54 protein-coding genes, 2 tRNA genes and 1 pseudogene (1 of these 57 running past the window's edge) are annotated in these 57,671 nt (G+C 33.4%); 33 read left to right on the top strand and 24 right to left on the bottom strand.

Annotation, left to right across the window (positions count from 1 at the left end; genetic code table 11):
• Positions 1–660, top strand: partial view of a DNA topoisomerase VI subunit B gene (locus F1Z66_RS00285; RefSeq protein WP_149861607.1) — the end only. 2,340 nt of this gene lie to the left of the window's left edge; the window shows 660 of its 3,000 coding nt (coding positions 2,341–3,000); the start codon falls outside the window, past its left edge; it ends in the stop codon at positions 658–660.
• A gap of 7 nt (positions 661–667) precedes the next feature.
• Positions 668–1,768: a DNA topoisomerase IV subunit A gene (locus F1Z66_RS00280; protein ID WP_149861606.1), complete on the top strand. Its 1,101-nt coding sequence runs from the start codon at positions 668–670 to the stop codon at positions 1,766–1,768.
• A gap of 98 nt (positions 1,769–1,866) precedes the next feature.
• Here F1Z66_RS00280 and F1Z66_RS00275 read toward each other — a convergent pair whose 3' ends face one another.
• The 3 genes from F1Z66_RS00275 to F1Z66_RS00265 all read right to left on the bottom strand — a co-directional run bounded on the left by F1Z66_RS00275 (position 1,867) and on the right by F1Z66_RS00265 (position 4,646).
• Positions 1,867–2,796, bottom strand: coding sequence for a DNA adenine methylase (locus F1Z66_RS00275; protein ID WP_159357304.1), 930 nt, complete (start codon positions 2,794–2,796; stop codon positions 1,867–1,869).
• A 177-nt stretch (positions 2,797–2,973) separates the two neighbouring features.
• A complete protein-coding gene (locus F1Z66_RS00270; protein ID WP_149861604.1) occupies positions 2,974–3,588 on the bottom strand; it encodes an NADPH-dependent FMN reductase in 615 nt (204 codons plus the stop codon).
• Positions 3,589–3,662: 74 nt separating this feature from the next.
• Positions 3,663–4,646 (bottom strand): hypothetical protein, encoded by a 984-nt coding sequence (locus F1Z66_RS00265; protein ID WP_195907432.1) that lies wholly within the window; start codon positions 4,644–4,646, stop codon positions 3,663–3,665.
• A 435-nt stretch (positions 4,647–5,081) separates the two neighbouring features.
• On the opposite strand from F1Z66_RS00265, the gene F1Z66_RS00260 reads away from it, so the two are divergent.
• Positions 5,082–6,143 carry a hypothetical protein gene (locus tag F1Z66_RS00260; protein ID WP_149861602.1) on the top strand — a complete coding sequence of 354 codons (1,062 nt, stop codon included), beginning with the start codon at positions 5,082–5,084 and terminating at the stop codon, positions 6,141–6,143.
• Positions 6,144–6,257: 114 nt separating this feature from the next.
• Here the strand turns inward: F1Z66_RS00260 and F1Z66_RS00255 are convergent, their stop codons facing one another.
• Positions 6,258–6,680, bottom strand: coding sequence for an acyl-CoA thioesterase (locus tag F1Z66_RS00255; protein WP_149861725.1), 423 nt, complete (start codon positions 6,678–6,680; stop codon positions 6,258–6,260).
• A gap of 191 nt (positions 6,681–6,871) precedes the next feature.
• Between F1Z66_RS00255 and F1Z66_RS00250 the strand changes: the two genes are divergently transcribed.
• Complete coding sequence (locus F1Z66_RS00250; protein ID WP_149861601.1) at positions 6,872–7,600, top strand: hypothetical protein; 729 nt, start codon at positions 6,872–6,874, stop codon at positions 7,598–7,600.
• 55 nt (positions 7,601–7,655) lie between these two features.
• The gene (locus F1Z66_RS00245; RefSeq protein ID WP_149861600.1) at positions 7,656–8,411 is read left to right on the top strand and encodes a hypothetical protein; all 756 of its coding nucleotides are present in this window, start codon (positions 7,656–7,658) and stop codon (positions 8,409–8,411) included.
• A 340-nt stretch (positions 8,412–8,751) separates the two neighbouring features.
• Here F1Z66_RS00245 and F1Z66_RS00240 read toward each other — a convergent pair whose 3' ends face one another.
• Positions 8,752–10,170: a DEAD/DEAH box helicase gene (locus tag F1Z66_RS00240; protein WP_149861599.1), complete on the bottom strand. Its 1,419-nt coding sequence runs from the start codon at positions 10,168–10,170 to the stop codon at positions 8,752–8,754.
• A 651-nt stretch (positions 10,171–10,821) separates the two neighbouring features.
• Here F1Z66_RS00240 and F1Z66_RS00235 point away from each other — a divergent pair.
• The 3 genes from F1Z66_RS00235 to F1Z66_RS00225 all read left to right on the top strand — a co-directional run bounded on the left by F1Z66_RS00235 (position 10,822) and on the right by F1Z66_RS00225 (position 14,174).
• On the top strand, positions 10,822–11,778 hold the full coding sequence (locus F1Z66_RS00235; RefSeq protein ID WP_149861598.1) for an EF-Tu/IF-2/RF-3 family GTPase: 957 nt from the start codon (positions 10,822–10,824) through the stop codon (positions 11,776–11,778).
• Between the two features lie 71 nt (positions 11,779–11,849).
• Positions 11,850–13,604 carry a helicase C-terminal domain-containing protein gene (locus F1Z66_RS00230; RefSeq protein WP_149861597.1) on the top strand — a complete coding sequence of 585 codons (1,755 nt, stop codon included), beginning with the start codon at positions 11,850–11,852 and terminating at the stop codon, positions 13,602–13,604.
• A gap of 63 nt (positions 13,605–13,667) precedes the next feature.
• Positions 13,668–14,174 (top strand): hypothetical protein, encoded by a 507-nt coding sequence (locus tag F1Z66_RS00225; protein WP_149861596.1) that lies wholly within the window; start codon positions 13,668–13,670, stop codon positions 14,172–14,174.
• A gap of 72 nt (positions 14,175–14,246) precedes the next feature.
• Here F1Z66_RS00225 and F1Z66_RS00220 read toward each other — a convergent pair whose 3' ends face one another.
• Positions 14,247–14,519 carry a hypothetical protein gene (locus F1Z66_RS00220; protein WP_149861595.1) on the bottom strand — a complete coding sequence of 91 codons (273 nt, stop codon included), beginning with the start codon at positions 14,517–14,519 and terminating at the stop codon, positions 14,247–14,249.
• A gap of 347 nt (positions 14,520–14,866) precedes the next feature.
• A complete protein-coding gene (locus F1Z66_RS00215; protein ID WP_149861594.1) occupies positions 14,867–15,139 on the bottom strand; it encodes a hypothetical protein in 273 nt (90 codons plus the stop codon).
• 259 nt (positions 15,140–15,398) lie between these two features.
• Here F1Z66_RS00215 and F1Z66_RS00210 point away from each other — a divergent pair.
• Together F1Z66_RS00210 and F1Z66_RS00205 are read left to right on the top strand one after the other, a co-directional pair.
• A tRNA-Lys gene (locus F1Z66_RS00210) sits at positions 15,399–15,489 on the top strand.
• Positions 15,490–15,546: 57 nt separating this feature from the next.
• The gene (locus F1Z66_RS00205; protein ID WP_149861593.1) at positions 15,547–16,806 is read left to right on the top strand and encodes a hypothetical protein; all 1,260 of its coding nucleotides are present in this window, start codon (positions 15,547–15,549) and stop codon (positions 16,804–16,806) included.
• A gap of 6 nt (positions 16,807–16,812) precedes the next feature.
• On the opposite strand, the gene F1Z66_RS00200 is transcribed toward F1Z66_RS00205, so the two are convergent.
• Positions 16,813–17,694, bottom strand: a complete 882-nt coding sequence (locus F1Z66_RS00200; protein WP_149861592.1) for a winged helix-turn-helix transcriptional regulator — start codon at positions 17,692–17,694, stop codon at positions 16,813–16,815.
• Between the two features lie 49 nt (positions 17,695–17,743).
• Between F1Z66_RS00200 and F1Z66_RS00195 the strand changes: the two genes are divergently transcribed.
• The 5 genes from F1Z66_RS00195 (at position 17,744) to F1Z66_RS00175 (ending at position 21,296) form a co-directional block, all read left to right on the top strand.
• Positions 17,744–17,932: an AbrB/MazE/SpoVT family DNA-binding domain-containing protein gene (locus F1Z66_RS00195; RefSeq protein ID WP_149861591.1), complete on the top strand. Its 189-nt coding sequence runs from the start codon at positions 17,744–17,746 to the stop codon at positions 17,930–17,932.
• Positions 17,933–17,950: 18 nt separating this feature from the next.
• Positions 17,951–18,241 (top strand): hypothetical protein, encoded by a 291-nt coding sequence (locus F1Z66_RS00190; RefSeq protein WP_149861590.1) that lies wholly within the window; start codon positions 17,951–17,953, stop codon positions 18,239–18,241.
• Positions 18,242–18,339: 98 nt separating this feature from the next.
• Complete coding sequence (locus F1Z66_RS00185) at positions 18,340–20,250, top strand: hypothetical protein (RefSeq protein WP_149861589.1); 1,911 nt, start codon at positions 18,340–18,342, stop codon at positions 20,248–20,250.
• Between the two features lie 100 nt (positions 20,251–20,350).
• Positions 20,351–20,776: an HTH domain-containing protein gene (locus tag F1Z66_RS00180; protein WP_149861588.1), complete on the top strand. Its 426-nt coding sequence runs from the start codon at positions 20,351–20,353 to the stop codon at positions 20,774–20,776.
• Positions 20,763–21,296, top strand: a complete 534-nt coding sequence (locus F1Z66_RS00175) for a hypothetical protein (protein WP_149861587.1) — start codon at positions 20,763–20,765, stop codon at positions 21,294–21,296. Before F1Z66_RS00180 ends, F1Z66_RS00175 begins: the two co-directional genes overlap by 14 nt.
• A 39-nt stretch (positions 21,297–21,335) precedes the next feature.
• Here F1Z66_RS00175 and F1Z66_RS00170 read toward each other — a convergent pair whose 3' ends face one another.
• The 5 genes from F1Z66_RS00170 to F1Z66_RS00150 all read right to left on the bottom strand — a co-directional run bounded on the left by F1Z66_RS00170 (position 21,336) and on the right by F1Z66_RS00150 (position 24,368).
• Positions 21,336–21,695, bottom strand: coding sequence for a hypothetical protein (locus F1Z66_RS00170; RefSeq protein WP_149861586.1), 360 nt, complete (start codon positions 21,693–21,695; stop codon positions 21,336–21,338).
• Between the two features lie 8 nt (positions 21,696–21,703).
• Complete coding sequence (locus tag F1Z66_RS00165) at positions 21,704–22,327, bottom strand: hypothetical protein (protein ID WP_149861585.1); 624 nt, start codon at positions 22,325–22,327, stop codon at positions 21,704–21,706.
• The gene (locus F1Z66_RS00160) at positions 22,327–23,091 is read right to left on the bottom strand and encodes a hypothetical protein (protein ID WP_149861584.1); all 765 of its coding nucleotides are present in this window, start codon (positions 23,089–23,091) and stop codon (positions 22,327–22,329) included. The genes F1Z66_RS00165 and F1Z66_RS00160 overlap by 1 nt, the downstream gene beginning before the upstream one ends.
• A gap of 313 nt (positions 23,092–23,404) precedes the next feature.
• Positions 23,405–23,477 (bottom strand) — tRNA-Ala (locus F1Z66_RS00155).
• Between the two features lie 228 nt (positions 23,478–23,705).
• On the bottom strand, positions 23,706–24,368 hold the full coding sequence (locus F1Z66_RS00150; RefSeq protein WP_149861583.1) for a PH domain-containing protein: 663 nt from the start codon (positions 24,366–24,368) through the stop codon (positions 23,706–23,708).
• A gap of 321 nt (positions 24,369–24,689) precedes the next feature.
• Between F1Z66_RS00150 and F1Z66_RS00145 the strand changes: the two genes are divergently transcribed.
• The gene (locus tag F1Z66_RS00145) at positions 24,690–26,090 is read left to right on the top strand and encodes a hypothetical protein (RefSeq protein ID WP_149861582.1); all 1,401 of its coding nucleotides are present in this window, start codon (positions 24,690–24,692) and stop codon (positions 26,088–26,090) included.
• Positions 26,091–26,140: 50 nt separating this feature from the next.
• Here F1Z66_RS00145 and F1Z66_RS00140 read toward each other — a convergent pair whose 3' ends face one another.
• On the bottom strand, positions 26,141–26,932 hold the full coding sequence (locus F1Z66_RS00140) for a hypothetical protein (protein ID WP_195907431.1): 792 nt from the start codon (positions 26,930–26,932) through the stop codon (positions 26,141–26,143).
• 249 nt (positions 26,933–27,181) lie between these two features.
• Here F1Z66_RS00140 and F1Z66_RS00135 point away from each other — a divergent pair, with 249 nt between their 5' ends.
• Together F1Z66_RS00135 and F1Z66_RS00130 are read left to right on the top strand one after the other, a co-directional pair.
• Positions 27,182–29,158 (top strand): hypothetical protein, encoded by a 1,977-nt coding sequence (locus F1Z66_RS00135; RefSeq protein ID WP_195907430.1) that lies wholly within the window; start codon positions 27,182–27,184, stop codon positions 29,156–29,158.
• Between the two features lie 431 nt (positions 29,159–29,589).
• A complete protein-coding gene (locus F1Z66_RS00130; RefSeq protein WP_159357300.1) occupies positions 29,590–30,510 on the top strand; it encodes an SDR family oxidoreductase in 921 nt (306 codons plus the stop codon).
• Positions 30,511–30,675: 165 nt separating this feature from the next.
• On the opposite strand, the gene F1Z66_RS00125 is transcribed toward F1Z66_RS00130, so the two are convergent.
• Together F1Z66_RS00125 and F1Z66_RS00120 are read right to left on the bottom strand one after the other, a co-directional pair.
• On the bottom strand, positions 30,676–31,221 hold the full coding sequence (locus F1Z66_RS00125; protein WP_255437870.1) for an isochorismatase family protein: 546 nt from the start codon (positions 31,219–31,221) through the stop codon (positions 30,676–30,678).
• Between the two features lie 371 nt (positions 31,222–31,592).
• Complete coding sequence (locus F1Z66_RS00120; protein ID WP_149861578.1) at positions 31,593–32,357, bottom strand: hypothetical protein; 765 nt, start codon at positions 32,355–32,357, stop codon at positions 31,593–31,595.
• Positions 32,358–32,785: 428 nt separating this feature from the next.
• On the opposite strand from F1Z66_RS00120, the gene F1Z66_RS00115 reads away from it, so the two are divergent.
• The 4 genes from F1Z66_RS00115 (at position 32,786) to F1Z66_RS00100 (ending at position 37,424) form a co-directional block, all read left to right on the top strand.
• Positions 32,786–33,811, top strand: a complete 1,026-nt coding sequence (locus tag F1Z66_RS00115) for a cellulase family glycosylhydrolase (protein ID WP_149861577.1) — start codon at positions 32,786–32,788, stop codon at positions 33,809–33,811.
• Between the two features lie 146 nt (positions 33,812–33,957).
• On the top strand, positions 33,958–35,790 hold the full coding sequence (locus F1Z66_RS00110; protein ID WP_149861576.1) for a hypothetical protein: 1,833 nt from the start codon (positions 33,958–33,960) through the stop codon (positions 35,788–35,790).
• The gene (locus F1Z66_RS00105) at positions 35,787–36,419 is read left to right on the top strand and encodes a hypothetical protein (RefSeq protein ID WP_149861575.1); all 633 of its coding nucleotides are present in this window, start codon (positions 35,787–35,789) and stop codon (positions 36,417–36,419) included. The genes F1Z66_RS00110 and F1Z66_RS00105 overlap by 4 nt, the downstream gene beginning before the upstream one ends.
• A gap of 396 nt (positions 36,420–36,815) precedes the next feature.
• On the top strand, positions 36,816–37,424 hold the full coding sequence (locus F1Z66_RS00100) for a hypothetical protein (RefSeq protein ID WP_149861574.1): 609 nt from the start codon (positions 36,816–36,818) through the stop codon (positions 37,422–37,424).
• A gap of 127 nt (positions 37,425–37,551) precedes the next feature.
• Here F1Z66_RS00100 and F1Z66_RS00095 read toward each other — a convergent pair whose 3' ends face one another.
• Positions 37,552–38,124: a CHRD domain-containing protein gene (locus F1Z66_RS00095; protein WP_149861573.1), complete on the bottom strand. Its 573-nt coding sequence runs from the start codon at positions 38,122–38,124 to the stop codon at positions 37,552–37,554.
• Between the two features lie 349 nt (positions 38,125–38,473).
• Between F1Z66_RS00095 and F1Z66_RS00090 the strand changes: the two genes are divergently transcribed.
• Positions 38,474–39,088 (top strand): hypothetical protein, encoded by a 615-nt coding sequence (locus F1Z66_RS00090; RefSeq protein ID WP_159357299.1) that lies wholly within the window; start codon positions 38,474–38,476, stop codon positions 39,086–39,088.
• Positions 39,089–39,232: 144 nt separating this feature from the next.
• On the opposite strand, the gene F1Z66_RS00085 is transcribed toward F1Z66_RS00090, so the two are convergent.
• Both F1Z66_RS00085 and F1Z66_RS16340 read right to left on the bottom strand, forming a co-directional pair.
• Complete coding sequence (locus tag F1Z66_RS00085) at positions 39,233–40,450, bottom strand: MFS transporter (protein ID WP_149861570.1); 1,218 nt, start codon at positions 40,448–40,450, stop codon at positions 39,233–39,235.
• Between the two features lie 278 nt (positions 40,451–40,728).
• Positions 40,729–40,863 (bottom strand): annotated as a pseudogene (locus tag F1Z66_RS16340) (tautomerase family protein); the annotation flags it as partial.
• A 283-nt stretch (positions 40,864–41,146) separates the two neighbouring features.
• On the opposite strand from F1Z66_RS16340, the gene F1Z66_RS00075 reads away from it, so the two are divergent.
• Positions 41,147–41,986 (top strand): sialidase family protein, encoded by an 840-nt coding sequence (locus tag F1Z66_RS00075; protein WP_149861569.1) that lies wholly within the window; start codon positions 41,147–41,149, stop codon positions 41,984–41,986.
• Positions 41,987–43,672: 1,686 nt separating this feature from the next.
• Positions 43,673–43,828, top strand: a complete 156-nt coding sequence (locus F1Z66_RS00070; RefSeq protein WP_149861568.1) for a hypothetical protein — start codon at positions 43,673–43,675, stop codon at positions 43,826–43,828.
• Between the two features lie 235 nt (positions 43,829–44,063).
• Here F1Z66_RS00070 and F1Z66_RS00065 read toward each other — a convergent pair whose 3' ends face one another.
• Positions 44,064–44,285 carry a hypothetical protein gene (locus F1Z66_RS00065; protein ID WP_149861567.1) on the bottom strand — a complete coding sequence of 74 codons (222 nt, stop codon included), beginning with the start codon at positions 44,283–44,285 and terminating at the stop codon, positions 44,064–44,066.
• Between the two features lie 1,779 nt (positions 44,286–46,064).
• Positions 46,065–47,114: a hypothetical protein gene (locus F1Z66_RS00060; protein ID WP_149861566.1), complete on the bottom strand. Its 1,050-nt coding sequence runs from the start codon at positions 47,112–47,114 to the stop codon at positions 46,065–46,067.
• 489 nt (positions 47,115–47,603) lie between these two features.
• Here F1Z66_RS00060 and F1Z66_RS00055 point away from each other — a divergent pair, with 489 nt between their 5' ends.
• The 3 genes from F1Z66_RS00055 (at position 47,604) to F1Z66_RS00045 (ending at position 49,649) form a co-directional block, all read left to right on the top strand.
• Complete coding sequence (locus tag F1Z66_RS00055; RefSeq protein WP_149861565.1) at positions 47,604–47,837, top strand: hypothetical protein; 234 nt, start codon at positions 47,604–47,606, stop codon at positions 47,835–47,837.
• Between the two features lie 158 nt (positions 47,838–47,995).
• The gene (locus tag F1Z66_RS00050; RefSeq protein ID WP_149861564.1) at positions 47,996–48,892 is read left to right on the top strand and encodes an alpha/beta hydrolase family protein; all 897 of its coding nucleotides are present in this window, start codon (positions 47,996–47,998) and stop codon (positions 48,890–48,892) included.
• Positions 48,893–49,169: 277 nt separating this feature from the next.
• On the top strand, positions 49,170–49,649 hold the full coding sequence (locus F1Z66_RS00045; RefSeq protein ID WP_149861563.1) for a pyridoxamine 5'-phosphate oxidase family protein: 480 nt from the start codon (positions 49,170–49,172) through the stop codon (positions 49,647–49,649).
• A 24-nt stretch (positions 49,650–49,673) separates the two neighbouring features.
• Here F1Z66_RS00045 and F1Z66_RS00040 read toward each other — a convergent pair whose 3' ends face one another.
• Positions 49,674–50,618 carry a TIGR03619 family F420-dependent LLM class oxidoreductase gene (locus F1Z66_RS00040; protein ID WP_149861562.1) on the bottom strand — a complete coding sequence of 315 codons (945 nt, stop codon included), beginning with the start codon at positions 50,616–50,618 and terminating at the stop codon, positions 49,674–49,676.
• Positions 50,619–51,241: 623 nt separating this feature from the next.
• Here F1Z66_RS00040 and F1Z66_RS00035 point away from each other — a divergent pair.
• From F1Z66_RS00035 to F1Z66_RS00025, 3 genes are all read left to right on the top strand, one after another.
• Entirely contained in the window at positions 51,242–51,781 is a 540-nt protein-coding gene (locus tag F1Z66_RS00035; protein ID WP_201448678.1) for a dihydrofolate reductase family protein, read from the top strand.
• 944 nt (positions 51,782–52,725) lie between these two features.
• Positions 52,726–53,025: a hypothetical protein gene (locus F1Z66_RS00030; RefSeq protein ID WP_149861561.1), complete on the top strand. Its 300-nt coding sequence runs from the start codon at positions 52,726–52,728 to the stop codon at positions 53,023–53,025.
• A gap of 231 nt (positions 53,026–53,256) precedes the next feature.
• The gene (locus F1Z66_RS00025) at positions 53,257–53,691 is read left to right on the top strand and encodes a hypothetical protein (protein ID WP_149861560.1); all 435 of its coding nucleotides are present in this window, start codon (positions 53,257–53,259) and stop codon (positions 53,689–53,691) included.
• 711 nt (positions 53,692–54,402) lie between these two features.
• On the opposite strand, the gene F1Z66_RS00020 is transcribed toward F1Z66_RS00025, so the two are convergent.
• Together F1Z66_RS00020 and F1Z66_RS00015 are read right to left on the bottom strand one after the other, a co-directional pair.
• Entirely contained in the window at positions 54,403–54,624 is a 222-nt protein-coding gene (locus tag F1Z66_RS00020; protein WP_201448677.1) for a hypothetical protein, read from the bottom strand.
• Positions 54,625–54,870: 246 nt separating this feature from the next.
• On the bottom strand, positions 54,871–55,299 hold the full coding sequence (locus F1Z66_RS00015) for a hypothetical protein (RefSeq protein ID WP_149861558.1): 429 nt from the start codon (positions 55,297–55,299) through the stop codon (positions 54,871–54,873).
• Between the two features lie 124 nt (positions 55,300–55,423).
• Between F1Z66_RS00015 and hsp20 the strand changes: the two genes are divergently transcribed.
• Together hsp20 and F1Z66_RS16330 are read left to right on the top strand one after the other, a co-directional pair.
• Complete coding sequence (hsp20, locus tag F1Z66_RS00010) at positions 55,424–55,996, top strand: archaeal heat shock protein Hsp20 (protein ID WP_149861557.1); 573 nt, start codon at positions 55,424–55,426, stop codon at positions 55,994–55,996.
• Between the two features lie 71 nt (positions 55,997–56,067).
• Positions 56,068–57,671 (top strand): AAA family ATPase (locus F1Z66_RS16330; protein WP_149861556.1); only part of this gene is annotated, 1,604 nt, incomplete at its 3' end.

The following is a 57,671-nucleotide window of genomic DNA, read 5'->3' as shown; positions in this document are numbered from 1 at the left end:
CATCCTAGCCATCCAACAAAACGTCCAGTTTCAAAGATAAAACCAAAGTTGTCTTTCAAAGACTCTACCAAAGAGGTGCAGTCCAATACTGCAGTAAAAAAATATGCTGTAAATTCCGAATTAAATAACCGTGGTTTAGCAACAAACAATTCGAAATCTATTGCTAGAAGACCACAAACAAACGGTGATATTAATAATTCTAGTAAGAGATCTAAAAATATTATTTCTTCTCTTTTACCAACAAAAACAAAAAAAGAATATGGAAAAGTTACTAAAACTAGTAAATCTATTGAAGAAATAAAACCAAATTTTAAAAAAAATAATGCAAAACAAACAGAAAAGGTTAGCAAAAATACTGAAAAAGAAATGGAACAAAAATATTATCCAAATAAACTCTTTAAAAATTTCAACAACCATGAAGTAAAAACCCCTATAACAAACAAGAACAACAAGTCAAATGCTATAATAGGTTCTAAAATAAAGCCTGTTACAAAAGCAAAAGATAAGATATCTAATAAGGTTCAAAAACACAAACCAGGATCATCCACCTTAAAAAATAAATTGAATAAAAAAGAGGATAACTCTTCTCAATCAACACAACTACAGTCGACCTTGGACTCGTATAGTAAAAGGGTAAATAAGGGTAAAAAGCTAAGGTGATCATCATTTGTCCACAGTAAAGAAGCAGGAGTTTATAACTACCGTAAAAAAGATCATGAAGAGGATATCTGACGATGTAATAAAACAGAATCAGATGCCTGTATTGGATTTACCAAAAATAGGTTATGATAATACCATTTGGTCGGATGAAAAACGGATGCTTACTACGGGTGACAAAAAGGTTGAAGTTAGCCCTGATAGTGTAAAAAAAATTCCCACTTTTGCACAATATTTGGTGATGGCAAATGCAATAAAAAAATTACTGGATGAAGATATGGAAAGTACGATAAGGGGAATGTATTATGCAACCCTTAGCAATGTTGGGGATGATAAAAACAAACAAAAGTTCTGGAACGGACAAGACGATTCAGATAATGCCATAAAGGCTGTCGAACTTTTGACGGGCATTCCTCGAGAGGAATTTTCGGTAACATCTAAACCCAAGGGTATGATCTCAGGTCCTATAAAACTACGGGTTGGAGGCGATATTATTGATTGTAATCTGGGTAGTAAAGCTACTTCTCAGTTGATCCCAACTAACATGGGGGATGTCCAGATTGAAGATGTAAAAGCAGATTTTGTAATGGTCGTGGAAAAAGATACTGTTTTAAATAACATAAGAAAATCCGGTTTTATTCAAAAGTATAATGCAATTTTATTGACTGGTTCGGGTGAACCAGACCGTGCTACTAGGATGATGGTTAAAACACTAAATGAAGAGTGGAATAAACCCGTAGTGGTGTTTGCTGATGCAGACCCATGGGGACTAGGCATAGCTTTGAGATATAAAATAGGAAGTGAATCTCTAAGCTATGATAGCGAAAGACTTGTAACTCCAGATGCCCAAGTTCTTGGAATGATGTTTTCTGATATTTATCAATTTAACATTCCGGAAGTAGCAAGATTGACAGCTAGTGATGAAGATATTAACAGGGCCAATGATATGAAGAAAAAACCTTGGATGCAAAACAAGCAGTGGCAAAAAGAACTAAACCTCTTTTTGAGCAAAAAGGAAAAATGTGAGCTAGATGCATTCTTTAAACACGGTTTCAAGTATCTTTCAGAAACATATTTGCCACAAAAACTTAGATTGGCTGGTGTAATCTGATAAAATCTGTACTTTGGTAACAAACTCCAATAACATTTTTTTTTGTGTATATATCTATGGAGGATGAAAACCAACCGGGCGGTATGGAAAATTTTTCATTACCTTTGGCGAACCTTTATGCTTAATTTATTTACCTTGTATCGAGTATCTTTTGTTGATTCTTTTATGGTTTTGTTATAGTTTGTGACCAAAAGATCAAAATGATTTTTTCTTCCAGTTGCATCACAGTTGATGTTTCTTTGGGATCTTACTTTGAGAATATGGTGGTCTTTGTATAAATCCTTTATATAATCTGAGTTGGAATTTGAAAGTAACACTCGAGCTCCAATGGTGTCAAGTCTATCAAATTCATGGGCCAACTCTGTGTGCTGCTGAATTCCAAAACTTTCTTTCGTGTAGTCGGTAAAATTTGCTGTTCGAGAGACTGGGAAGTAGGGGGGGTCCAAATAGATAAAGTCATCTTTTTGACATTTGGCTATAGTATTTTTGTAAACATCACACCGAATTTCTACGTCTGCCAGATTTAGTAATCTGGAACATTCCATTAGTTTTTCTTTGTTACATATTTTGGGATTAAAATATCTTCCATGAGGAACATTAAAATTTCCTATTTTATTCACCCTGTACAGGCCATTATAGCAAGTTTTGTTTAAGAAAATGAATTTTCCTGCCAGCTCTATGTTGTTATACTTGTTATCTCCATCGTTACTGTGATTGTCTCTTATAAGATAGTAATACTTTTCTCTTTTTTCGTAATAGTTTTTCTGATGATTTTTAAGTATTTCAACTAATTCTTGTACATTGTCTCTTACTACTCTATAGGTGTTAATTAATTGAGGATTGGAATCGGACAAAATCGCTTTGAATTGTTTTCTAGTTTGAATTAGATGATAAAAGAAAGCACCGCTACCCAAAAAGGGCTCGTAATATTTATCGATATTGTCTGGACTGAGCTTATCTAACAGGGATACTAATCTTTTCTTCCCTCCTGCCCATTTCAAAAAAGATGTCGTATTTGTCTTGTACAATTGATGTAGTATTATATGCTAGATTAACATTAAGACATATGATTGTTTTCTATATAATCAGGTACAAGTAAAAATTCATAGAATAAGTTTGTTTTTTTTCTTTAAATTCTATTTCTCTTCTTTTTCTTCCTGCCAATTTGTGTAAATATAGTTGGTAGGGAAGTAGCAACTATAAGACTAGTCTTTACCCATAGTCAAATAGGAGTAAGATTCTTTGACCTTGTTAGTCGTATCTAAAATGTATTGTTCCCTTATTGCCTTTCCATAAAATACAATGTCTCTAGATAGCATATGAATTCTTGAAAGGGTCTTGCTGTTTGTTAGATTACCTTCCTGATCAAAATCTTCAGAACTTGTGGAAATTCCATAAGGCATGCTCCATCCATAACACTGTCTCACTGCTGTTCTCATCTGTTCCATTACAGTTAGCCCTTTTTCATGGGATGCACAGATGTATCCGAAAGTTTTTCCAGAAAACTCTTTCCAAAAAAAATCCAAAAAGTTCTTTATTACTCCTGACATTGAACCGTGGTAGTCTGGAGATGTCAAAATGATGGCATCTGACCATTTTACAAGAGTTTTAGCCAGTTGCAAGCTTTCTAATTCAGCTGTTTGTATTTTGCTCTGATCTTGATTTGGTTCATAAATGGGTAATTTATTTTTTCTAAGATCAAATAAATTTATTTCAGCATTATAATTTGAATTAGCTGTTTTTAAAGCAAGTTCTAGAGCTTTAAAACTATAGGAATTGCTTCTCATACTTCCTGCAATTCCTAATAATTTAATCGTCATCTAATTTTTTTTTATTTTATTCTTATTATTTGAATATTTACATTTATCTGTTTGAAAAAAGGATAAAAGAATGGTTAGGCATTGTAGTTTTCAGCACATTTAACTATTTCCTCTGTGGAGAGGTAATTTCCTTTATCATATCCTCTTTCAAAGCAGGTAGTTAACAATAACTTGCGCTCATCTTTTGAAACTGATTTTTCGTTGTAGATTTTGTTTCCATCCTTGTTGTCATTATCATTATCATCGTTGTCATTGTCCTTTGCATTCTTGTCATTGTCATTATTATCATTATCATCGTTGTCATTGTCCTTTGCATTCTTGTCATTGTCATTATTATCATTATCATCGTTGTCATTGTCCTTTGCATTCTTGTCATTGTCATTATTATCATTATCATCGTTGTCATTGTCCTTTGCATTCTTGTCATTGTCATTATTATCATTATCATCGTTGTCATTGTCCTTTGCATTCTTGTCATTGTCATTATTATCATTATCATCGTTGTCATTGTCCTTTGCATTCTTGTCATTGTCCTGTTGAGGAACTGCAAATGATGTGGACTGCACTGGCGCAAAGCTACTTGAAACACTGTTGGTGCCTGAACCCTTATTACCATTCACTACTTTTACCACACCTACCTCGTCACTTTGGGCAGATGTTCCTGTTTGAGGTCCGTCAGTAGCTTGGAGGCCTTGTCCTGTTGCCTGCTGAGGTTGATATTGTCTTTGATACTGGGGTTGTCCTTGAATTTGGTTTTGGTCCACAGGTGGCTGAGATTGCTGTTGTTGTGGTGTGCTGCTTGGACTATTGCAGTTTTGAGCTGAAGAGGATGCATATATATAGGTCTGCATAAAGTTAACTACGCAATCTGCATTTTGCATAGCTGAATCTTTGTTAGGGTCATTAGGTGAAGTATATATATCGAAATTATTGTTGTAGTTTACTAGGTCACCTTCTGCTGCATTTGCTAGTTTTATTGATGATACATTAACTGAACTTAAGATTAGTAACAAAAATATGGCAGACACTATGCCGGAAGTTACTTTATTGAAATACATGCTATGATTTTTTAGTGGATATTCTTTATGAGGATTGTTTTTAATAATTATGTACTTGTTTTTTTCTCAAAACTATAATCTAATTCTAGTAGAAGATTAATTGTTAGTGGTTTTTTTAAAATATTCATCTGTTTTATTTTTTTTGACGGGTATGAAGACTGGGTTTGTAAACAATAGTATCAGGTCAATAGTTCTTCGAAATTGTGCTGTTTACTGAACACAAAATATTTTTTGATAGTTTCTTTCTAATGGTTTGTTGATATGAAATAAGATGCAGCATAAATAATTTGCAATAAATTCGAGAATAGATATATAAAGTAATTTTGTCTTGTCCATCTAATTATTTAATCGGATGAGTTATAATCTGGCTAAATTATAAAAAACAAAAGAAATAGATAATTAACTTGGCACATTCTTATTCTTTTGTTTTAAGAGATGAATGCTGAACTGCTTAGAAATGAGTATTTTGAAAAACTAGACATGCTGTTTGAAAAAAACCTTTTAAATAAAAAGGCATTGGATCATCTTCAAAGGAGAGGTCTTAAAGTTATTGATACTCTGACCGACCTTGGTTGTCCAAATCTTGCCAAAGTACTTCCTCATGTGGTTATTGGGGCTTCTGACTCATTTGTTGACAGGATGTGTGTTCCCTATCAGGCGACGAGCTTTATTGCAGCAGAGGCATTTGCACCGAACAGTGGTGTGTATGCTTTTAAACTTTTGGGCGTAAAAGGTGGTGGAGTTACTATTCTAACAGGTGGTAGCAGAAAACTCGGTGACAACGTATTTGCTTCGTTGCATCGAATGATCTTAGGAAATAATGCCATTATTGTTACCGTGAACAACATGATGGAAAACCATGGTCAAATTTGGTCTTGGGATTTTTTTGGAAATCATTTAAAGCCTGATTATCCTATAATTTACGATGAACTCCTTAGTCTTTCTAAAAGGCTGGTAAAAGGTGATAATTTTTATTTTGTAATTTCTATTCGCTCCCTCGAAAGTGTATCAAGGTCTGGATTTTTGGATTTTTATAAAAGAAATGAAATTGCAATGCTTGATCCAAAGAACAGACAAAAGGTGATTATTATGACAACTCGCTCTATTTACGAATATCTTTCATCCGTAGTAAAAGAATCGGAACTCATAAGTTATTTGAAGACCGGTGATGATGACTTTGATGTGTACGAAGGTCTTCGGATGCTTCGCAGAAATTATGAAATAAAATACCTATTAAATGATGGGGGAAGAAAAATGTCTGAATCTATGAGGGATGCGGGGTTGTTAGCAGAAGAACGAATCACTTTGGAACCTTTTAACCCTGCAACCCTTGGCTATCCCATAGATAATAGCTGTATTCTTGGTAAGAGTGGTCTAGGGCTTGATAAATCAGAACTTGAAAAAGCATTACTATTGAATTCTACAAAGATAGAGGCTGATGAGTATGCAAATGTGTATGTTTACCCTTTAGATGAATCCAAGATTTTTTACTCTTAATATCCTTTCTTTATTAGTAGATTATATATATTGTGCTTGATTCCTTGTCGTTGGACTTAATTTCACTAGATGAACCACACTGACCCCGCAATGAAATTGAAGAGAATTTTTTTTCTATTTTTTTCTACTTCTAAGCCTCGATTCCATCCTTTCTTGGCCTTCCTTAAACCTTTTTTCCTCTTCCTCTCCATTTAGCATTAGCTTGGGAACCTCTGTGGGTTTTCCCTTTTCATCTAGTGCAACGAGGGTTACATATGCTGTACCTGTATGGACCTTTTGTGATTTGTTTAGGTCCTCAGCTTCAATTTTAACCTCTACCTCCATTGAGCTTCTTCTGACGTAGTTTATTCTGGCTTTCAGAATTAATGCATTTCCAATATAGACAGGTTTTAAAAATGTCATGCTGTCAATGCTTGCAGTTACGATATTCGCATGCCCTGCATGTCTTTTTGCTACTAGCCCTGCCAAAAGGTCTACGTATTTTAAAATCATACCTCCGAATACATTTCCAAGGGGGTTGGCATCTGAAGGTAGCATTACTATTGTTGTTTCAGCCTCTGATTCTTGAACTGTCTTTCTTGGGAAGTTTTGATCAATTTCGTCAGTCAATATTAAAAATATATGACAAGCGAGTATTAATTCTTAAATATCAAATAATTGGTACTGGTACAAGACCACAAGTATTTTCTTGAATTTATATTAAACTTTATTCAATATTCTTTATGTTTGTGTCTAACTCGGTTGGACTCGCTGGATTATTTTCATTTCTAAATTTTGTCAGTTTCGATAAATTTAGTTATTGTGGAAGGAAATCTTCTGTCTTTCATAATTTTTCTGTTATTCATATCTCGTTTCTTTTTTTATTTCTTTTATTTTCTTTTTACTTTTTATTCTTTGATGACTACCTCCATCATCACCACAACCACATATATGAACTGCATAAAGCCTATGGACATTTTTTTGGACCAACTGATACTACTCTGAATGGTGCTCAAAACCAATCTGCAGGAAATTACGTTGTGGAACTATTGCTAAATCCATCCAAACCAATGATGGGCAAAGAAACATCCTTTTTAATGCAAGTAAAATCTACTGCAGGAGATGTACTCATAGAATTACCTGTCTCTTTTTACATACTCAAAGATGGAAAGCCTGTATATTCAAATGCAAATAACTATACAATAGTTAGCCAAGGACACTATGATTTTAACTATACATTTAATGAACCTGGAAAATACATCCTTTTTGTAGATATAAAAGATATTTTTTATACTATGGATACCTTGAGCGTTAATTTTGAGATTGATGTTCAGGCTCCTATACTGGATAGGATTAACGGGTTGATAATCACTTTTGTTACAACCTATTACTATATTTACATCCCTGTTCTAGCACTAATTGCTATTTCTTATACTATTAGACTGAAAAGACATGGAGGTGTTAAAAAAACACCCTAGATTCGATGATTGTACTGAAAATGACATAAATACTAGTGATTTTTAATATAGATTGATGATGAAAAAATCGACTAGTACAAAAGTATCACTTTTTCTAGTTTTTGTACTTACAACCGCAATTGTTTCAGTTAATGGCAACGTATATGCACAAAATGAAACACTCTCTGACGCACTAAATGTGACAGACGTACCACTTGATAATTCAACAAATGTAACTCAAACAGCACCTCCAGAGGAGGAATTATTACCCACAACAAATGTCAATTCTACAACTTTTGATACAACTGGAAATGAAAATGCCACAAGCGCTGAGGGTGTGGTAACAACCGACAACGCTACAAGTGCTGCACCAAGAGATGATCTTGCAGGAGAAACATCTGAAGAGTATACCGAAAATGCAACACACGACGATAGCACAGTTGCTAGGGATTCACAAACTATATTGTTAGAGGGTCAAAGCTTACCTGAGGGAAGTTTTATTCACTTGTATGATACAACTCCATATAAGATAAACAACGGCCACATTGCAGCAAAGCTTCCATGTGGTGGAGATAATTCTACTGCAGTAAATGTATTGATAGGTCAGGCACCAAACCTTGCACCAGCAGAACTTGAATTCATACCAGAGCTCTCTGCAGCCGGTGAATTGTGTCTTTATCATGTAGACTTGGAATCAAGTGAAACCAACCCATTAACTGATATAGCAATACAAAATAACTCTACAGATGATATCGACTTTCCAGCAACATCTACAGTAGTAATTGGAATAAATGAGATCTCCCCATTAGGCGAGCACTCTCACGAAGAATAAAAACCAATTTTTTTCTTTTTTCTTTTAGTTTCTTAGAAAATAATGTACCAGTCACATTTTCAATTATTTAGATAACTGTAATTGTGACTTGATATGGATCCTTTTTATTAGCAGTAGCAATAATAAAATAATAATAACAGAAGTAGTAGTTAGAAATAGTGTTATAATACTTGTTATTTGTTGAAATTTTTTTTTAATCCTGTTAGCAAATGTGTATCTATTTATTTTCCTACCTATTAATTGCTGATTTTTGCTCTAAAAAAATAAAATTAAATAAAATAAATCGTGTATTTTCTAATACAAGTGTTTTTGTTTGTTTGTTTGTTTTTGTGTGATTTTTCTAGTCAGAAGAGTCTCTTCTGCTATAGTTATTTCTTCTACCTAGTGGTCGGGTGATCCCGCTTAATCTTCTTGATTGGTATTTGTTGCTATCAAAGTTGTTTCTTGCTGTTTGTTCTGCTGGGATCTTACTGCGACCATAACTTCGTCTTCTGCTGCCATCACCATCACCGCGACCGTAGCCGCCTCCACCGTAGCCGCCTCCACCGTAGCCGCCTCCACCGTAATTACTTCTTCCACGGCTGTAATTAGATCTGAAACGGTTTGGTCTGGGAGGACTATTCAAATTAAAGTCTACTTCGATCCCGTATTCCGTATTTAGATTCTTTAGTGAATTCTTTGCTATATTTTGGATTTTTCTCAGGGTAAACATGTCGTGTTGGGAGACAAAAGATAGTGCAGTGCCGTTTGCTCCTGCTCTAGCAGTCCTTCCTATTCTGTGGAAATAGGTCTCAACATCATCTGGGATATCATAGTTGATGATATGGCTTACTGAAGCAATATCTAATCCTCTTGAGGCAACGTCTGTTGCAATAAGGATGTTGAATCTTTTGCTTCTGAATCTAGATAATGTGCTTTCTCTTTGTCTTTGATTTAGGTCACCATGAATGCTTTCTACGAAAAAGTCATCATCTCGGAGCTTGTAAGTCAAGTCCCTAGCTCTTTGTTTTGTAGCAGTAAACACTATTATATGACTGTCTTTTTCGGATGAGATGGGTTTTAATGTGTTTACCAATTGTTTGAATTTGTCTTTTTCGTTTAAAAGTAAATACGACTGATTTATGTTTTCTTGAGATATTGTCTTTTCGATGCTTATTTGTTTTGGATGAGTCATTTGCTCTTTTGCAAGCTGGACAATGGAATCGGGCATAGTTGCAGAGAAAAGGCAGATCTGTTTTTTGTTGTCCATATAAGAAAGGATTTCTTTGATGTCATCAATGAAACCCATATCTAACATTCTATCTGCTTCATCAAGAACGAGAAAATTAATTTTACTTAAGTTTATAGTTCTTTGATTCATGTGGTCTAAAAGTCTGCCTGGAGTTGCAACTACTATATTTACACCTCTATTGAGTATTTTCTTTTGCATTTGGATGTTTTGTCCGCCGTAGATTGCAACGGACTTTAGACTGCTATACTTTACAAGTTGATTTATTGTATTTGTAATTTGTACAGCTAGTTCTCTTGTTGGAACCAAAATGAGTGCCTGTAAAAAATTTTTAGGATTTAACTTACTCAACATAGGTAGGACGAATGCGGCTGTTTTACCAGTTCCTGTATTCGATCTACCAATAACGTCTTCTCCTTTTAAGATAAGTGGAATTATTGATTCTTGAATAGGAAATGGTTGTTCGATCCCTGTTTCTTTCAATGCTTTGACAATAGATGTTTCAATACCGAGTTCTTCAAAACTAACCAATTAATATATTCAGCTCAGTTTAACTAAATGTGGTTATACCTTATAAATAGCAATGCATCACAAACATGATTATAGTTTATAAAGAAAGCGAATTTTAGGTTATCAAACAATTAGACAACTATTGTAGATGTTTTCTAAAGCTAGTTATATTTCAATCATATTTTTTTGCTAAAACTCTAAAAATCTATGATAAATAGATGTGTTGTTTTGTTTGCCTCGTTTAAAATAGCGCCCATTCAGATCGGTGCGTGCGGTCATTAGAGGTAGAATACCGAGTTACTATCGTTATATAAAAACCATTAACAACTTCTGTATAACACTATACTTTTTTATTATTGGCTTGAATTTACAACGATATATTTTTTAAAAGATCAGAATAGTTTTTATACGACCTACAAAAACCCTATTTGCGATTTAAAAAAAACTATATTAGCGAATAATGAAAATGTTTTTTTATATGATCAGAATAGATTTTTATACGATTTAAAAAACCACTTACGAATATTTTATAATGACGTCTGTAGTTAAATGTGCTATATCTACTTGTATTAGTTTTTGATGCTATTATTGAAAAAGGGTTTAAACAACATGATATAGTCTTTTTCTTAGGGAAAGAATTTATTCATTAAAAAATCAAATTAATTGGTAGATTTGAATAGTATTAATTTTGTCATACTGGGAGACACTTCTATTGCCAGTGAATTGGGCAAGAAGGGAACTTCCAGTGATATTACAATTCATGATAAGAAAACCAATGAAAATATAATTTCATACTGTTTTGCAAATACTTATCCAGAAAAACTTCAGCCTTTGTTGCAATCTGTAGCAATGGCCGATTATGCTATAATAAACATTTCAAAATTAGATTCTTTTTTGGGTGAACAAATCGTAGCAGCAGAGACCTTGGGTATAAAAAATGGTTTTATTTTGCATAGCTATGAAGTTGATCCTGAAAAAATCAAAAATATCATAAAGAATACGGGGCTTTCATCCTTTGTTATTTTAGACAGTTTAGAAGAACTCAAAGCCAAGGTCTCTGAAATGAAACCAAATGAGGGTGATGCCGAAAAGTCAAATGATGAGCAGTCAAAAAACACCTGTGTTGTAGTAGACCATGCATTTGATGTAAAAGGTGTTGGCACCGTCATTTTAGGTACGGTAAAACAAGGTGAAATTAAAACATATGATGAACTCGTGCTTAGTCCAGACAATAAACCTATACTTGTAAAATCAATTCAAATGCACGATGACCCTGTTACTATTTCAAAAAGACCTTCCAGGGTGGGTCTAGCCATCAAGGCTGTATCAGCAAAAGATGTTTCGAGGGGTGATGTTATTACTAGTCCGGGACTTGCCAAAATAGCAAATACTGATTTTCAAATAAAGTTTATCAAAAACAAGTATTTCAAAGAAGAGATTTCTGAGACACAAAATTACATGATTAGTGTAGGACTGCAAATTCGAACGGTAAAAGTAAAACAACTACCAGAATCTACTTTACAAATATCTTTTGAAAAACCTGTTGCCTATCTTAAAAATGAAATGTGCATTTTGTTTAGACCAGATTCTAAAGGCATGAGAATTATGGGTTATGGACTTTTAGAATAATGATTTCATAAACAATGAGTATTTGGTTAGGCTTTAATAAGCCGTCTGCCTACTGATAACCATCCCCTCTTATGTCTCTTAGAAGCTTCTTTCCCCTAGATAATATTCGGCCAAAACAGGAAAAAATACTTGGCGAACTTGATCAGGCTCTTAAATCTAAATATAAATTCATATTTTTGGAAGCCCCAACTGGATTTGGAAAAAGCGCCGTAGCCGTGACTTTGGCTCGCTTTTTAGGTAGTTCACATATTTGCACATCTACCAAGGATCTTCAAACTCAGTACAACCGCGATTTTCCTTATCTGTCTGAGGTAAAAGGACGAAACAACTTTCCTTGCATTATCAAGGAGGATATGGGAGTGGTTGAAAGTTGTGATTATGGACCATGTTTAAAGGATGACGATTTTGATTGCCTTTATAAAACCAAGATGAGTGATTATGAGGTTACTGCAGAAGGAACAATTTATGAAAATATAGATATTAACAAATTTGCACTAAAAAAATATTATGACAAGGCAAAAGAACATTCTCAGTTAATTAGAATAGAGTGGAAACCATGCTTGTACTACCATCAGAAATGGATGTCACTTAAATCAAGCCATACTATTTATAATTACAAATATTTTTTGTCTGACCTTTATTATTCGGCGGGAATGAACAAGAGAAAGTTGCTGATTTTAGATGAGGCACACACTTTGGAATCAGAACTTTCCTCTTTTAAAAACGTCTTATTTAGTAAGGAGGCGTTAGCAAGATTCTTTCCAAAGATAAGTTTACCTGAAAGCAAACACACAGATGTTGAAACGTGGATAGAATTTTGTAGTTCATTAAAGGAGAGGTTTTCACGATACGTGGATAAAGCTGCCAACATTTTGGGGTCAGGGGGAAGCAGCGGTGATTACAGTAGTGAAGGTACCAGAAATGGAAGTCAGGATATGCACATAAGTGAAAAAAATCTCATAGATGCCATAGCTTTTGAAAAAAACTTATCTTCGTATTTGAACGATATGAAGTCACATAAAGAAAACTGGCTTGTTACTCACGTTACCAAAAATGAAATTGATAACAGTATTACCAGGATAAAGTTAGAACCCCTGATAGTATCCAGCTACTTTAATGATATTTTTGAAAAAGGTGAAACATCTTTGCTGATGAGTGCTACCATCCTTAGTAAGGAGAATCTATGCAAAGCTGTGGGGTTAAAAAACGATGACGTCAAATTCATAAAAGTTGAAAGTTCTGATTTTCCTGTAAAAAACAGACCTATTTACTTGATGAACGTTGCATGGTTAAATGCAAGAACTATGAATGAATCCTTGCCCAATATAGTAAAGGTGCTTGATAACTTGCTTTCGGTTCATAAAAATGACAAAGGTATTATCCATACAACTTCTTATTCACAGGTTCAGTTTATTAAAAATAATCTGTCAAAGACAAATCTTGCTAGGCTTATTGAGACCAATCCAAAATTTGATAGAAATGAAATGATTCAAAAACATGTGCAAAGTGCTAAACCTACTGTGCTTATCTCTCCTTCCATGTTTTTGGGAGTCGACCTTAAGGATGATTTATCTAGGTTTCAAATAATAGTAAAAGTCCCATATCCTGATTTGACCGACAAGAAAGTATCTGTTATGAAACAGCGAAATCCAAAGTGGTACGAATGGAATACTATTTTGAGGCTTATACAAGCATATGGAAGAAGCGTTAGAAATTCTGAAGATTATGCTAATACTTACATTTTAGACAGTAGTGTATCTTTTCTGTTAAGAAACGGCAAGGACATGATTCCAAAATGGTTCTCAGAGGCAATTATAACGCGTTGATGAAACTCTGGTATTAGGTTTGACTTGTATTTTATTGTATTTTATTTTGTTTTGTAAAGATTTATGATATATTCTAAGGTTTTTTTAAAAAGTGATAAAGAATGCTTTTCTAAACCCGAGATTAGATTTGGTAATTATTTCTTTCAGTGGGATGAAGGCACAAAGTTTGGATTGTCTCATGATGAAATAAACTCTTTTAGAAACTTTATAAAGAAAGTAATCCCTTGTTTGGAACAGTATATGGTATTATTGCAGGACGCTTCTAGATCCTCACATGGTAAATCTTATCATGAGAGAAAAAAGATATTTTTAGAAGATAAATATAATAGCGTAATTTCCTTTTTACTTTTTGTTGATGTTGATGGTAAAACAACTTTTTATAGGCAAGAAAAATGCGGATTGATTGATGATCAAGAATTTAATGTAGATGGCGATGATCCACAGCACACCGCGTTAAAGCAATTGACAACAGACGTCAGTCACCTTCATAGACAAAGTAAATGTCGTTACTTGGAATTAAAGTGGATACTAGGAGAATTATTGTTTGATAGAACAGAAAAATCCAAATGAAATTTGATTTATTTTTTTTGTTACAAGTACTATTTATTTTTAAAATCTAAAATCAAAAAAGAAAAAAAAGATTTATTGTTGTCCTGCGGCGATGTTACCGTCTTGGAATTGGAACAATAAACCTAAGTTGTTACATCCAGCAATTGTGAAGTCGCCAGATACACATTGTGCATTCTGCTCATTTGCTTGTCCTTGTTCAATTTCTTGTTCTGCATCGTTTGATTTTTTGTGGTGACTTCCACCTGCATATGCCATGTTATCAAAAGCTACTACTGAACCTATGAGGGCTGCTGCAATGAACATTGCAAATAGTCCAACTTTGTGGGTTTTTGTTATACTACTCATTGTAATTGAATTGTATAATTGAAATTAATTATATCATAGTTTGGATACTCGTTACTGCTTTATTTATTTGAAATAGTTTTCTATTATTTTTTTAGTAAAATTGAATTTGGTCAAAATGCTTTTTGTTCTTGGCATTACCTGTTATCTTATTATAACGATGTTTGTTACTTTAAAAAATACTTTTGTAGTTATGCCTGTTTATATTAATTGAATTATTAATTATTGGATTTATTGTTTTTTATGATTATGAGTGAAGGAAGTTGTACTCATATAATGACTTTAAAGTAGAAAATAGATGATTAGGTATAATTTGTTTAAATTCTAAAATCAAAAAAGAAAAAAAAGATTTATTGTTGTCCTGCGGCGATGTTACCGTCGTTATCTTGGAAGAATAACCCTACATTGTTACAGTTTATGAGTGATACTGTACCGGTGACACATTGTCCAGATTGTTCGCTTGCTTGTCCTTGTTCAATTTCTTGTTCTGCATCGTTTGATTTTTTGTGGTGACTTCCACCTGCATATGCCATGTTATCAAAAGCTACTACTGAACCTATGAGGGCTGCTGCAATGAACATTGCAAATAGTCCAACTTTGTGGGTTTTTGTTATACTACTCATTGTAATTGAATTGTATAATTGAAATTAATTATATCATAGTTTGGATACTCGTTACTGATTTATTTGGATAGTATGAAGTTGTAAAAACATTTGTACGAATATTATTTTAATTTTATTTTCTAAAATGCTTATATTTGATTATGAGGATCCCGGATAGGATCGTGCTTCTGTGATGGCTTATTTTTTGGCCACCCTAAATTTGATGTGTATAATCTTAATGTATAAAATTAAATTGTACTAGTCCTGTATAGGAATTGATGGGCCCGTAGCTCAGCCAGGTAGAGTACCGGACTTTTAACTTAAAAAAGAAAGAAATCCGGCTGTCTGGGGTTCGAATCCCCACGGGCCCGCTTCATAACTGAATCCTTTTTTAGGCCCGAAGTGATGGATATCGTTAGGGACAAGATTTGCAATCATTTGAGCATACCACTAATGGACCAATCATGATGGATTCTCCATATTTTAGGTTTATTTATGCACTAAAGGCCCCAGAAACAAAAAGACAGTATCCAAAACGAATGGAGGTTTTTCTTGATTATTTGAAACTGCAAGGATCAACTATCGAAGAAAAGGCTAATCAGTTCTATGAATTCATAAATCAAGACCCAAAGACTTTTCAAAATGCTTTGTTAAACTATTTCATCTTCCAAAATGAGCGGGCCAAAAGAGGAGAAATATCTCAATCAACCATTCCTAACTATTATAAACCAATAAAATTGTTTTGTGATATGAATGACATTGTCATTAACTGGCGATTAGTAACTAGGGGTATTCCAAAGGGAAGACATGCTTCAGAAGATAGAGTGCCTACTAAAGATGAAATAAAAAAGTTATTGGAATATCCTGATAGAAGAATTAAGCCAATCGTATTGACAATGGTATCATCTGGGATAAGGTTAGGTGCATGGGATTATCTTAGATGGAAACACGTTATTCCAATTATGGATGAAGAAAAAAATTCTGAAGTGATTGCTGCAAAGATCATTGTATATCCAGGTGAAAATGAGCAATACTATTCTTTCATTACCGTAGAAGCCTATCAATCATTGAAGGATTGGATGACATATAGAGAATCATATGGCGAAAAGATAACTGGAGAAAGTTGGTTGATGCGAAACCTTTGGAAGACAACAAATATGAGATATGGATCGAAAACAGGATTGGCACAAAATCCCATAAAACTAAAGAGCAGTGGAATAAAGAGCCTAGTCTGCAAGGGATTATTTCAACAGAATGTCAGACCGGTACTAGAAAGAGGTGACAAGCGTCATGAATTCAAGGCCTTACACGGTTTTAGGAAATATTTCAAAACCAATTGTGAACCTTTTATGAAACCAGCAAACGTTGAAATCTTGCTTGGACATGATTTAGGGATATCGAAGAGTTATTACAAACCCTTGGAAAAAGATGTCTTAAAGGATTATTTGAAGGCGACAGATGTTCTTACGTTTTACTCTGACAGTCGCCAATTAACTAAGAAACTACAGGATCTTGAAGTTGTAAATCAAAATAGTAATTACATCATAAATGGAAAATTACAAGAAAAGGAAAACGAAATCAAATTGCTAAAGGAGCAAGATCAAATGAACAATGAAGCGATATCTTTACTTTCAGATCAACTCAGAATAGTATTGGACAGAATACAAAGAATAGAGGAGAAACCATAGTTATTTTCATTCAATTTTTCCTGCGTAGTCAATTAGATCGTTTTTCATGATCATGTTGTCATCTTGTATTTTAATGTCAAATTGTTGGAGAATTGTGTATATTATAGGATATAGTGAAGCCAAGGACATCTCGGCATGAATTATCTTTTCCAATTTAGTAGTTTGTAATTTATTGTCCTTGATATATTGACTAATCTTATTTTTTTGATCCTCGTTTAATTCATAATTTGATACCTTGTCTCGAAATTTATAATACGAGTCGATAATAAACGACGATAACGCATTCTGGAGCCATTCTATGTCCTCTGGGGTTAGTTTCTCTGAAATGTTTTTGTCAACGTGGTATTTCTCCAGTGTTACTAAGTACACAAAAATATGATATGCACCAATTTGATTAGCAAATTCAAATATAGATTTTTGAAGTTTATTAACCTCATCTTTAAAAATATTATCCAAGACTTTTTTTGATATGTTCTCTTCTGTACCGTCAAACATTATTCCAAAGGTATTGTTTTCTTTTAGATCATTTGAGTAGTAGTCAGTTGAAATCATTCTTCTTTTGAATTTGGGAGCAATATTGTCCTCTCCCAGTATCTCATTTAAGAAATGTGAACTGAACGCTATTCCACCAATATATGACCTTCCGAGGTAGAGGGGATTAATATAGTATTTCCCCTTCTCACTATATCTCTTTATTAAGCCATGATTCATTAGAGTATTCATATATCTTCTTAAGGTTTCTCTATTCATGTTAACCATTTCCGATAATTCTTTCTGAGATAACCCGATTTTTCCATTCTTCATCACTGCTTTAATAATTTCATTCATTAGCCTTTTGTTTTTTAGTTGGATTAGATCTTTCCCGCCTTTTGTGGCATCTTCAATCATATGCCACAAAATATGGCATAATATATATATCCTTTATTCAATGGAAAATATGGAAATTTCAGAAAATAACGAACCAATCGAAAACAAGACAGAATATCGCAAAATCCAAGGTCTGGTAGGTGAGCATTCTTTTTCATTTGTACTACCAAAATTGTTCGCAATCAACCTGGGTATTGGAAAAGGTGATTTTGTCAAAGTCTATCAGCAAGAGAACAAGATTATCGTAGAAAAAGCATAAAAATAGAGGTGTAGAAAAATGATGAAAAATAGCGATATTCAACGACTGAAGAATCTGCTAGTCAACGTAATTGACGATTCAACTCGTTATATCTGGACTAAAAAAAGAACTTTAAATTGCATAACGGACCAGATTGACAGAGGATTATCTATTATTACAATACATGTAGGAAATTCTGAAAGTGGCCAATCAATCGTAAGTATTCTAGGCCGGTTTTCCGAAGATGAACAGCAAACCATCCTCAAGAAAATAATTGCTGAAGAATACAAGATTGACTTGTTAGAATACACTATTAAAGTAAAGCAGTAAGTTGACACACATTATGATTAAAGATCCAATATTGGGAGAATTGTTTCTCTAACATATCATTTCTTTTCACATTTTCAATTTAGTTCGTGATGTTCAAATTGTCTCGTAAACCAACTAATAGTTCCCAGAACAAAGAAGCAGATAATAATACTGAAGATCAATCTGTCGGCAAAAGAAAGTTCATCTTTTATAAGTACAGCAAGGATATTTCTCTTGCGGAATCCATTTTGATCGGTGGAAATCTACCATTGTTCTTACAAATAAGTAATGGTAAAGCCATTCTGAGAGACAATATTGATTTAGATAGACAGTTAATCTTACCTCCAGATAAGACTGAATATCTTAGCAAAGACTATAGTTTTTCTTCCATCGATGAAATAAACTTCTATATCAAAAGAGCATCAAAAGAAACTCTGGACTCATTATTTGTGAAAACAAAGAATATCTGGAAAAAATATTTTGATACTGACAAAAAGACGCTAGACCTCTGTGCTGCTGATACAATTTTCACTTATTTTCAAGATAAATTGGGGATGACACACTATCTTTTCTTTGTAGGTGATAACAATACTGGTAAAAGTAACGCGCTATCAGTACTGGAGCAATTAGCATATAGGCCACTCAAAGATGTAAACATCAGTCCGGCTAACATCTATAATTTCTTAGGTCAAGAAGAGGAAGGGCAAGGCATAATTCTTGAAGATGAAATCGATGACATAGAAGAACAACCAGAAAAAATGAAAATTTACAAATCAGGATATACAAGAGGATCAAAAGTCACCAGGATGTATGATTCTTCGGCTAGCGGAGTTAATAAATCAAAGCCTCAAAAAAGGTTTAACACCTACAGTTTTAAAGCATACACTTCTGAAAGACAACCAGGATTTTATAAAGCGAAGGGTTTCGTTGAAAGGATTTTTCCAATTCAGTGCACGGCAGGAAACCCTCTATTCGATATCCTTGAAGTTGTGAACGATGCGGGAGATAAAAAATACAAGAAATTAATAAGAGAACTAGAGGATTTAAGAAAACTATTACTTATTTTCAGGGTAATGCATTATGATGAACCTATTCCTGATCTAAATCTCTCCATTAAGAATAGAGAAAAACAACTCTGCAAGCCTCTGATAAGGTTATTTCAAGATACTAATGTACTAAAAGATATTCTCGATTCATTATCCAAGTTCATAGCAGATAAAAGAAATAGAAAATTAAACTCGCTTGATTCTTTTATCTATTCAATTGTGAAGGATTTGGCTAAAGAAAATAATGGATACAGGCTCACAAACGAAGACATATGGGAAATTGTATGTACCCTTCCAGGGAATGCCATCCCTTCAAAGCCTCATAGTTATCAAACAAATGAATTTGGTACTGTGTCTAAAACATTGATTTCAAGAATATGCGAGGACAAGTTTGGGGCTAAAAGAGAACACGACGGAAAACATAGGATCTTGGCATTTGATAACATAGGATTAAAAAGACTTGAGGACAACTATTTACCCATAAAACAGATAGAAATATTGAACAAGTCCAAAACTAACACAATTAACACAATTAACACTTTTTGGAAACATATAGAGAGCAAGAGCGACATACAGACAAAAAACCAGAGAACGAAAATGGATCAGATATCCTTAAATCTCAAAGAGAGCAAACAAAGTAATCTAGAAAATACTAATTCTATACCTAATAATTTTGATAAAAAAACCAATGAGGACTCTGATAAAGTGTTAGAACCGTTAAAAGTGTTAAAATCAGCATTACATAATTCTGAAAAAGAGCGAGAATCTCATTACCTTATCTACCTTAATAGTCATAAAAGAAAAGAAAATTCAGAGACTAGTCAAGGTCAAGCAGCAGATGACTATGAAATACCTTATAAGAAACCGTTCTTTTTTTGTGTAGAGCATCCTAATATTAAGAATATCCATCGGGAGGAAATAGTTCGTCATATTCAGTTATCTGATCTTCACAAAAAAGTAGATGGAAAAGATTTTGAGGCTTGACTTTTATAACTTCTTAATTGCCATCTATGCTAATGATTATTATTTCCATGCAATATCTTTATTATTTTGAGATTAGATATATGCAATATCCGCAATTAAAATGACTCTTTCATGTTCGTATAATAAAACAATATCATACAGAAGGGAAAGAGTACTTGTATTACTAACAAAAGGGCTTAAAGGATATCAGATTGCAACTGAATTAGGAGTAGACCCTGCCACTATCAGCAGAGATATACAATATCTGTCTAGAGAATCAAGTAACAATCTAAATTCCATGGTCAAGGAAAGTTTACCATTTATGTATCAAACATCCATTGAGGGTATAAAAACAGTATTGAATGAATGCTGGAATATTTACAACAACAAAGATGCTGATAATGAGGTAACATGGATGAACAAGTTAAATGCTCTGAAATTGGCGAAAGAATGTAATGAGTCTTTGTTTAAACTCATAGCGGAGGGACCTTCGCTTATCTATCTAAAGGAACTAGAGGAAAGGTTAGAGAGGGTTGAGAATAATTAAAAAGAAAACGCTTGATGATCTATCCAAGAAAATTAAGAAAGTAGAAGAAAAGGCTAACGAGATTGAAGATAATAATTTAAACAAAGATGAAAATGAAAAGACGCAAAGGTTTGGATTATACCATGCGATTAGAATGGAGAAATATACAAGACAAGGAGGAAATCCAACTTTAGGTAATCTTGATGGACAAGAATATACCTCTGAAGAATTTGAATATCATTTATCACATTGTTTGAATAACTATACTCCAGAAGAACGATATAGACAAAGGAAAGAAATGTACTATTTCCATCCATCTTACATAGAAATGGAGAAACTAGATTATTCGGGAGATAGAGCAAATGCGAAATACTGTACCGGGCACCAATGTGTTCCAGATTGTCCCTATTGCAAAGAAAATGGAAGAATAGAGGATGAACAAGTTGTCAAAGAATTTATCGATAGCATACAAATTTTGGAAATTGAAGATTATAAAAAGGAATTAGGAGAAGAACTAATTGAATCCATAATGAAGAGTTGAAATTAGTCTAAAATTAGCAGATAAATATTCTTCAAAAACCTAAATGCCGTAATTCTTGAGATGATTTTTTATTAAATTGTAATCTCTCATAGCGGCCTTTACCTCGCTGTCATTACTGACGTCTCTATCATATCTAACGGATCTAGATACAGTGTACAAACTTAGATATGGTGCTCTAATTTTTGTTAAATTGGGATCTCTTCTTACGCGTTCGTTTCGAAAATTATGTTTAGATGGGACAGGAGGATTAAATTTCTCAAAATATGCATTAATCAAATGTAATGACGAATAAAAAATACTTACCACTTCCCAATCCATATATTGAGGGGTTTTAACATTCATGTAGTTACAAGCGTCGATATTATGATTACTTTTCTTAATATGCCAACTACTTGACATTAATGCTTTCACCGGAAAGTTATTCTTTTTCCCGAAAATTTATCGAATGACTTATCATTTACATGCAATATACTTGGTTCAAAATTAATATTTGGAAAATTGTCCTCCAATTCAATTAATTTATCGATAATCTTATCAGAAATTCTTACTCGATCTTCATCTGTATGTAAAAACGTAGTTAATAATAGGCCATCCCTATTTTCGACTAGTACACTTTGTAGACAATCAATTTGTTTAAACAGTTCAATAATTTTGGACTCGATTTCCTCTAGAACATTAGAATTGTTGCTTAAATTATCCTTGTCTTTTTGCAATAATGATTCTAATAGTCCTCGAATGCTGTGCAACTCTCTGTACTGTGCTTGTGCAATATCATTGAGCATAAAAACAGCCTCTGTTAATCCCATCAAAGAAGGAACAATTCTCCACTCTTGCGTAGTAGAAATACCTATTGAATTTGGTACTTGAGTATTGTTAGTTGAGAACGCTATGAACTCCCTCTTACTATTTTGTGAATTTTCCATATTATTATAATTTGAAGTGGTTGTTATCATACCTGAGTTGGTTCCAACATAATGCTTTGAACGCCATACGTTCATGAATTGATCGTTATCAGTATTTCGTGCATCCATTACAATTCCCTGATTTCCTTATGATAGAAATACGCGGCTATTGCAAATACTGCTATTACCTTCGTGACTAATCCCCTAAGATCGACTGGAAGTTTATCAATTTGTTTAAACGGTTCAGAATTCTTTGTATAGTAATCACTTTCTAATAGTCTAAGATACAAATCCAGAGGGTTGTCAATCATTTTTGAGATTGATTCACCTGTCGCATTCCTTGTATGATATATAGCCATAGCCAACCTATAAATTATTGTTTGAGGATCGAGATGTTTTGCAGATATAACGTCTTTTACAACTATTGATAGTAACTTATTTGACGATATGTCTGGTAATATACTCATAGCATTCAAAATTTCTTCAGAGTTCTTAAATGCAGTATCATTACTTAATTTAGATTCTACTTTTTGATTGTCTAATATATTCACCAGAGCAATTCGAGAGTCGCTTATCCATTCATTGATGTTCCTTAATATTCCTAATCTAGTAAGAATTTCTAATCCAATTGCCATATCCGGTTGCCATATCCCAAGGGAGCCTTCATTTAATGGTAAATAAAGTGTGAATTTGTCAATAAAAAAAAGATCTTTAAGTAAATTAAAAATCTTCTTATTGACTTTTAATTCTAACTCAGAATCGCCTGCTTCTTCGACTGGTACTATTCTTAAATGAAAAATTGGAAAAACGGGAGAATGACTTGTCTTCAATACAAAATCAGAAAGTGATGGTTTATCTATTTTAAATGATATTGAGGAGTCTTTAGAAGACAATTCATTAATTCATCATGTTTCGTATATTTAACCTTTTGAATTAAGATCGAATTGTATCCCATGTGTGCAACTAGTAATGAGATAATTTATCCAACCTATCTAAAAATCAGTCTAACTCCCCATCTACAAGAGGCTTATAGTTCATTGTGGAATTCTGCCATATTTGACTCTAATTCTATATACTTGCATCATGGATGTAAATTAGTCCAAAACAAATCGAGAATAAAAAATTGAACTAAATCTGGTCATAGAACTTGGTATAGCAACCAAAATACTTGTGTTCATCAGAGAATAAAATATTTTAACTTGTTATATCAGGGAGGGATTTGAACCCTCGTCTTCCCCTTTGCAAGGGGGGTGTTATGCCTAACTTAACTACCTGAGGATAGTAAATGGGTATTTACACCCAGATTCCAATATGTAATTATTATTTATATTCGTATGTTTCAAGTTTTGAGACATTTACTCTTTCAAGGAGACTAAATAATCTCAATATAAGTATTGATTCGATGATAGGTACTGTTCAACCTTGAATCGTATCCCCACGCGCCCAAACTTAGTGTTACTGTATTAAATAACATTACTGGGAAAGTTTAATTTCAATATCCATAGGGTCATAACTTTGTACCACAAAATTTACAATACAGAGAAGTAACAGGATTGATGGATTTGCATTTGGGGTTAGAACAAACCTTGCTGTTTGCTTCAATAACTGGGTTTTCATTCAGATTTTTTTCATAATTATCTGCAGGAGGTCTTAATTGTGAATTAGACATTTTCCTCAAAATGTCGCTTTTTAATAACCGAAATTCATCCTCACTTAAGGCTCCTTTCATTTTTAAATCCGCTAATTTCCCCAATCTTGTATACAAATCCTCCTCCTCATTTTCTTTACTAGAATTTACGTTATTCTGAGAATTGGGTGTTGGACGCTTTCGTTCGGTACGACTCTGATTTGGAAGCTCGCCTTGTATCCCTTTTTGAATTAAGTTGATTACCTCTTGTGCAATTTGTTTATCGACAGCAGGAAGACTTATTTCCTCTGCTCGATTTCTAGTATTAAGATAAATTTCTGTAGAGAACATTCCGCGTTTTAGACGTACATTTGAAATATCTCGATAATTTACGTCAATGATATCTGCTTTCAATCCAAATAGTTTTGGATTCTTAAAAATTACACGTGTGTTAGTAACGTAGATGGAATTAGGAGTGCTTATGGATCCTCCCGGTACACCTTTTGCTTGTTTTGCTGTCAATAGTATGTCTTCCTGGTCCATTAATAATTTCTTCACTTCCGGATCGATATCATGAAAGGACAATCATTATGGAAATGCATTGACATTAATTTGAAATTTACTATATGTATGGTGTACAAAATATCTAGTCATGGTTTTTATTGGATCTTATTCCTTTATACCATCCAGTAATCAGTACAATAAAATATGTTAAAGACATCGACCGTTTTTTGACCAATTTTGACAATTACATAAAGATTTAAAAATAAATGTCCACTAAACCAACTGTTGTTACATTTGAGATATCGCAGTTCAAAAGCATTGTTAATACTTTTCTGTATTCCTCTTTCTCTTATTTTCCTATTGAGTTATTGTAATATAGATGTAGGATCAGCGCAACCGACGGAGAGTCTAAGTACAAATCTTATTTCATATGAGAATACTGACTATGGTATTAAAATCCAATATCCATATAATTGGAAAAATGTAGAAAGCGTTGACCAAAATGCAATTGTCACTTTTTCCGCACCTGAGATAAGAGAAAAGAAATCATCTACTTTGATAAATATATACCAACCTGCTCATGTAATCTTGGCAGTAGAGAATATCTCATCTTCAAATCTAAATCTTAATGATTTTACAAATAAATATTTAAACAGACTTTCTACCCTTAATACAGAATTTCAGATCAATAACATTACTGATGGAACCTTGGCTGGAAAGCCTGCAAAGATTATCTTTTCAGAAGAAATGGATTTGTTAAACCGCATTTCAGATGTGATGAGGATTTTTACTATTAGTGATGGAGCTGTATATCGTATAAACTATGTTGCAGACCCTCAATGGTTTTCTGAATACATACCTATCGCTCAGAAGATGATTGCTTCTTATGAAATCGTTAACCTGCCTAAAAATGAGCTAAATCCAATATCTTCTACTTTAACCACAGATCAAACTCAAACATCTGTCATAGGAGGAAATTCAAGTTTTCCTGGTTTAGGTAGTGCTACTCAGCCTATTGAGAATATACTTCCTGATAACTTGATTGTAACTGATAATACTGATAATAACGCGCGTCTTCCACTACGATTTGTAACTGACGGTAGTGGGATTACTACCGAAACAAAAACATCGGGAGTCCCCGAAGGAAGTATATTCGGTTACAATCCTGTTTTAACCTTTCACTTTGTTGAAAGACCAAATATTGGAATTGTGAAAGTAAATGATTTGATTATGGGTCAAATAAAGACCTATGATTCTTTGTCAGATATATTAGAAAGTTCTCAATATTGGAAAGATATTCCTCTTAACGATGAAGTAGTGCTGCAGCTTGATAACGCAGGGCTGCACTACTTGGTCGCATCCGTTCAGTTTTCAAATGGCACTAGTGGAATATATTCGTCGGTAGTAGATGTTGAATCAGATCAGAGAACTAAATCAGCCTCTGATTCTGAATTTGAACGAGAGCAAGATAATGGGGCAAACTATAATGTAATTAATTCAATGGATATAGAAGATATCTTAAACACTCCTGTATTTTATCAGAAATCATCTGCATTGATATGTTCTCATTTGTCTTTATATGGGTTCAAAATTTGCGAGGAAGGTGCTCAAAATCCATCTGGCAATGAAGATCTAGGTACTATTTCTATAATTGATGATAGTAATGGAGATGATGAGGACGATGAAAATAATGAAAACAATAATGACGATAATGAAGATGACGATGATGACAATGGTGATGATAACGACAATGACGATTAGTTAGGGATTAACAGTTTGCCAATACAAGGATTTGATATTGTGTGGCGTTATCAACCACATACCCTAAATCCATTATATTTTAGGTCTTCGCAAACTATTATCTGACTTATTTGCCAAAATGGATTGTTAACTTCGATTTTTGGTTTTGAATCATCAATAATGTTGTAGTTAGCGTTCTCCTTATCCATTCTATAATCTAAAAGATCGTCAGCATCAGATTCACTTCCGTAAGCATCAAGGTTAAATATTGCATGGTAAATTCCAGAAATTCCATTTTGAAAAGTAACTTCTAAAATGATAAAGTTTAGCCCTTTATTCTCAAATCGTAGCATTATCTCTTCATTGAGAGGGATATTTTTCCAATAAGTAGCATCCTCTAAAGCGTCCTCGACAGAATCATAGGACTTGATCTGACCTACAAGAATGTTCTTAATATTTACTATATTTAGACCACTAAAATCTTGCAAACTAAAAATCATGTTTTGATTCCAGTCATCAAGTTTGAATTTTACCTGCTTATTTACACTTGGCTTTTCTAATTGAGTAATTAGACCTTCTGAGAAAAATGCCCTAATTGGAATTTTATTATTCTTTCCATTATCATCTGTTAATACTATATTTTTAGGTAGATCATAAATTCCAATTGTCCTGGAAAGCGGCAATCCTTGTTGTACATCAAAATCTGATTGTGTATCTTGGTTTGGAAGGCTTTGTGTACTTAAATTAGAGATGTTATTTAGCGGCAATGGTGAATTATTGCCGCTACTGCTACTGTTATTGAGATTATTGTTGGTTGTAGTACTTATTGAGGATCTTAAAGATATTGTACCATAAGACTCCAATGAGGTGTTAAGGAATAAAAACAAAAGAAATGACAAAAGAAATATGATTAGACCATATACAGGAAATCGGTTTTTCAAATATCTAGTAATTTAGGATTAGAATATATAAGAATTTACAAACGATCTTCATGACAGATTTTTTTATTAATGTCATTGCTATGAAAAGATTTATAATTTCACCGAACCTAAATCAGGACATTGCGTACAGCTTCTAAAGTGACACAATTATTTTCAATCATTGTAATTTTGATGATGTCTCTGCCTCCAATGTCTTTGTCTACTTTTACTAATCTGGAAGTTGACTCTTTGACTATACCTTCTGTCCAAGCTCAACTTTCTGGTAATAATAACACTATAATCAAGCTTATAAGTACCTCAACTTATACCGATGACCTTGGCAATTTTCATATCATAGGTGAAGTAAATAATACCTCGATTCAGCCTCAAAACAATATTACAGTAACAGCTATTCTGTATGATACAAACAGTAGTGATGATAGTGTTGTTGGCAATTTTACTGCCTTCTCTTCAATTGGAACTTTAAGGTCAGGCGAATTATCTCCTTTTGATATAGTGATACAAAACCCGCAACTGATATTAGGAAAATTTAACTTTATGGAGTTCTCAACTACATCTCAATCTGCTACTTCTGAAAAACCATCTACCTTGGTTTTAAACGGCAGTAACTCATTTGTAGATAATGTTGGCAATCCTCATATAGTAGGTAACATAATAAACAAAGGACAATTTCCAGAACAGCTTTTGAATCTGGCTACAACATATTATGATAATTCTAGTTTGGGGATAGTTGGAACTCAAAGCTTTGGACTGAATGTAGCTAATCTTCCTAACAATCAAATGGCGCCATTTGATATTACTATAATTGATAATAAAACAAAATCTCAAGCTGCTTTCTATTCAATTAATATAGACTCAGTACAGAGTTCTATGAGTCCTCCCTTTAATCCAAAGTTTACATTTAACAATGGAGGTGGAACTACAACTGAACAATTTATTACTGGTGGATTATCTGCTCCACTTCCTTTGATAAATAATAATCAAGGATCTAATGATAATGATAATGACAATAATAACTCTGGATCAAGTAATGACGGTAGCGGTGGTGGTGACTTAGACTGTGAGGACATTGATGAAAGAAACTTCTTTGTAGGAAATAATGATCCAAACGGCTTTGATGGAGATAACGATGGCATAGGCTGTGAAGCTGAAGATCTAAACAATAACGGTGGTGACTTAGACTGTGAGGACATTGATGAAAGAAACTTCTTTGTAGGAAATAATGATCCAAACGGCTTTGATGGAGATAACGATGGCATAGGCTGTGAAGCTGAAGATCTAAACAATAACGGTGGTGACTTAGACTGTGAGGACATTGATGAAAGAAACTTCTTTGTAGGAAATAATGATCCAAACGGCTTTGATGGAGATAACGATGGCATAGGCTGTGAAGCTGAAGATCTAAACAATAACGGTGGTGACTTAGACTGTACCGATATCCAAGAATCTAATATGACGGTTGGAAATAATGATCCAAACGGCTTTGATAGAGATAACGATGGCATAGGCTGTGAAACTAATAATAATGACAACAATAATGATACGCGAGCCAACGATCTAAACTGCAGTGACATCGGGGAGACAAATATTGCGGTTGGAAGTAATGACCCCAATAACCTTGATGGAGATAACGATGGCATAGGCTGTGAAACTAATAATAATGACAACAATAATGATACGCGAGCCAACGATCTAAACTGCAGTGACATCGGGGAGACAAATATTGCGGTTGGAAGTAATGACCCCAATAACCTTGATGGAGATAACGATGGCATAGGCTGTGAAACCGACCAAAGAGGTGATGATCGAACAAATAATGATGAAAGTAACGACAATGAAAATAACAATGACGACAGTAATCCATGCACTGCAGAACAAGCAAGTCATGATCACACTTGTACAAGTAGCAGTGGAGACAATGACGATATAGATGACTGGACAGATCCACCACTAGAGGAAGAAAGTAGCGACACCACAAGTGAAAATGAGGATCAAAGTTCCACCAGCGAAGAAAATCCAAACAATGAAAATGAAAATGATGACTCTAACGACAATAATGATGAAGGATCTGACTCTGAAGAATCAAATGGTGAAGATGATGGCGGCAGTAACGACGAATCAAATGGTGAAGAGAATACCGAAGATTAACTAATTTTCTCTTTTTCTATACTCATCAGATTTTTCTAATGCCCTTTTTAGAAGATTATTCTTCAAACCTTTCTATGATTTCAAAATATGCTTGATTCAAACCTTTTCTTCTAATTTATACAAAGCTGTAAGTATGAATTAATAAATTAGTTGTTATATCTAATTTGATACTGGGATTCTATTCAATCTTGAATCGCATCCCCACGCGCCCAAACTAAATGATCATACCAAATTACTCGATATTAAGCACTAATTTGCATAACCTAATCACGAATTCGTAATGCAATTGGATGTTGTAGAACCCCACTAATTTATTTTTGATTCTATGGCATAACGAGAACTTAATAGTGTTGTGATGTTTAAATAAATTACTTTACTCTACACAGATAATAGAACAATTTTTAGTCCTGTTCCATCCCATGTTCTATGTTATGTCTAGCGATCATAAAAAAGTAGCCGTAGTGACGGGAAGCTCAACAGGTATCGGCCTTGAAACATCTTTGGCACTTGCTAGAAATGGTTTTCTAACTTGTGCAACCATGAGAGATTTGAAAAAGTCGGTTGAAATGGAAAATATCACTCGAGAAGAAAACCTTCAAATAAAAGTATTTGAAATGGATGTGGACAATGATAATTCAGTTATCACTGCGATTCAGAAAATAGTCAATGAATATGGTCAAATTGATGTCCTAGTTAATAACGCAGGCTATGGTTTGTTTGGAGCAATGGAAGACTTTACAATGGATGACATTAAAAAGCAATTTGAGACCAATGTTTTTGGTGTCATGAGAGTGATTCAAAATGTTCTTCCGACCATGAGGCAACAAAGAGGTGGAATAATAATTAATGTTAGTTCTATGTCGGGATTGGCGGGAATACCTTCTCAATCTGTTTATTCGTCTACAAAATTTGCAGTAGAGGGAATGAGTGAAGCATTATCTTACGAGTTAGAACCTTTTGGAATCAAAATGATATTAATTGAACCCGGGGTAATAAATACCGAATTTGTACAAGATTTAGTTCTGCCTTCAAATAAATATGGAGTGGATAAAAAAGGGAGTCAGATTAACCAGTTTGATGAGGATAGCAAGGAAACTTCATTATCTTTCTATAATGACACCATACAAAGATTCTTGACATTTTACTTCAATGCAATGAGTAAAGCTCCTCACCCCAGAGTTGTTGCAAACGAAATAATCAATAGTATCAATATGGTATCTGATGAATCAAACACTTCTAATCCTATCTTTAGAATAACAGTTGGAAACGATTCAAAAAAATACTCGAAGCTTAAGAAAGAATTAACTGATACTGAATTTCATGCTTTGTTAAAATGTGATTTGTTAAAATAGATGAGAGCTCTATTAGTTATAATAATAAATTAAATACTTTTTATAACTTCTAATATCGAGGCATCTTTTAAATTGGCACTTAACATAGTTAGCTGAAATTTTAATGATTAAGTCCTTATCCATATAAGGAACTTGTATTCGTCTTCTCTCGTAATACGGATTTGGTTATTGTTTATTAGAAACGAGAAGTTCGATAATCCTGTCTATCGTCTTTATATCCGCACCATAAATTTTTCTGATGTATTCAAGACCTGATACATGATCCTCTGCTGAAAATGCTTGCGTCCCATCCTCTGCTATAATTATTTTCAACCCCCTTGTAAAAGCGTCATATGATGTATGTTTTGCGCAAATGTGTGTATGCACCCCAGTAATTATTATCGTGTCAACACCTTTCCCATCATATACTCTAACCAAAGATTTATCCAGAGTAGTTCTGTCAAATGCGCTATACGTTCTTTTTGTAATAACCGTGTCATACTTTTGTGGTTTCAGTTCATCAATAATTTGTTGTCCGACTGTACCTTTCATTGCATGAGGTCCCCATAGATCTAATTCATAGCTATCAGTCGGAAGGTGTTCATCTACACAATAAAAAATAGGAATTTGATTATTCCTGGCTATACCTAACAAAGTGCGAATATTTGGAATAATCTCTAATGCCCTTTCACATTTTAAACTACCTTTAATAAAGTCATTTAACATGTCCAATACTAAAATTGCATATCTAGCCAGGTCTTTTTCACAATACTAATACTTTGGGTGCTAGATATCTTTCTTTCTTCTATGCTAGCGATGTGTAAATCTTTGATATTATTGGTTATATTTGATTTCAATAAATCTTATCGTTAATTAATATCCATGTGAATATCGCGGGGAATGAAATATGTTCTAAGAATGTTATGAACTGGACTTAATTTCAATTACGTCAAATCCTTTACATTCGAACTCTACTACGACCCAGACCTTTATCCCTTCGGATGAGGATTGTTACGATTATCGGATATCCAAAATTATCATTGCATCAATGTTAAGAGAACATACATAATGTAGGATCAAGGTTAACTTAAAATAGAAATCTGTTAATTTACCACTAAGTTATATGTAGTAGTTTGATTCCAACCAATTGGCCCATTGTATTCATTACCACCTGTTTCATTTGAAGATGTTTTAGGATCTATTTCTCCTTTTACCTTCAACTCGTACTTACCTGGAGGCAGTGGCTTTAGAAAAAGCCAATTTCCATCCGCTACAGCTTGTGTTGTTTGAGCAGTTAAATTCAATATGTTATCTTGAGGCAATGTGAAGTTAAATAAATCTGTTTGAATGCGATACTCATCAATATTGGGTATAGTGATATTATTTAGGGAAGCTTTTGCTCCAGTAACAAAATCCTGCATATTTTTGGCACACTCTCTTAGTTCTTCTTCAGTTTTCAGTTCCTTAAACTCTGCAAAAGAACATTCGGAATTTAATGTTGTAATTAACAGCGCAGTATTTTGAGGTATGTTACAAGTGCGTTCAACTGGATGCTCATATGCTAGAGTCAAAAACCATACAGGACCATGTTGATTTTCATCACAATGCTCTCCAGTATCATCATATGATGGGTTATTGTTCCAAGGGATGGAATACGTCCATTGCCACCACTTTTCAGTCCAGTCAGCATAGGAAATATTGAATGGGCTTGAATTTGAACCGTATGCTAAACTAGAAATATTAGAATCCGCACTAGCCATATCTTGATTTACAAGACTCTCATTTCCTTTAGATGCAAACGAGGCGTTAGTGGGTAATATTGCTATCAAAAGTACAAAAAACAATACAATTATTACTGATTTTTCCATGATGTTTCCAATTCAAAATCATTATTTAACTTTTCATAATGCTTGAGTCGGATTAAATCCTAAGTTTCATTTCACTGCTTTTGTACTATCGTTCTGTTATTTGAGCCAATGCATATAAAGATATGATATTGAATTGATGTCAACTGGGTCACCGCTTTCTGATGTCTAGAGAGATAGCATCAATGTATTAGAACCCTACTACCACAAGGAACTTAATCCCCACGCGCCCAGACTGTTACTAGGTAATATACCAAATCCATAGAAATTGAGCACAAATATAATAAATCATGTCAAAGAATTCATTGTGATGAACATGTTATAGAACCCTACTAATGAGAACTTAATTTTCATATGTGAGAACTGTGAGATAAAACTATATACAAATCTCCAAAAATGTTAATAGCTACACGATTAAAGATAACTAGACAATGAGAATTGGACTTAATTTTGATGGAATCAAGGTTTCTGACTATCAAAATCGTTCAAAGCCTCTACCACCACAAGAGTATATACAGAATTCATTCAAGATTTTTCTGGAACATGGTATTGATGCAATAAGGATTCCTGTTTACTGGGAATCTTATGAAAAAGATCCGAATGGTTTTATTGAAGAATTAAATCTTATATCAAATGAAGCTAATAAGAACAATATTTCATGTATATACGATAACCATCAGTGGGAATGCTCTTCGTTCCTTGGTTACGGAATAGGCTTTCCAAATTCTATTATATCTCCACTGTTCCAAAACAATTCATTCCATTATGATCCTCACAAACATCCTTCTAGGAAAGATGTAGAAAAATTTTGGAATAATTGGTGGGATAGAACAATAAAGTCATTTGATGGGCAGGATGGATGGACTAAGCAGTTAGAATTTATACAAAAAGTAGTAGAGACGGTGAATGACAAGAAATCCACCCTTGCATTTGAACTTTTAAATGAACCACAAGTATTTAGGTATCGCGATTTTAAGAATATTTCAAAATATCATGACAATTTGCTAAGTAAGGTTACTGATCTTACTGATAAGCCATTGATATTTTGTTACAGTTATGCTGGTCGTTTACTTGCATTTAACCTTCCATGGATACAAGCCAAAATTAAACCATCATTGCCTGTGAGAAATGAGGTCATCTTTGATATTCATCCTTATCCTCCCTACTACATAGTAATGTTATATTTTAGATTGGTCTTAAAGCTAATGAAAATTAATACAGTTTTGGCTGGCGAGTATAACTCTGGCACTGGAGAAGGAGTAGAAATTAGTTCAAGTCAACATGAGCGATATTTAAAAACTTTCAAAAAGTTCATACCTTATGGAATAATGTTTTGGCAATGGTCATACATAAAGGACAATGATCATCCGGCATTCAATTTAGCAAAAAACGTTGATGGCGTAATAGCACCTAATGAGAACTTTAATAATTTAGTTAAAGCAAAATCTAAAGTCTAAGTTTATTATTAACTGCCGTTCAAATTTATCTTTATACTTCAAATTTTGCTGAATTTTTGCAATTATATTGATAAATGATATAATAATTTGAAAAACTAATCGATATAAAAGTAAAATATAAATATATCAATGAATAGCTGTTTTCATTGAGTCTAACTCAGAATTGTGATATTTATGTGGCTATTAAGGATGAAGGAATCAATCGAACTATTCAACTGATTATGCAACAAAGACCCTCTCTCTTTAATTATGGTACAAATGACCTAAATAGTCATCCTAGTATTGTCTGTAATCCCATAGATGCACATGGTAGTGTTAGAGCCGCTGGAAACCCTTTATTGACTCCTATAAAACCTGTTCCAGTAGTTGGATCTTCACCAAATTCATTTATACCCGCTTGTTTTCAGATTAATGATTTTAAAATTGATTTTTACAAGAATGACCAGTTTACTATGCCACAAGAAATCTCTTTGAATAATCAGCAGTTAGCCGTTTACACTAAGATTTCTGTAGGTTTAGGTTGTCCTACACCTGATGAATTACGATCATTTTTGGAATCTATAAAAATATATAAAAGGATACCGGATTTTCGCAGAGAAATATTTATCCCTACCAGGAATCTCAATTGTTTTTCATTAGAGTTTTTTGCAACCACTTCAATGAAACTAGGTCCAAGTCTGGCCAAATTGAGTCTAGAAGATTTTGAGATCAAGGATCTGACGCCGACTGAAATGGAGAACATGATTGAATGTTATGTAATGCTTGTGGCAAAATTAATGTTACCTCAAATAGAAGATATGCTCTTAAAAGAAATGGTAAAGACAAGGAAATTGCCTGATCCCCCGGATCCAAGTGGACCTGAGATAAATATTAAAATCTCTCCATCGGCACAAGTTCCCAATAACCCTGCAAGTGAAGATGATCAATTAAAGCTATTTCTAAATATAGATTATCTAACAATGGCATATACTATTTCCCAGTTATCAGGCAGTGGTCCCAAACCTATTACCAAAATAGAAAAACCTAGAATTAGAACCGGTCCTTCAGACATGACAGTTGCGATATCTGAAGATGGTTTCAAAAAGATTTTTCAGGCCGCTATCCAAGGAATCAAATTTTCATTCGAAGACACCATTGGTAGTACTTTCACTATTCATTATAAGATTGTAGGAAAGTTGAAGGGTGGTTCTATTAATTTTGAAAATAACTATATGGAAATAAAAGAACTAGACATCTTTTGGGAGACATTCAAGATAACTTTTGGTGTTGATGTACCTACCATTCCAATAATCCCTAGTGGATGTCTGGATATACCTTTCGATGGCACAGTATGTTCACCTGGATATTCACTCTTTACCAAAAACCCCGATCTTAGTATTCCAATAGATGTGAGTGGATTTACCTCCGAGGTTACTGTCTTTAGAGCAAATCTGAAAACTTGGTATACCACATATGCGGGTGGAATCAATAAATGGGAGTTTCATTTAGATCCGTTGCTCCCGATACAGATCGACTTTGTCGATTTAGCAGATACTATAGCAGATAAACTTGAAGATTTCCTTGACAATGTTATAAATATTTTATCGATCCCCAGTTGGGCCAAAGCAGCTGTCGATGCAGCCAAAGATCTGATAATCGATACAATCCGTGCTGCATTGGATATTCCAAGTGATATTCTTGCTTGGGTACAGACACTCTTAGTTGATGTATTAGATCTTAATGACAATATATGGAAATGGATAAAAGATTTTTTCGATGTCCAAGTTGCATTATTTGCATTTGAAGATCCTCTGACTGTTCTTCCAGAAACTGATAAATTTACCCATATACCTGCATTAAAAGATCTGTATGATCCTGTCGCGATCAATCAGACTATTAATCCTCCATTGGTACCAGTAAAATTACCTATTGAATATATAGGCATAGAAATCAACAATAATGAGTTAATCGTTAAAGCAGATATAGGAGCAACGATATGACTACTTTGAATTTTAATCTCAATCGTTCTCTATTCGAAAAAAAAGATTATGATAGTAAGTTTGTATCTGTGCTTCAGTCTTTACACCATAGGTTTGTAAATGAGGGTCACTATACCTGCAATATATATAACAGGAACAGATTGCTCAAGACTATTAATATTAGTGTTGGAAAGGAGAACAAAGCATTAACGAATAACTTGGACATTAATGAAATTCTAAGAAATAGATACGACCATTATAATTTATCAACAAATAACTACTTTGGATTTTATGTCTCTGATGGTTTTATGCAATACTCTATTTCAATATATAGTTCAAAAAGCAAACAGGAAATTGAATTTGATAGTTCTAATCTGAGAATGAATGATATCTTTTGCGTATCTTTTATAAAACCTGGTAAATATATCGTTGAAAATAGATTAGTTTCTGCACGGATGTTGGTTGAAGTGTTTCCATTTGATAAAAGATCTGTTAGGCCAAAAAAGATAGAGGTAAAGGATAAGTTTGAATCAGAAAGAATCGAATTGATGCAAACAGAGACATTATTTTTTATAGTAAACAATGAAAAAAATAATCAGATTGTAGTCAGATACACAGATGAACAAAGTGATACTAAAGATTCCAAGTAATAGATATGCCAAATATTTTTCATTCTTACTGACTTGGAACAAATTATACCCTAAATTATGACTTTACTCTGTTTTTAAAAATCGATCCAATATTAATCAAAATGGATCACCCAAAATTTCATTTTATATTAACAATGCTAAATGTTTGTGTATAATAGAACCCCACTACCACAGGGAACTTAATCCCCACGCGCCCAGACTGTTACTAAGAAGCAATTCAAATTGTCCTATTTAAAGCACAAATAAGCATACTCAGGTCAAAGAATTTACTATTTGTAAAGTGTAATAGAACCCTATTATTTTCGGATTTCATATTCTAATTCTAAAAGTGCTAGAATATTAGAGTATTGCATCTAGTTAGCAAATGCCATATATTTTTTCTATTGTAGCAAATATATGAATAAAACAAATATTCACAACAAGAAATACGTAATTACAGCATCAATCGCAATAGTGGTCGCATTAGCTTTGATAGCAAGTCCCATTGTATCTATGGATGACGCCTTTGCAACCAAAAAGAGGAAAGGTAATGTAGCCGAACAGTCTATATCACAATCACAATCATCAGTTCAGAATGCCTTGTGCGCTTCTGGTGGAACAACTTTCCTATCATGTAATAACGTTAGCTTCCAAAATCAAAAAAACACTGGTAACAATGCATTAGCACAACAAGGTGGAAATGGGAAAGGTGGCAACTCTGGAGAACAAAGCATCAGCCAATCACAATCAAGCGAACAAAACAGCCAGGTAGTATCTGGCGGTGACACAATCGGCTCTGGCAACAATATCAATGTTCAGAATCAGGAAAACTCTGGTAACAATGCATTAGCACAACAAGGTGGAAATGGGAAAGGTGGCAACTCTGGAGAACAAAGCATCAGCCAATCACAATCAAGCGAACAAAACAGCCAGGTAGTATCTGGCGGTGACACAATCGGCTCTGGCAACAATGTAAACGTTCAAAGCCAAACAAACAGTGGTAGCAATGCAGCGGCCCAAAGTTAAGTCCAAAATCATCTATATTTTTCATTTGAATTTTCAGCATGATTCTGGATAATGTGGGTATAATTAATTATTTTATAGAACCATGTTATCATAATGATTTGTTATTATTAAGACAATCCATTGTCATTTACTTTGTTATTTGTCCACGAATTTCGCCATCTGTATTAAACAAACTTAAGGAATCAGGGTTATTCGTATAAACTTCTATATATGCACTACCATTATCAAAAAGCTTTACCAAATCGGTTATGTTTCTGCTGCCAGCTAATGGCCCAAATTCGAAGGCTTGAGTAAAAATTGTTCCATTAAAAAACAATTTGGTTCTTTCATGTTCTGCACCTGCATAGGTACAACAAATTTCGGAAGGTAGGAATATAGAGTTCCGATATAGTGTAACCACAGTAGGTCCATTATCACCTACTTTGCCAAAGTGAATGTCAATTCTTGCGACATCATTATGAATATTTGTCAAGTTTATTTCATAATACATTTCATTATCGCTATAATACTGTGGATTGATCATAAATTTAACAACCCCTGTTGTGTTTGTGTTATCTCCCGTTAAAGTTGCTATATAAGATTGATTTTGTTGACCCTGTTGCAATAACTTTGATTCGGATGATACAACCGTTACAGGTGTCTGAATAAGAAAATATGATGATACGAGTATTATAATCGTCAAAGTTAATGCGGCATACATGATTTAACTCATTTAGTATCAAATTAATTATAAAGTATTTATTAACAAAGGGAGTAAACTGACTCGATATTATGGATATATTATTTAAATGGAATAGTTGTTATTAAGATAATCGTAAATTTGTTCTTATAATATGACGGCTCCATATGTTCTTGGTTTATTGCTATCCTCATCGGCCAAAATTTTTGATAGTCTTACTATCGTAAGGAATTTAATCCTCGTGCCCAGACTGTTACTAAGAAACATTCCAAATTGTCCTATTTTAAACACAAATGAGAATACATATCTCTAAGAATTTGTTGTATTATCAAGTGTCATAGAACCCTACTAGTTTGAGATTTAAACTTTTTTGAGAATAGTAAAATATGACCTTAGATTATATGCTTTCATATTTATGATTAATTTTGACAGAAACATGAATAAAAACCTGTTAACATACATAACAATGTTCTTTGGATTTGGTCTTTTCATAATATGCTATGATCAAACAGTAGTAGGTCAAAATCTTGATGTTAATAATAATACTGAACCAATCAGCTTTTTAAAACCAGAAATAAACTCCCTTGATATTTCAGAACCCATATATCAAACCATTAATGGGAGTTTCATAAGTACAAGAGAACTTTCTACCTCACCTACACTTGTGACAGAAGAAATGTTCGGAGAAGATGCAATTATGAAAGACATAGGCAACGTAAAAAACAATATGACCTTTATCAATACATACAATGCTCAATCCACCATAATACAGGGAAAAGGTAACGGAACGATAGAAACTTCGGATGGTCAAACCATAGATTGGATGTCTTCTGACATTGGCGTCATTAATGAAAGAGGCCTCATCTTTCATGGAATAATTCTATTTGATAACACAAATAGTGAAAAATTATCATTTCTAAATGGTAAATTAGGGATATATGAAGACTCTCCAGAAGTCCATAGAACTATTTGGTTATTGAACTAGATAATGCCAAGCACTTTTTTTCATCCTATTGTGATATCTATCGTTGATATAGAACACTGTTACCATGGGGGAACTTAATGCTTACAGATAGAACTGTTACTCAATATTATACTAAATAATGATGCTTTTTGTTGATTTTGTATTTTAGGATAAATGAGCCTTTACATTATTATATTTTTTTATAAATGCGATCATACTTAAAATGGCAATAAGGGATAAAGAGACGCTATAAACTACTGCCGTTTGAATGTTATATGTATCCCAGATAAAGCCAAAAGTAATATTACTTGTGAAAAAACAGACTCCTGTTACAAGACTATATAGCCCATAAGCCGTTCCTCTCAATTCAGATGGAACATATCTTGGAATTATTGCTCTTTGAACAGTTTCAGAAATACCAACATAAAATCCAAATACTGCAGCTAAAAAGTAAGCATAGGCTATATTGTTAAAAGATACAACCATTAGAATTGAAGATGTGACAAAAATAGTGTAACTTATCAAAAGAACCTTTTCTTTTCCTATCTTGTCCGCTAAGATACCTGCGGGAATTCCTACCATCGTATGTGCTATATTAATTACTGCATAAACTATTGGAATAAAACTTTGTTCAACTCCCAATTCTGACGCTTTTAAAAGAATAAATGAAAAGTTAAATGCTCCTAGACTAAATATTCCTGTAATAACTACAAGTATGACAAATGGTTTGTTTGATTTTATCATATCTTTTATATTTCCAAAGATAGTTGGCGGTGATGCAAGTTTTTTTGTTGCTACTTCTTTTACAAAGAAAACTAAAATTATTACAGCAATAGCTCCTGGTATTAGAGATAAAAGAAAAACATATTGTATGTCCATAAACTGCAGTATCGCAAAAGAAGCCAAAGGTCCAGCTATCGCACCCATCTGGTCAATTGTTCTGTGAATTCCAAATGCTTTTCCTGATATCGAATCGGATACTGAATCTGCAATCAAGGCGTCTCGGGGAGCGGTTCTTACTCCTTTTCCTATTCTGTCAGTTGCTCTAACAATAAATACATCTACCCAGCTACTAGAAATAGCAAAAAATGGTTTGCTTATCGTAGACAACCCATAACCTATTAATACAAAAATTTTTCTTTTTCTAACCTTATCAGACAACGAACCTGATATCATCCTAAAAATATAACTAGTGAGTTCAGATGAACCCTCTATTGCACCTAGAAGATCTCTGGATGCACCTAAATTATTTACTATAAATGTTGGTAATGATCCTAAAATCATCTCTGTCGAAAAATCTGTAAAAAAACTGACTAAACCCAAAAACAAAACGTTGCGAATACCTTTCGGCTTTTCATCTGTGGATTTGTCTTTGGATGGCATGCGTTATTACTTGCTTTTTTTAATAACCACTTCTGTTTATGTGTTAGGCTCTCCTAATACTGTATACCGAGAACAAATTTACAACTTTTTTTAGACTAATATGATTTTGTGAACCAACGATTCTTGTTCTTTATTTTTATCATCTACATCAATAAAAAAAGAATTTCTATTTTACTAGGATCTTTCTACCAAAGGGAACTTATCCCTGCGCGCTCAGACTGTTGCTACGAGTCAAACTAATTATATTGATATCAATTACTGCAAAATAATATTTGTTTTTATAGGCGAATACTAGAAGCATACCAATTTCCATGAGCAGCTTCGGTAAATACTACTATAACTTCTTCTTTGCCCACCTTCAATATTTTGACTATATCCTCCGTAATTGCTTCTGCTAGCCTATCATTTTCTTTTGGAGTTCTTCCACTCTACATCTGTACATTAACTATGGGCATAGTAATTATTCACTATCGAAACTAATAAGATTTTATTAGTAGAGTGATAAATTTCCTAAAGTAGATCTTATTAATTAACAGACTTGATTACACATCTTGGATTGGAGCCAACTGAATTGTTAGTTTAGACTTTACCCTATTTTATAATAAAGTGCAGAAGGAATTGCCTCAATAGAGGTTCTAAAATATTGTGAAAACTTGCTAAATAATTCTTTTTATACTGCTATAGTAAAAGCTATGTATGAAAAGCAAGTCAAAAGGCGCATTTATCGTATCGATTTTCATCCTTACTGCACTACTTACAACAGTATATCAAGTTCAAACATCAAATGGTTTCTCCTGGCCACACATTGATAGAAGTGACGGAAAAGCTCCAATAGCAGTTTCAGGCGATCATGTGTACGTAACCTGGTGGGGGAATAGTTCAGGAAATTATGAGGTGATGTTTAAAGCATCAGCTGATGGTGGACAAACATTTGGTGATAAAATTAGCTTGAGCAACTCTACAAATGGGACTTCTGTAGAAGCTGATGTTGCAACTTCAGGAGATAATGTATATGTTACATTCGCAGATAATAAATCCGGTTTCGCCGATGCTTATGTCATTACATCAAACGATAACGGAAAAACATTCAATCCGGCAATATTACTAACTGACAATACTAATTCAAGTCTAACAAATAAAACATACATGGCCCAAATGAATTATAACAAGGTAAAAATAGCTCCATATGAACTCAAGGTCGCAGCTGATGGTGATAATGTGTTTGTACTAGCAACAGGAGCTGAAAAGAACAGTACTTCTTACGAACCAGATGTATTCCTAAAAGTATCTAACGATAGCGGCAAGACTTTTGGCAAAGATATCAATTTGAGTCAATCAAAAGGGATTATTTCAGACAGAATACACATAAAGGCAATTGATGGTAAGGTGTATGTTACATGGTGGGAAAGAAATTTGGATGGTTCAGATACGCCAATGATGAAAATTAGCGATAATGGAGGACAAACATTTGGTGATAAAATAATACTCTCATCAAATTCCACTGATACCAATATTGGTGGCACATCCAGCTCCTGATAATTATACCATTTTTTTATCGTAGTCGTCAAATCAACTAAATATTATTTTGTACTTAGTAATTACTTTATTAAGTCAAATGTATTTGTTACCCGTAGACTTATTTATGAGATTACCTTGTTCATCGTTTCCAACATTGAAGTCTTATTCTTTGAGAAATTATATAATTCATTACGATTTATCACAGTCTCCTAATACATGTCTATGTATGAATTTTATACTGATTGTTCAAATTTGTTCCCTTGCTGTAAAATTACAATAGAATAAAACCTCAAACAAATATTGATTATAACAAGAATTATTAACTACGATGATAAAACCCTACTATCACCGGGAACTTAATCCCCATGCTCTCCTCCAAACTAACTGTATTTGAAATGGTAATGATATTATCTCTGCCCGAAATTTGAAAACCCTATTCCGAATACTCAAGTCAAGTCAATATTAAATTCTATTTAACCTAAAACTATATCCCATGGGTCGATGTCAAATCTGACTAATATTGGGGTAAAAAAATTTGGGAGGATATGTAAAATATTTTTACCCTAGCAAGGCATTATAACCTCTTTAACATGATTTTGCGATTGAGTTTTATATAAAATTCTCAAAATACATATGATATGATAAAACAGGAAATATTTCGATGGAATAATACTATAATGGATGAAATCAATAATTTTCTACAAAGAGGGAATCGGAAGATAATTAACATTCAGGTGGTGAAGGATTTTGATACTGTGCTTACTGGTGTAAATTATATAGTCTTTTATGAGGAAGGTGCTGACTTTACATTTTAGTTTTATAATTGCATACGAATTTCACAATACTAGATTTTTCACCAATAAAAATAAAAAGACTTGATCCAAATGTACTTGTCACTCAATTAACTATTCTTTATGAATAAAATTATTAAAAATGTAATTGTTTTCATGGGAACTATTTTTGCTATTTTCATGATATTTTTTGGATCGGCATATATCTATTCTGCAGTGATCGGAACTAATGATCATCGGGATGATCTGTTGTATTTTTTAACTTCAGGTTTTATGTGTCTGGCAATAGCATCTACAGTTCTCTTCCTATCAGTAAAGTTACACTATCACAAATAGAAAATAAAGAAATCGGATTAAAGTCGATAGTGAGTCCGAGTAGAATTGTTTTGTCTACTGATGTTATCAGAATTAAATGTATGAATCGATATGAATTGATATTATAAAAATAATTAAGGTGTGAAGAGTATAACAATAGTTTGAAATAATCGGGATTACTGGTTGCAACAAGTTTATTTAATTTAATGTGGATTGTATACTGATCAAGTTAAAAGAGAATTAAGTTTGATATTGACTAAGACACATCAATAACCTGGTGATTGACCGAATAATTTCTTACTATTTAGATAAAAGGTATCTATGGTTATTTGATTTAGTAAAATAGATAATAGATTCAATTCAACCTTGAACCGTGTCCCCACGCGCCCAACCTAATTGATACTGTATAGTGGTAATGATATAATAACTATTGGAATTTGAACGATTCCCAAATTTACATGTCAAATTAATTCTAGATCATATTCGGTTTTGAATCATGTCGATTTATGTGATCAGTGATGATATTAAGAAATTATTAGATCGTCTACATCTAATTTCTTAAATCAAAGTCATACTATAATAGATATTCTTTAATTTAATGAAGTTGCCAAGTTTGGCAATGAGATTCGAGTTTCCCAAAGGGATAGCCGTGGATGATTTGGGTCATCTGTATGTGGCTGATGATGGCAACTGCCGCGTTCAAAAGTTTGACACAAACGGCAACTTTATCAGTGAATGGGGAAAGCGCGATTGACAAGGTGATTTAAATCAATCACAAGAGACATACCTTCCCAAACCATAAAATATTATTTAATTCAAATTAGGATTATTGAATCGATAGCGTTGGACTTTGGAATAGTTTTGATTCACTATGAAGTAAAGAAAAATTGAAAGTAAGATATCATTTGATTTTACGATTTTATTTGCTATAATTAGATTCAATTTTGAATTGTATCCCATGCATTTATCCAATCAGAAAACACCAATATTTAAATTTCTTTAACCTGTCTTGATTCCGACAGCCTATCCATCTCGATCTTCTCTCTTTGATCTGCAAAACCTTTGCAATACCCATAAATCCAGTCGTCGTGCTTGTGATTGATATCATTCATATTAATCCATCGGTTTACTTTACCTTCTCTATTTATTATGCGAGCATCCGATCTTCCTTTGCTGTATCCTTCATTAAACTGTTCAGGAATTACTGTCATCTGAATTCTCTCTTCTTTATGGTTTCAGTTCTTCATATCTTTTAGTGGCGCCAGTAAGGTTTTGAGTTCTCTCCAACCCTTGAACCGTATCCCTACACGCAGATACTAAAATAACAAAAATAATAGAAGGAAAAGTTTCTTGAAATACCCTTACTATAATGACTTTTATCGTTGATTGGGCAAGCTTACACTAGCCTTCATCAACTTTCAGTTAGCTGGCAATTAAAATCTGCAATACATTCACTTTCCTTGCTCATTTTTTTGAAGATGTATATTTCCATATCTATTATTCCAGTTTGTAGGGGAGTGTCAGGTTCAAAATATTCTTGTATATTCTATTTAGGATCGCTTTAATTTTAATGCCGGACTGTTAAATAAATGGTAGTAATAAAAATGAAGCTGAAACTTCTCCTCGTTAATTGCTTCAATTTTAGCGAAGATATTAGTAATCTTTGTACACATGATGAGGTTATGATGAATCAGTTGTAAGAAAAAACTTGAAAAACCTCATCATTACTGTATTTATAACATAGCGAGTTCAAAAATGCTGCTAATGGGTTCAGTCAAAAATCAAATACTTTTGCGTAAATTGACCTGACCTGTACTGGCCGAAATGGATTAACCCTGGTATTTGTTGCTGAAAATGGACCAAAACTCACTAATCAAATGGTTGAAAATTTGGATAATTGCAACAGAGAGTGAGAAAGAAAATAATAATCACACCAAGGTCAGTTTAATGTACCATTAACTCGATACAAGAGTAACCCTTGGCAAACCAGATTACAAGAAAAGAAATGAAAAGAAATGATTGTTGATTTTATCGTCACGTGACATCTCAAAACAAGAAATAATGAATCTCATCTAATCTCGCCCAAATCAGCAAAGATATGGATTCTAATTCTTGTGTCAATTCCTGTAATTTTTGTTTAAATAAGATTTGGTATATAGATATATTAAGGTAGATTAATTCTACTTTTGTGTCGCAAGTGACACAGGTTTTATTCTCACAAAAGAAAAAAAACAATACTAAAGCACAGATGAGAAGATCTATACGTTTATATATTTACATCTTATCGTATTTAAAGGTTGTTGTTATTGTTATCATACGAATTGGTTGGTTGGTAAGTGTAATATTTTTCCACTCAGATCACGAAATACAAACAATCTCATCCGCTTGACATGAATCAGTATGATTTTCTTTTTCAGAGTAAACAATCCAAATAGTAACCTAACTGTCCAAATTGTCAATTATCTTTTTTATCGTACTTTTTGCTCTTATTATAATACAAATACGTTCATCTGACTTTGCTATTTCAAATGCTCAGAATGTATTTTAGAAACTGTCGATGTTATTGTATTGTATCTATACCTGGTGATTTTCTATCTATCAGATATTTGATGTGTACTAATAATTTCAAATCGGTTTTTTAGATTCTCTTGTACTATCAAAGTAAAAATATGTTTTTTTTTCAGCCAATATAGGTTGTGATCACTAAAGGTTAGTATGAGTATATCAGCATTGATACAATAAATTAGATAGAGAGCGAGACTACTGAATTTAATTACATGTATTCTATATGTTAAAACTATATTGCCATAAGGAACTTAGTCCCCACGCGCCCAAACTAAATGATACTAAAGAGAGTAGCAACATTCTGTTTGTCCGCTAAGATTATCATTATTTTTCAAAGGTAAATTGACTATGGACGATAAATCGATAAAAAAATTCTGTACAACGTACATAATGGGCAAGATTATAGTTATACCTTGGCACATATTTTAATCACTATTGGCAATCTTTAAACTCATTACTTCATTCCAATATTTTTCAAAAACTATTTCTTGTACAAAAATGATGGATTCCTTTGTAGTAAAATGCCCAATCATTTGATTAGATGGTTTAATACTACATCGGAGCATCGATTTCCCATCGCTTATTATCGTTAATTCGCTAAATTTGTCTAATATACTCGAAAATTCATACTGTATTTGCTGACCTAAACCTAAGCCATTAATAAAATTGAATTTACTTTTGATATCATCATCAATCATATCGGATAGAATTCTGATCCTTACTCCTCTTTTTAATAAAACCAAAGTTTGGATTAGAAAATCAGTGGTCAAGATTATTAGATTAAGTAGTTTTGAGGAAGAAATCAGTAACAATTCAGCTCTACTTTGTTGTATTAGTAAGTCTACTTGTTTCTTGATCTCCTTAGCGTTTGTTAATGCGTTTTGATAGTCAGGAATGCTTTGATATTCTAATTCTTTGGTCCTAGCGGATAATGGTATTGCTATTTCCCACATCTTGTTAAATAGATCTTGCTGTCTATCAACTAGTGCTTTAGAATTGCTCCATAATGTTTGATCTGGCTGTTCACTCTCTTTGTGAAAAATAAAAACCATATATGCTCGATTATCAAAAATTCCAAAATTGCCTTTTATTCCATCTATATGTTTGATTTCATGGAATTTTATTGTGTTTATGAAGTCGATATTTTCCTTATTTACATCTACTATCATTCTTGCTTTAATCCCATTTTCCTCAATTTTTCTGTCGATCATATCAATCCCATCCTTGAAGTATTTCAATATAAAACTATACACTAGAGGATCAATGACTGTATCGTATCCTTTTTCTGTGATGCCAATTGAATCAACTACCATTTCAAGCATCATTGTGGGATCAGCAATTACATCTGTAACTTCTGGATAATGGTATTTCGATCCCTTTAACTGACGAAATGTTAATTCGTCCACTATATTGTATTTTTTATCCATTTTATTAAAAAGTTTCATAGTGTATTCCAAATGATCAGAGTTAGCCACGTATACGCTTGCTCATACTCTTATGGTTCTATCGACCACGATTTATGCTCTGAAAATAGTAGAGTACTAGTAAATATACTTTATACAAATCTTAAAACAAATTGGCTCAAAAGTAATTTCTATTTTACCCAATGAATTGATCTTTTTACATAGAGATTTTATTCCACCTTGAACCGTGTCCCCTCGCGCCCAGATTGTTACTAACCATACAGTATAATATATTGTATGTTGAGCACTAATAATATGATCAGATCAAGGAATTCATTATGTCATTTGAGGTTGTGGAACCCTACTACAATAAGAAAGTTCAGCTCCACATAGGAAATTTTTTTTAACTCTCTCATATTACGCTCTATATTGTCATTTGGCATGATTGCAGACTCAAAACCAAATATATGCTAGCATATTTGATACCATAATGTAAAGGCTGCTACAAATACAAATACATCTACTACATTATGAGTATTGAATTTGAATAGCACTCATTGTTTGAATCAATCTCTTGGTTTGTTAATGATATCCATCATAGCACTATTCTTTGTATCTACCAGTATTTTCAAACAGCAGGATCAGCTACTAGCTCAACAATACATCGAGACTGTAAAGTTTAGAGATTTGGTAATAGATTTAGACAATGGGGTTAAGACTAGTGCTCAATTGACTCTTCCGGAATTGGAAAATGACCATTTCCAGGTATTCTTCTTATTTCAGGTTCTGGTGTAACTGATAAGAATGGGACAGTAGGATATATTCATCATGATACTTCCAATCAAACAACTTCTACCCCAACACCACTATTACAGATAGCTCAATATCTTTCAGAAAGGGGGATTGGAGTCCTTAGATATGACAAGAGAGATGTTGGTACAAATAATACGATATTGGATCCAAACATATGGATGGATGCTACTGCCAGCGATCTAATTAAAGACAGTAAAAAAGCCTTAAATGTTCTAATAAAGCAGCCAGAAATAGATCCTAAGCGTATAAGCGTAATTGGTCATAGCGAAGGCACAATGTATGCCCCAAGAATTGCAATAGATAATTCAACAATAGTAAAGAATGTGATTCTTATGGGTACTTTAGCTCAGAATCCAGTTAAAGACTTGTACTACTATCCGGTAGTAACTTCGCCATTAGATTATGCAAAACAAGTATTAGACAAAAATAACACAGACTCGATATCAATAAAAGACTTATCTGCATATCAACTACTAACAAAATTCCTATTACCTATATCTATTTTAAATACTAATAGTACCCAAGACATAGCAAAGGCTTTACAAAAGAATTTTGGTAGTAAAGAGTCAATAGACATCGAAAAAGAACTCCAGTCCCTGTTCATAAAGAAATATGATAACCTTACATCTTTCAGTTTGTCTAAATGCAATCTTCTTAGACCGTGTCCTATATGGTGGCAATCAATATCTAATTTGGAACCAAACCCAAGTATTATAGGGAATATATCCAAATCTACAGATGTTCTCCTACTTAATGGGGAAAATGATTCTCAGACGCCAGTCCAACAAGCATTTCTATTACAACAGCGACTAACTGAATTAAATCATCCAGATCATACGTTGATAACATATCCCAATCTTGGTCATTTATTTTCTCCTTCGCCAAAGTGGTCTACGGGACAGGGACCAATTGAACAATATGTTTTGGCAGACCTTTATACCTGGCTTGAGGCTCACTCAGGACTATCGCATTCCTCTATTTATACAACTAAACATAATACTACTTTAGATACAAATTCACATTCGTCTGGAGGTTGATAAATTTCGTATATAACATCTTTTGTTCCTAATTCATAAAAATAGGGCTAGGTTGATTCTTCTTGTGCTAGAATCCTATTACCCCCAGGAACTTAATCACCACGCGCCCAAACTAAATGATAATGTATGTGGTAGCGATATTATCTCAAGCCTGGATTTGACTTTCTTTTTTTCTGACTCATGTCATTTTGATTCTAAATTTTATTCAACTTTAAATAATACACCCAGTAACTAGAGGAAATACGGTAAATAATATGAAGCATTCAAACATAACTATATGCAATCAAACAATCTTTTTATTCAAGAAATAATAAACAGAGCAAGAGTAGCTAGACTTTCTACCCTCGATCATAATAAACAAATACCTCATATAGTACCTGTGGTTTTTGCATTTGATAGGCATTATTATTATATACCGTTAGATAATAAAAGAAAAGAACAACCAGTCGAAAAACTAAAAAGAGTTAGAAATATTCAATACCATCCTAATGTTGCGTTACTCATAGATGAATATGATGAGGATTGGAGCAAATTGGTTTTTGTAATGATTCAAGGTAAAGCATATCTAATTGGAGAAAAAAATGTAGAAGAAAACGACGAATGCTGTGAATGTGATAATAATAGCAATAAAATTCCTTCATTAAAAGAGGGACATAAATTACTTTATCAAAAATATAATCAATACCAAAAAGTAGGAATTGGTCAACATTGTATAATAGTTAAACCACAAAAAATAATATTTTGGAAGAGTGAATGATTTTTTTCTTTTGATTAATTTTATCTACCTAGCAAATTTTGAAAATTGCTTTGTAAGATCGATCATTTTATCAATATCTTTGCCAATCGGTGAAAAGTTATATGCAAATATTATATGATCCACATCTAGGTCTTTTATTTTCCTTATATCGTCACCAATTTCATCAATCGTTCCTGTCAATATGGGTCTATCAACATTATTATGAGAATTAAAAGTATTATCCTGAAGATATGGATAAGCTAGGAGAATAATCTTAAAATTAGCAGAATCTTTACCTGTATTGGTTATTTCATTTCTAAGGTTATTCACAACACTTTGAACATAACCAAATGGCGCAATACCACCAATAATGCCAAGCCAACCATTTAAATCATTTTCAACTATTCTTCTTATTGCATTGGGGCTAAAACCGCCAAGATAGATTGGAACATGTGGCTTTTGTATCGGTTTCGGTCCAATCCTTGATTTGGGTATATTATAATACTGTCCTTTAAATTCAACATCTTCATCCATCCATATCCTTTTTAGCATCTTGACGTATTCATCGGCTCTTTTTCCCTTGTTATTAAATGGAATATTAGAAGCTTGGTATTCATCCTTGGACCAGCCTATTCCAAATCCAGACATGACTCTACCTTCAGAAAATACATCCAGCGTAGCAAGTCTTCTTGCTAAAATTACGGGATTATGAAATAGCATATCTAATACAGATGTGCCTAAGGAAATTTTATTGGTATTTGCAGCTAAGAATGTGAGTGTCTCTAAAGGATCAAACATTATTTGGTATTCTTGAGGAAGACTTCCGTCTGGAGTTGCAGGGTAAGGAGTTTGAGGGTTAATCGGCCAAAGAAGTCTTTCAAATGTCCATATAGAATCAAAACCTTCGCTTTCTGCAGCTTGTGCCATATGTAGCATATTTTCTTTTGTTGCCTGTGAACCCGCTTGTGGTAGTGAGATACCAACTTTCAAGATGAATAAAGTGATTCTTGTAATATTAAAACATTTTAGTGGATAAAATCAAAACATTCATCGAACATCCGTTCTATATCAATAGCGGTAGCGATATTAATCCCTCTCCATTCCTACTCGTATTTATCATCTATTATTTCCTTTAATAAATAACTGAAAAATCATCAATAATAGATTATATCAAAATCTTAAATCCTATCTGATGCAGTAGCGTTATAGTATTCTTGTATTGTTATTATTCTTATTTTCCAGCCTTACAATTTAATTCTAGAACTGTTAAAAATTAGGATATTGTACAGAGCTAGCAAATCCGATATAATTTTTTCTATGCCACTAAATATTAAGCATACAAGATTAACTTTAATAAAATTTATCTTCTGGACCTTTGCTTGATGTATTATGGTATTCTAACCCTGCTACCACTAGGACCTTAATCCCCACGCGTCCAAACTAAATGATACTCAGTATAGTAATAAACGAAAGCTAAAAACTAGGTATAAAGGCTGACTATAGCCAACAAAATACATGATGGCTATCTTATGTCAGGAAATTCAATTATTTCTTTTCTTTTTTTAGCCTCTACATATGAAAGATATATTATGAACCTTTTTTATGGTGTTTTGATGGTTAAAGTATCCGTATTTATAGGTGTTAGTCTGGATGGATTCATAGCCAGGTTAGATGGTAATGTTGACTGGCTAAATGAAGCTAATAAAAAAGTGACTCCTGGAGAGGATTTTGGCTTTAATAGTTTCTTAGATTCTGTAGACTGCATAGTAATGGGAAGGAAGACCTTTGAGCAAGTAATAACCTTCAATGAATGGGCGTATAGAGAAATCAAGATGATTGTTTTGACAACCAAAAATATCGAAATCCCAAATAGTCTAACGGGAGTAGCTTCTACCTCTAATTTGTGTACTGAAGAATTAATGAACCAATTGATAGATGATTCCATCAAACACGTGTATGTAGACGGGGGACTTGTCATACAGGATTTCCTCTCATCAGGATTGGTTAACGAAATTACTGTAACTATTGTTCCTATACTCATAGGTAAAGGTAAATCATTTTCTAACTCATTAACAAAGGACTTGAATTTAACTCATTTGAAAACAACTATATTTAATTTCGGATTTGTTCAGAATAAGTATAAAGTTGATTGATTTGGCTGCAAAATGAGCAGTATTTAATCTCGACTATTATTTAGCCGGCTTCAATATCTTTATTTACTCTGTCTAGGTTTACTTGTTAGCAGTAAAATGCTTTTCTATTAGGTTGTATTTTTTTGCAGTGTAGACTCCTAGTGTTATCAGAACTTTGCTATTACTCCACAGACTCACATCTGAATTTGGATGTTTTTGTAAGATCTCTATCTAGGGAATCTTCTCTTAATTGTTTCATGTTAATCTTAATACCTTATAGAAATGGCAATTCTTTCTAATATTAATAATATACGATTACTTGATACTTTAAATATATTTTTTGTTTTTGATTTTGAATGATCTTCACGATGACTAATTCCCAAAAGATTATTGAACGAGATAAATATTTTCTAATAACATTTATGATCAAATTTAGATTAAATCCATTCAAACCCTTTTTCCAATCCTTCTCTATAATATCAGCGATTGCGCTAGGATCACTGTCACTAGGAACTTGATCTCACGCTCACCCAAACTAAATGATACTAATAACAGGTAATTGTATTACACACTAGCCCAATTGACTAACATTAATATAATGTTTCAATAGATGCAGAGAAAGATAAAGAACTTATTTTACAACATATGACTAATTATTTGATTTCAATTTTAGACAAAAGCATCTAATGTAAGTTCACTGTAAATGGTCCAACGGTTGTTTTATACAAAAACATTGCATTCCAACAAAACCGAAGAATCAAATCTAATTCTGGGCGATAAAATATCATAAAGTAAGGAAATTTTCTGGTCATCTCTCCAACTGCAATATTCTAATGAGAATAATATTACAAATAACACTGTATATGTGTAAATTTTTGAAATACTAGCGAACTTTCAATTAGAATTGTCCAAAGAAAATGTAAAACTATGATGGATTTTTATAGTCATTAATATACCAAAATTTGATGAAAGAAAGACTACAAATAACAATTATTGCGTTAGTAGTTGCAACAATAGCTGTAACACCGGCATTGGTAATGAATCAATCCGCAGAAGCAGCAAGTCATACAACAAAGTGCGAAGCCGAGAAGGGAAAGTCAGCCGAATGGATTAAGGGATGTAAAGACGGCTGGTTCAATTGGGATCAATGCGGCACCAACTATCCACATGGAAGCAAAGAGTTCTATGAAGGTTATAAGGCTGGATGGGAGAAGGGAAAAGCGAACAATCCAAATGTTTCTTGTCCAAATGGTCGGGGATTATAAACCTCTTTTTAATTTTTTGTCATCGTTTTAAATACTTACTATACATTAAATCAGATCCATCGTGCATCAAAGACAAACATGGCCAATATGATAGAAGAACTCATTTCCTATTAAATACCATAGAGCCCAATTAGTTTCAGAATTTCTTCATTTAATTCTATAACTGCTAGAATATTAGAGTATTGCACCTAGTTAGCAAATGCCATATATTTTTTCTATTATAGCAAATATATGAATAAAACAAATATTCACAACAAAAACAAACTCATTGTCGCATCAATCGCAATAGTGGTCGCATTAGCTTTGATAGCAAGTCCCCTAGTGGCTATGGATAATGACGCCTTTGCAACGCATAAGAAAGGAAACAAAGCAAAACAGTCAATAGAGCAATCACAATCATCAAATCAAAATGCTGGGTGTGTCTCTGGTGGAACAACATTCCTCTCATGTAATAATCTAAGCTTGCAACATCAAAAAAACACTGGTAACAACGCATTAGCTCAAAGTGGTCAAGGCGGCAACGTTGGAGACCAAAGTATCAGCCAATCACAATCCTCAAGCCAAACAAGCAATGTAGTTTCTGGTGGAGATACAATAGGCTCCGGAAACAACATCAACGTCCAAAACCAGGAAAACTCTGGTAGCAATGCAGCAGCACAAAGCTAAGTCCAACTAAACATTTCTATGAAAATATTTCTTCTTTATCTTTAGTTAGTGATAAGCACAAAACAATTCCGGGGCAACCGATTATTCATAAATCCCTATCTATAATACAAAATCATTGTAATTTTAAAAACCCATGATGATGGTATTCAGAATTTGGGAACAAAAAGGCCATAAGGAAAAAGCAGAGCACATAGGGCAATTGATTGGCCTTCTTGTTCTTAATGATATCGCTGTGGAGGTACCAGTGAATCCCTTTTGAGGCAGCCATCTAACATGTCTAAAAGAATGGTTTCTTATACATGACTTTGTGTCTTGGAGAAATCCATTTCACATCATCACCTGTCATAATATATCGCAAAAGAGATATTTACAATTTCCCATATTCTTTAAAATAAAGTATTATCATAAAATTAAAATTTGTTTTTTGATTATATATTATTTTTACAATTATCTCCCATCCTCGGATATGATCTAGAACAGGTAGTGCATGTACCGTCACATAAAAAGATTACCAAACCATGAGAAGTAATAATAATACTTTGAGATATACATCCCATTCTTTTTGTTACTATCACTTCACATTGTAGTTGCCTTTAATCAAAGTTATGTATATTTACTTTTAAATATAACTATATAACAAGAGTGATTCGATATTTATTGGCAGCCTATTATTTGATATAAAGAAAAAATTCAAATGAACTCAGGGATTTTTTAATATCTTTTGATCAACTTTTCCCTTCTTATTCTACTCGTTCCAAGTCCACGAAATGACCTGGTCCTTAACTTGTAACTGCAGCAAGGACAGTACGGGCTACCATCCCATTTTATGAAAATTTCGCAGACACTGCATCTCTTGTGTCCTTGGGCGTATCTGGAAGAAATAGATGGAATTTTCTTTGCTTTGTATCTTTCACATATCCCATTGCAGCTCATAATAATCGACCCACAGAATAAATTTTTAAGAATTGAGAAATAAATTTTTTATTCCATTGATTGAGGGAAAAAAAGTCATAGCCAAGTATCGATTTGGCAAATCTCCTAAAGAAGGCCATTGACAGAATAAATTCTAATATCTTGTGATTTACTTTTAGCAAATCGCAAAAGGAGTTGTATGTCTTCTTTGACTGTTAATTTATGTTTCGTCCTAGAATAAAGAAAAAAAGTGTTTACCATGATCCTTTAAATAATCTTATTTGTCATTGATAGTCTGTAGATATTTCTTTTATTCCTGTATTTGAGTAACTCTCTGACTACCAGATATGCTACTACGCCTCCTAACACAGAAATTCCACAGGCCAATAGAATGTCGCTTGCAGTCATGTTATACAACCCAGGAACACCGTGTCCAAACGCTCCAGGAGACAAAGCTGCTTGGACTTTAGCTTGTGCCATCTCTAGTGATTGATACCATGGATCATTAGTTTGCAATTGTAGCTGTTGTGCTGCATAAGCAGTCATACCTCTGGTAGATATTGATGTCAGAGGGATTAATCCTAACGTGGATATTACCCCTATTGACAATATCTTGGGCAATGACTTTACTCTCTGCATTATTTGATTTTGAGATGTTTGGCGGATGATTTTGGTTATAAATTCTCTTGTATTCATAACTTGATCACCTTATATAATTTTTTAATATCTGTAATATATTATTTACTTCAATGATTAAATGAACAATAGTGTTAGAAAAATTTATATTTGAAACATTTATTACATATATAAGGTGATTTGAATGTTTGACTATTGGGATAGAGATATAATTCCAAGAAAAAATTCATTCAGAAGCTTTTTTGATGAAATGGATAGAGAATTTGCACAAGCCGAAGAGATGATAAACAGGGTATTTAACACCGCAAGAGGTATTAGCCCTACGACTGTGGATTCATTCAGAGAGGGCTCAACATTTCCATATTATTACGGATATCAAATAACAGTGGGTCCTGACGGAAAGCCTCATGTACGAGAATTTGGAAATGTTAAACCTGGCGCTCAAGGTCTCGTAGAACAATCAAGCGTTAGACAGCCATTAGTTGATACAGCAATTGATGAAAAGAACAACACTTTGACCATCACTGCAGAAATGCCTGGTTTATCCAAGGAAAATATCACGGTACATGCAACTGAAAATCTTGTGACTATTCATGGAGAAAAGGATCAGAAAAAATACCATACAGAAATACCTCTCAATGTAGAAATAGATGATTCCGCTACAAAGGCTGGTTACTCAAATGGTATCCTTGAGCTGAAATTAAAATTAAAGAAGCAGCAAGCAAAACCAAATGGAAAAGAGATAAAAATAGAATAAGACAAGGTGAGAGCGTATATAGCTTCTCAATTTTTTTGTAAAAGAACGACTGGTTAAGGTGATAATATGATATGGTTGATCCAAAGGATAACACCAATAATAATAAACAAAATCCAACAATTTCACTAAAAATTGCTGAAACTGATCCGAAGTTTGTAGGGAAGGGAATGGCTCTTGTAGATCCAGAAGTAATGGAGGAATTACAACTAAAGGCTGGAGATGTAATCGAGGTTATAAGCAAAAAAAATAAAAAAACTTATGTCTTGCTTTGGTCGAGCCCACCATCTGATTATGGAAAAGGTCTCATACGAGTAGACGGATATACCCGCAATAACTTGGGTGAGGGGATCGATGACCGTATAACCATTAAAAAAGTTGAAAATATAGAAAAATCAGAGCAAATTATACTTTCTCCAACAGAAGAACTCAATATTGTAGGCTTGGAGGAACACCTGCCGGAACTACTAGATGGAAGGATAGTAACTAGAGGTGATGTAATTCCATTAAATATAATGGGAAGAAAGATCGGCTTTGTAATTAACAGTATTAGTCCTATCAACAAGGTCACCATGGTGGATTCCCGTTTAACTGAATTTATTATCAGCTCTATTTCAAAAGAAACATCCAGAGGGGTAATGCCTAGAATAACATATGAAGATATAGGTGGCCTCAAGAATGAAGTACAAAAAGTTAGAGAAATGATAGAGCTTCCTCTTAGACATCCTGAAATATTTGAAAGAATAGGAATAGAAGCACCTAAGGGTGTTCTTTTATATGGACCTCCAGGAACTGGAAAAACACTGTTAGCAAAAGCCGTTGCCAATGAAACAAACGCAAACTTTTATTCTATTGGTGGGCCAGAAATTATGAGTAAATTCTATGGCGAGTCCGAAGAGCGATTAAGAGAGATATTTAAACAGGCTGAAGAAAGCGCTCCTTCTATCATATTCATAGATGAAATAGATTCAATTGCACCAAAAAGAGAAGAAGTTTCTGGCGATATAGAAAAAAGAATTGTGTCTCAATTATTGACTATGATGGATGGATTGATGGGAAGAGGAAAGGTTGTAGTAATTGGAGCTACAAATAGACCTAATGCCATCGACCCAGCTTTAAGAAGACCTGGAAGATTTGATAGAGAAATTGAAATAGGGATACCAGACAAGAATGGAAGATTAGATATTCTTCAAATTCATACGAGAGGAATGCCATTAACAGATAATATTAACCTCGAACAATTTGCCAAAGTAACTCACGGTTTTGTTGGAGCTGATCTAGAATCTTTATCAAAAGAAGCTGCCATGAGATCCCTTCGTAGAGAACTGCCTAAAATAAACATGGAGCAGTCAAAAATCCCTATTGAGATCTTAAACAAAATAAAAATAACTAATAATGACTTTGAAGATGCCTTAAAGGATATACAACCTTCTGCATTGAGAGAGATTCAGATTCAAAGACCTAATGTATCTTGGGACGACATTGGGGGATTGTCGGAAATCAAGGAAGAATTATCACAAGTGGTAGAGTGGCCACTCAAATATCCTGAACTATTTACAGAAGGCGATGTAAAACCACCAAAAGGTATCTTGTTATATGGTCCACCCGGTACTGGAAAAACTTTGATAGCAAAGGCCGTTGCAGCCACGTCAGAATCCAATTTCATTAGTGTTAAAGG

The organism is Candidatus Nitrosocosmicus agrestis, from assembly GCF_008389435.1.
GTDB classification, from domain to species: Archaea; Thermoproteota; Nitrososphaeria; order Nitrososphaerales; family Nitrososphaeraceae; genus Nitrosocosmicus; species Nitrosocosmicus agrestis.
This window is presented reverse-complemented; position numbering and strand designations above follow the sequence as displayed.

Excerpts from the sequence above, each read along its gene's own strand:
- F1Z66_RS00270 (WP_149861604.1), bottom strand. The coding sequence starts at position 3,588 with ATGACGATTAAATTATTAGGAATTGCAGGAAGTATGAGAAGCAATTCC.
- F1Z66_RS00265 (WP_195907432.1), bottom strand. The coding sequence starts at position 4,646 with ATGTATTTCAATAAAGTAACTTCCGGCATAGTGTCTGCCATATTTTTG.
- F1Z66_RS00260 (WP_149861602.1), top strand. The coding sequence starts at position 5,082 with ATGAATGCTGAACTGCTTAGAAATGAGTATTTTGAAAAACTAGACATG.
- F1Z66_RS00255 (WP_149861725.1), bottom strand. The coding sequence starts at position 6,680 with ATGCTACCTTCAGATGCCAACCCCCTTGGAAATGTATTCGGAGGTATG.
- F1Z66_RS00245 (WP_149861600.1), top strand. The coding sequence starts at position 7,656 with ATGATGAAAAAATCGACTAGTACAAAAGTATCACTTTTTCTAGTTTTT.
- F1Z66_RS00230 (WP_149861597.1), top strand. The coding sequence starts at position 11,850 with ATGTCTCTTAGAAGCTTCTTTCCCCTAGATAATATTCGGCCAAAACAG.
- F1Z66_RS00225 (WP_149861596.1), top strand. The coding sequence starts at position 13,668 with ATGATATATTCTAAGGTTTTTTTAAAAAGTGATAAAGAATGCTTTTCT.
- F1Z66_RS00220 (WP_149861595.1), bottom strand. The coding sequence starts at position 14,519 with ATGAGTAGTATAACAAAAACCCACAAAGTTGGACTATTTGCAATGTTC.
- F1Z66_RS00215 (WP_149861594.1), bottom strand. The coding sequence starts at position 15,139 with ATGAGTAGTATAACAAAAACCCACAAAGTTGGACTATTTGCAATGTTC.
- F1Z66_RS00200 (WP_149861592.1), bottom strand. The coding sequence starts at position 17,694 with ATGATTGAAGATGCCACAAAAGGCGGGAAAGATCTAATCCAACTAAAA.
- F1Z66_RS00195 (WP_149861591.1), top strand. The coding sequence starts at position 17,744 with ATGGAAATTTCAGAAAATAACGAACCAATCGAAAACAAGACAGAATAT.
- F1Z66_RS00190 (WP_149861590.1), top strand. The coding sequence starts at position 17,951 with ATGATGAAAAATAGCGATATTCAACGACTGAAGAATCTGCTAGTCAAC.
- F1Z66_RS00180 (WP_149861588.1), top strand. The coding sequence starts at position 20,351 with ATGACTCTTTCATGTTCGTATAATAAAACAATATCATACAGAAGGGAA.
- F1Z66_RS00170 (WP_149861586.1), bottom strand. The coding sequence starts at position 21,695 with ATGTCAAGTAGTTGGCATATTAAGAAAAGTAATCATAATATCGACGCT.
- F1Z66_RS00165 (WP_149861585.1), bottom strand. The coding sequence starts at position 22,327 with ATGGATGCACGAAATACTGATAACGATCAATTCATGAACGTATGGCGT.
- F1Z66_RS00150 (WP_149861583.1), bottom strand. The coding sequence starts at position 24,368 with ATGGACCAGGAAGACATACTATTGACAGCAAAACAAGCAAAAGGTGTA.
- F1Z66_RS00135 (WP_195907430.1), top strand. The coding sequence starts at position 27,182 with ATGATGTCTCTGCCTCCAATGTCTTTGTCTACTTTTACTAATCTGGAA.
- F1Z66_RS00130 (WP_159357300.1), top strand. The coding sequence starts at position 29,590 with ATGTCTAGCGATCATAAAAAAGTAGCCGTAGTGACGGGAAGCTCAACA.
- F1Z66_RS00120 (WP_149861578.1), bottom strand. The coding sequence starts at position 32,357 with ATGGAAAAATCAGTAATAATTGTATTGTTTTTTGTACTTTTGATAGCA.
- F1Z66_RS00115 (WP_149861577.1), top strand. The coding sequence starts at position 32,786 with ATGAGAATTGGACTTAATTTTGATGGAATCAAGGTTTCTGACTATCAA.
- F1Z66_RS00105 (WP_149861575.1), top strand. The coding sequence starts at position 35,787 with ATGACTACTTTGAATTTTAATCTCAATCGTTCTCTATTCGAAAAAAAA.
- F1Z66_RS00100 (WP_149861574.1), top strand. The coding sequence starts at position 36,816 with ATGAATAAAACAAATATTCACAACAAGAAATACGTAATTACAGCATCA.
- F1Z66_RS00095 (WP_149861573.1), bottom strand. The coding sequence starts at position 38,124 with ATGTATGCCGCATTAACTTTGACGATTATAATACTCGTATCATCATAT.
- F1Z66_RS00085 (WP_149861570.1), bottom strand. The coding sequence starts at position 40,450 with ATGCCATCCAAAGACAAATCCACAGATGAAAAGCCGAAAGGTATTCGC.
- F1Z66_RS00075 (WP_149861569.1), top strand. The coding sequence starts at position 41,147 with ATGAAAAGCAAGTCAAAAGGCGCATTTATCGTATCGATTTTCATCCTT.
- F1Z66_RS00070 (WP_149861568.1), top strand. The coding sequence starts at position 43,673 with ATGAAGTTGCCAAGTTTGGCAATGAGATTCGAGTTTCCCAAAGGGATA.
- F1Z66_RS00065 (WP_149861567.1), bottom strand. The coding sequence starts at position 44,285 with ATGACAGTAATTCCTGAACAGTTTAATGAAGGATACAGCAAAGGAAGA.
- F1Z66_RS00045 (WP_149861563.1), top strand. The coding sequence starts at position 49,170 with ATGCAATCAAACAATCTTTTTATTCAAGAAATAATAAACAGAGCAAGA.
- F1Z66_RS00035 (WP_201448678.1), top strand. The coding sequence starts at position 51,242 with ATGGTTAAAGTATCCGTATTTATAGGTGTTAGTCTGGATGGATTCATA.
- F1Z66_RS00030 (WP_149861561.1), top strand. The coding sequence starts at position 52,726 with ATGAAAGAAAGACTACAAATAACAATTATTGCGTTAGTAGTTGCAACA.
- F1Z66_RS00025 (WP_149861560.1), top strand. The coding sequence starts at position 53,257 with ATGAATAAAACAAATATTCACAACAAAAACAAACTCATTGTCGCATCA.
- F1Z66_RS00020 (WP_201448677.1), bottom strand. The coding sequence starts at position 54,624 with ATGAGCTGCAATGGGATATGTGAAAGATACAAAGCAAAGAAAATTCCA.
- F1Z66_RS00015 (WP_149861558.1), bottom strand. The coding sequence starts at position 55,299 with ATGAATACAAGAGAATTTATAACCAAAATCATCCGCCAAACATCTCAA.
- hsp20 (WP_149861557.1), top strand. The coding sequence starts at position 55,424 with ATGTTTGACTATTGGGATAGAGATATAATTCCAAGAAAAAATTCATTC.